Raw genomic sequence first — 56,754 nt, forward strand, 5'->3', positions numbered from 1 at the left:
CCATGAGGTGGCGAAGACGCTGGAGGATTACTTTGGACGAATGATGGAGTTCGGGCTGGATATCGGTGTCGCTGTAGACGGGAGCGTCTGGCTGATCGAGGTCAATCCGAAACCGGGGCGGGAAGTATTTCGCCAAATGGGGGATATGGTCACGTACGCCAAGGCGATCGAGCGGCCTGTGCAGTTCGCTCTCCATCTCGCCCGCAAGAGACAGACCGGGGATGTAGGGCAGAGGGAACAACGTGTCAGGGTCTGAAAGAAGCTTGGTTTTTGTTCCTTTGGAAGCAAGCGGGGAACCGACACTGATGACCCATTCACCAACCTTGGTGTGTGAAGAGTTTCCGAGTGCCAAAGGATAAAGCTTGCAGTCCGCGTCGATTTTGATAACAGCATAGTCCCTGACTCGATCGGCAATGATGCGTTTGGCTTCAAATACTTTGCCGTTGTACAGCTTGACAAAAATGTTTTTCGATTTGCCGATGACGTGCTCGCTGGTCAAAATATAGCCTCTCGGGTGGAAGATAAAACCGGAGCCGAAACTGCGCTCGGTAGGCGGTGACGAAGTATTATCATCCTGGTCGATGAGACTGCGAATCAGAGAATCGACGTCTTTAGCTAGGGGAGCGTCTTCCGTGACGATGGAAACGACTCCCTCCTGTACGCGCTCTACAATAGGGACAAAAAAATTGAACGGGTGCAGACTGCTGCTGCTCACAGGGTACTTTACTCGCGTATATTGGGACCATTTTTTACTTTTCACCAATCTCTCCCCCTACAGCAGTTAGGTATATATCATCTTATGGAGGGGCGAAAGGGAAGGGACGCCCAATTTGAGCGCGGCGTTTGTTATATCATTATTTTTGATTGATATAATAAAGAAATAGCATTGGTATAATTATTAGAATCGAATTATAATACATGTAGTTAGAGAATATTTTGAACATAAAGGCTTAGCAGATGGATATTCACTTCTGTCTGAAAAAAGGCAATTGTCTGCTTTGTCGCTAGAGAGAGAAAAAGAAAGATAATGGAGGATGCGAAGAGATGGATGTTAAAACGATCATACTCGGCTTTTTGAGCTATGGAGAAATGAGTGGGTACGATATCAAGCAGGCGTTTTCCAACAGCATCGGCTTTTTCTACGATGCCAGCTTTGGCGCGATCTACCCCGCACTGCGCAAGCTGGAAGAGGAAGGACTGGTCACCAAGCAAGAGGTCATCCAGTCTGGAAAGCCGAACAAAATTTTGTATCAGATTACAGAGCAGGGCAAGGACACGTTCCGTCAAGAAATCCAGACGCCGATTTTGCCTCCTGTGCTGCGCTCTGACATGCTGGTGAAAATTTTCTTTGGCAAGAGCCGTTCCCCCGAGGAGCAAAAGGACATGCTGGAGAGCTGTTTGAACCTTCAGCGCCAAATGCTTCAACAAAGCCGAGCCTCATTCAAGAAGCTGGAGCTGCATTTTGACGAATATCAGCGCTTTTGCTGGGAATATACGATCCATCATCTGGAGTCGACGATTTCCTTTTTGGAGCACAAAATGCCCTCGCTAGCCAAACAACCAGCATTGTCTGCTTCCATCTGAGCAGGGATTTGACCAATTGGGTTGAACACGCATGCAAGAAGGCTTCGCCGCAATAAAGTGGCGAAGCCTTCTTTTTGTTTACTTCAGGTTTTCCGGGTTGAGGCACTCCAGCTCTGGCACGACAAAACGTCCGTCTTTGCGGATCAGGCGGTCGTCAAACCAGATTTCCCCTCCGCCCCACTCAGGGCGTTGAATCATGACGAGATCCCAGTGGATGGACGACTTGTTGCCGTTGAACGCATCGTCATAGGCTTGTCCAGGCGTGAAGTGGAAGCTGCCGTCGATTTTCTCATCGAACAAAATGTCTTTCATCGGATTTTGGATGTAAGGATTGACCCCGATCGCAAATTCGCCGACGTAGCGGGCGCCTTCGTCTGTGTCGAACACTTCGTTGATTTTCGTCGTGTCGTTGGCAGTCGCTTCGATAATTTTGCCATCCTTGAAGGTCAGCTTGATGTTGTCATAAGTGAAGCCTTGGTATGGGGATGGCGTGTTGTACGAGATCGTGCCGTTGACGGAATCGCGCACTGGGGCTGTAAATACTTCCCCGTCCGGGATGTTGGCTTCTCCGGCGCATTTGATGGCAGGGATGCCTTTGATCGAGAAGGACAGGTCGGTGCCAGGCCCTGTGATGCGCACCTTGTCGGTTTTTTCCATCAGCTTGACGAGGCTGTCCATCGCCTTGTCCATTTTGCCGTAGTCGAGCGTGCACACTTGGAAGTAGAAATCTTCAAAAGCGGCTGTACTCATGTTGGCCAGTTGAGCCATGGAAGCGTTCGGGTAGCGAAGCACAACCCATCTGGTTTCAGGCACGCGCACGTCCAGCACAGGGCGGGCGAACAGCTTGGAGTACATTTGCATTTTGTCGCCCGGCACGTCAGCCAGCTCGCTGATGTTGTCGCCGCCACGGATACCGATATAGCAATCCATTTGCTTCATAAAGGAGACGTCAGCTTCACGCATGATGCCGAGCTGGTCTTCGTTGACACCGAGAAGCAGTTCGCGCTGAATGCTTTGGTCAATCAGTTGAACGTAAGGATTGCCTCCCGCTGCGTAAACTTTGGCAATTACGGCTTTCGTCAAGTCAGTCACATCGCCGATGGAGTAGATTAAAACGTTTTCACCTTTTTGTACTTTGGTGGAGTAGTTGACGAGGACGTCAGCTAATTGCTCAATACGTGGATCTTTCATAGGAAGGGGATCCCTCGCTTTCCATATCATATCAGTATGTATTGTACACAAATCGCATAGAAAAAAGCTACCCATACCAGGGTAGCGTGCGGAGGAAACGCGTTTACAGGATTCGGTTCTTCATGTATATGCAGGGTCCTGCGCCAATATGGCTATGTCAATCGCAGCCGCAGCCGATGATGACCAACAGGATAAAAAGAATCAACACTAAGGTGAAATCATCGAGGTCTCCATTGAAAATGCTACTCATAGGATGAACATCCTCCTTGTTGTGTGTTAAGCCTCTTGTGCTTACATCCATAACATATGGGTTTATGCACAGTCCCGATACGGGCATCCGCCCATTTTTGCGAAGATTCTTTCCATGCCATCTGCTTGCCTGCGCATGTTTATTATTCTGAAAATCAGGAAAAGCTAGAGGATACGAAAAGACTTTGCAAAAAACGAAAGGATGTTATGGCGATGCAAAGATCATTGTCGAGTCTTCAGCACGAGCTGGTTCCCATTACGATTAATGTAGGCGAGGATTTCAAGTCCATTGTGTGGAAAGCCCAGTACGATATGGATTTCAATACGGAATGCCTGTTTTGCTTCTCGGAGCAGATTACAGGATACCGGGTGGAAGATGAGGCGGGGCATTCCGGCAAGGTAGCGGTTTGCCCGCACTGTGAAAAAGTAAACGCCATTTACGCGTAAGCGGCGAGACAGTGGCACATACACGAAAAGCGATGCTCAAGCGGGCATCGCTTTTTGCTTTGACACGTCCTTCATGGATGGACGATATTTGCCACTGCATCCACCATGTACCACCTGCGTTTTAGCAGGATTGAAGGGAGGAGCCTCGAATAGTATGAGAGGTATACATATGTAGATAGAGTTAGGGGTGAACTTTGTGCAAAAGAAATGCAGCCGCTGCGGGAATGACATGGAGATCGTGCTGCGCAATGTCGTGTATAAAAAGCGGGTCAAAATCATGAACGTCCCGGTACACGTTTGCGTCGACGATTGCTGCGCGCATTCCCAGGTGGTAGATGTCATCAAAGAAGATTTGAAATCACTCATGGAGGAACTGGGCCAACATCCGCAGCGCCAGGCGATCGAATTTGAAGAAATGTCAGAGTTATCCAACTTATTGGTATTGATTGCTAACGAAAAGGCAGATTCTTCGGTTCGTGAAGTGCTGGGCGAGAGGGTCAACGAGCTTCTGGATCTGTTTTTGTTGGCGCAGTCCCTAGGCGATGAGAGATGGATGCTGGAACTGCGGGAGCGATTGACCAAAATCATGGTATAAACACGAAAGAGGAGGCGCTGTAACAGGCGGCTCCTTTTTGTTGGCGCAGTCGAGACGTCAGCTTCTGCCCCTTTTTGCCCCCGTGCACCGCAAGCGTAGACTTTGCCATCCAGATTTCGGTATACTGAAAGGCGCATAGGAAGCGACAAAAGGAGAGATGAATGGTGGCCCAAAAACAACTCCACTCGATCGAGGAACTGGATCAGTTCGTTGCGCAAAAAGGGAAGCAGCTTTTGTTCAAGCATAGCACGATTTGCCCGATCAGCACATCCGCTTATGAAGAGTTCCAGGCGTATCTGCTGGATCATTCCGTAGAAGCGGCCGTGATTCTCGTGCGCGAAGATCGTCCGGTATCGAACGCAGTAGCGGAGCGTTTTGCGATCAAGCACGAGTCTCCGCAAATTTTCCTGCTGGAAAACGGGGAAGTGAAATGGCATACTTCTCACTGGAAAATTACCAAGGATGCCATCAAGCAGGCAGTCGGCGCCTAGTCTCCGCATCGAAAAAGCTTGTTACGAAAAAAGAGCTGTCGCTTTTAGCGCGCAGCTCTTTTTTGTGTTTACTCCCAAAACAGCTCCAGTTTATCTCCGCTTTTCAGCTCGGTCTGGAAGCTGGCTTGCTGTCCGTTTACCAGCATGACGAAGCCGGAGATGCTCTCATTGTCCGGCTTCTCCAGAGAGAAGTTGACGAACCGGAACACATCGCTGAATACCGGAGGGGCGGATGGGGCAGATTTGACCGTAATGACGGCCCCATCAGGCACAAGCTCGTCTGCGGATGCCACTTTGCCGTCCAACGTGATCGTCACCTGTGCGACGGGCAGCATCACTCGCTCGCCGTTGAAGGAGACGGTCATCGTTTCTTGCACCCATTCTTCCAGCGGGATGACGTCGCGGATGGCTGGCGGTGCGATTTCCTCCAGGCGATAGGAAAGCTCGTCTCCCTGGCGGACGACATCGCTGAAAGTGGCGGTTTTGCCGTTTAAGAGCAGAATCGGGTTGTGCGCTGGGAGTGTGTAAGACTGCCCGTTCACGCTGAAGTGCAGCCCGGATGGCGCTGGCTGTTCATCAGGCGCCAAAAGACCAGCTGCCGCCAGCACTTCGGAAACGGTGCGGGGCAGGCGGATTTCTACTTCCGCGCGATCGGCCAGCGAGTCGTCGAGCTGCGCAGGCGTGCCGTTGACGTGGATCACTGGCCCCAGCGACAGCGGGCGATCGTTGCAGACGATATCCAACGTGTCCAGCTGATCCAGCAGCTCGCGCACGAAAACATGGGCGTCCTCGCCGTTTTTTCCCGCGACAACCGTGATGGTGTCTCCATCGGCAATCGGTGAATCAAGGCTGGCCGCTTCTCCGTTATTCATGATGACAGGAGGCGTGCCGTGACCGCCAGGAATCATTTTCATCCGGCCGTTTACCGTGACGCTCATCGCCAGACCCGGTCTTCCGTAAAGGCGGCGAATGTCCAGTCCGGCAGCGATCAAAGAATCTCCTAGGGACATTTTCCGCAAGTCAAAAATGCGCAGCGGCACATCGTTGACGGTAACAGTCACGTAGCGGAGCGGGTGGCGGCGTGCTGCTACCGCGATTCCCACTGGCGTGACAAATTCTGGCCCGCTAAGCAGCGGATTGTCTCCCACGAATTGCTTGATCGCATCGCCACCACGCACAGCGACGCGAGCGGCAGGCATGTTCAGGAACTGGGCGACTTTTCCGGTCAAGCCCGGCGTCAGACTGCCTCCGCCAATCAGCATGACAGCTTGCGGTGCCTTGCCGTTCAGCTCTATGATTTTCGTCGCGATTTTTTCTGCCAGTTGGGAAACGTCTCCTTCAATGGCGCTGGTTACTTCCGCTGCGCTCATCGTGTGTTCCATGCCGAGAATGTCCGTGAACGTCACCGATTCATGGGTGGTGAGCAGACGTTTGACCTCTTCTGCCATCGGAAAATCGAGCAAAAAGGCATTCATCAGCGCGTCCGTGATCTCGTCTCCGGCTACAGGCACCATGCCGTAGGCGGTAATCGCACCTTCTTCGGTCAAGGCGACGTCAGATGTGCCTGCGCCGATATCGACGAGTGCGATGTTGAGTCTGCGCATGGTTACGGGGATGAGTACGTTGATCGCTGCAATCGGCTCCAGCGTGAGTGCCTGCATCTCCAGGTCGCACCGTTTCAAGGCGGCAATCAGCGAGTCGACGACTACCCGCGGCAAAAATGTGGCAATCACGTCTGCGCTGGCTGTGTCTCCGCGCTGATCGATCAGGCTGCCGATCAGTTCCTGGTCCAGGTAGTAGTTGACGACGCTGTAGCCGACACAGTAATAGCGGGTCGCATCCAGCTCGCGCAGTTCTTTTGCCAAGTCTGCCTGGGCTTCCTGCACGGCGGCAAACTCCAGTGCGACCACATCTTCCCGCGTGATAAAGGCGTGTCTCGACAGCGGCATATCCACACGTACGCGGCGGGTGCGCAACGAACGGCCGGCTGCTGCCACAGCTACTTGATGCAGCTGCCCGTGCTTTGCTTCCAATTCGTCCTTGATTTGCTTGATCACTTTGGCAACGGCAACTACATCGTGAATCTGCCCATCGAGCATGGAGCGTTCATCGTGCTCGCGAATGGCGCAGTCGAGCACGCGAAACTGATCTCCGGTCGTTTCCACAATCAGTCCGACCACACTGCGTGTTCCAATATCTAGTGAAAAAATCAGCTCAGGGGAGCCTGTTTCGTTATAGGCTGACAAAGGTAAGTCACTCCCTCGTTTTCGTGTCGATCAGTAGAAATAGATGAAGGCTTTCGTTAGAACATATATCCAATGGATTCGACCACAGCTATCAAGAATCCTGTCGAAACAAGGAATTATCCCTTTTTTGGCGAAGAATTTGCAAAGGTAAAAAAACATAAATAATTTACTTTCGCGCTTTTTGGCGCTAAACTGCTGACAAGGGAGTTTGAATCGATTATAATAACCCTAATTTATCGGCAACCACCTAGCAGACCTATATAAAAAGAGGAGAGTGGAGAGAAACAATGGCACACGATCAAATTGAGACCATGCGCAAACAGATAGACGAAATCAACCTGCAAATTTTGGAATTGATCAACCAGCGGGCGACTTTGGTGCAAGAGCTCGGCAAAGAAAAAGAAAAGCTGGGCAGCAACCGCTTTGATCCAGAGCGCGAGCGCCAAATGCTCAACCTGCTCGTAGAAAATAACAAAGGTCCGTTCAACGACAGCACGGTTCGCCATCTGTTCAAGCAAATTTTCCAAGTATCCTTGGACTTGCAAAACGAAGACAAGAAAAAAGTTCTGTTGGTCAGCCGCAAGAAGAAAGCGGAAGACACGGTCATTACAGTAAAAGGCGTCGAGTTCGGCGGCAAAAGCCCGATCCTGATCGCAGGACCTTGCTCCGTAGAAAGCTACGAGCAAGTGAGAGCGGTAGCGGAAAACCATGCCAAACGCGGCTTGAGAACAATCCGCGGCGGCGCATACAAGCCTCGCACTTCCCCATACGATTTCCAAGGTCTCGGAGAAGAAGGCTTGCAAATCTTGAAGCGTATCGGTGACGAGTTCAACCTCGTAACGATCAGCGAAATCGTCACGCCAGCCGATCTGGAAATGGCGACGAAATACATCGATGTCATCCAAATCGGTGCGCGCAACATGCAAAACTTCGAGCTTCTGAAAGCAGCAGGCCGTGTAAACAAGCCTATCCTGCTGAAGCGCGGTCTGTCCGCCACGATCGAAGAATTTATCTACGCAGCCGAGTACATCGTATCTGAGGGCAACACGCAAGTCATGCTGTGCGAGCGCGGTATCCGCACGTACGAAAAAGCGACTCGCAACACCCTTGATATCTCTGCTGTACCGTTGCTCAAACAAGAAACGCACTTGCCTGTCTTCGTCGATGTGACCCACTCTACTGGTCGTCGCGACCTGCTGCTGCCTTGCGCGAAAGCAGGATTCGCAATCGGTTCCGACGGTGTGATGGTAGAAGTTCACCCGGACCCGGATGTTGCTCTGTCCGATGCAAAGCAACAGCTCAACATTCCTCAGTTCAACGAATTTGTGGACGAATTGCTTGCTTCCGGCCTGTACAAAGGCGAAGTGGTAGCAACCAGAGGATAACGAAACAGTTTGCTGTGAGTTTGCTGGTCCTTCCTGCGCGCAGGGAGGACCTTTTGATTTGACGAACCCGAGGTCGACCAAGTAAGCTAGGATTTAAGTGCTGATAACGGCGAAGGAGGCTATGCCAGATGAATGATCAAGATCACTGCTGCTCGTCTGATCGCGCCACCGTGCGGCCTGATAAAATCAAGTCCAACCTTGTCTCGCGGCTCAACCGCGTAGAGGGACAAATTCGCGGAATCCGCGGAATGGTGGAAAAAGACGTATACTGTGACGACATCCTCAACCAGATCGCTGCTGTGCAGTCCGCCTTGAATGCCGTGGGCAAAATGCTGCTGGAAGGACATATGAAATCTTGTGTCATCGAGCGCATTCAGCAAGGGGATAGCGAAGTAATTGACGAGCTTTTGAAAACGATGAACAAACTAATGAAATAGCGGCGCCAAAGCCCGTAAAAACGATTGCAACCGCATACGGCTTGTCGTATCATAGGTGCATATATTTATGAAAATAACTATGAAAACCAAAATATAGGGAAAGTGAGGGTGTGTGATGCCGGTTACAATCTACGACGTGGCAAGAGAAGCGGGGGTTTCGATGGCGACTGTCTCCCGTGTAGTCAACGGGAATCCCAACGTAAAGCCTTTGACCCGAAAAAAGGTACTGGCTGCGATTGAACGTCTGGGGTATCGACCAAATGCCGTTGCTCGCGGTCTCGCCAGCAAAAAAACAACAACCGTCGGTGTCATCATCCCGGATATCTCCAGTTTGTTTTTTTCCGAATTGGCCCGTGGAATCGAAGACATTGCAACGATGTACAAATATAACATCATCCTCTGCAACTCTGACCAGCGGATGGAAAAAGAATTGCAGTTGATCAATACGCTGTTGGAAAAGCAAGTGGACGGGCTGCTGTTCCTGGGGGCGGAGATTAAGGAAGACCACCTTCAGGCGCTGACCAGCACTTCGGTGCCGACCGTTCTCGCGGCTACCCGCGATGCGGACAATGTGCTGCCTTCTGTGAGCATCGACCATTTCCAGGCCGCTTACGATGCGACGGAAGCTTTGGCTTCGCGCGGACACAAGCGGATTGCGATGATCTCAGGCCCGCCGAACGATCCGCTCAACGGCCTGATGCGTTACGAAGGCTACAAAAAGGCGTTGAAGGACAACGGGATCGAGCTGGACGAGGAGCTGGTTGCGACAGGCAACTACTTTTACGAGTCAGGGCTTTCGACAACGAAGGCATTCCTCGCGCTGGCTGAGCCGCCGACAGCGATTTTTGCTGCCAACGATGAAATGGCGATTGGAGCGATCCATGCCATCCAGGATTCCGGTCTGAACGTGCCGGGCGATATCGAGGTCATCGGCCACGACAACATTCGCCTCGTGGAAATGGTGCGCCCGCGCCTAACTTCCGTAGTTCAGCCGATGTACGATATTGGTGCGGTCGCGATGCGCCTGCTGACCAAGTACATGAACAACGAAAACGTGGAAGAGCACGTTGTGCTGTTGCCGCACCGGATCGAGTATCGGGAGAGCACCAAGCCGCAGCAGGCTTGATCGCATCGCCCGCAACAGATTGCCAGCAAGAGGAGGATAAGTGGATGCGGTACGGAATTATCGGCGCAATGGACGAAGAAATTGCGCTGTATTTGGAAGCGATGCAACAAGCCACGACGACGGTCAAAGCCGGAGTGGCTTACTATAGCGGGAAGATGGAAGGCAAAGAAGTCGTGCTTTGCAAGTCAGGTGTCGGCAAGGTGAATGCAGCGGTCACGACGCAAATTTTGCTCGATCAGTTTCAGGTGGAGCGCGTCATTTTTACGGGCGTAGCTGGTGCCGTTCACCCGGAATTGAACATTGGCGATATTGTCGTGTCGACAGACTGCTTGCAGCATGATATCGACGTGACGCCGCTCGGCTTTGCCCCGGGGCAAATTCCGTTTACGGAGCAATGGACATGGCAAGCCGACCAGGAGCTGATGCAACAAGCGATCGAGGCTGGAAAAGGATTGGAAGCGGGTGTTCAGGTAGTGAGCGGCCGCATTTTGTCCGGTGACCAGTTTGTCGCCAGCCGGGAAAAGGTACAATGGCTGTACGAGCAGTTCCAGGCTCATTGCACGGAGATGGAAGGAGCGGCAGTCGGACAAGTGTGTGCGATGAACGGCGTGCCGTTTGTCGTCGTGCGATCGATGTCCGATAAGGCAGACGGCTCTGCGCATGTCAACTTCGTCGAGTTTACCAAGCTTGCTTCGCAGCGTTCGTATGCGATTGTCCGCAACATGCTGCTGTCCGATGCCGGTTCGTCCGAGCCAGGCGTGATCGTCTACTCGACGAAAAACTGCGTCGATTGCGACATGGTCAAGCAGTGGTTGACGGCAAAAGGGATTTCGTTCGAAGTGCGCGATGTCATGACCAGCCGCGCCTACCAAGAGGATGTCGAGCGTTTTGGCTTCATGGGCGTTCCGGTAACCGTTGTGGGCGACAAAGCGGTCAAAGGCTTTGCGCCAGCCGAGCTGGAAGAACTGGTGAAGCAATCATAAAATCACACAAAAGCGGGGAGATCAGCATCGTTTCGGTGCGCGATCTCCCCGCTTTTTCGTATGTTTTTTCGCAAATGTCATCTGCTATTTGCTTGCTTCCGTAGGCGCGTACATCATGGCGCGCTCCAGCGTGATCCGGTTTTTTTCCGTAATCTCTGCCCGGCGGGGGATAGCGGGAAACGGTTCGTCAAACAGGCGGGTTGGCAGCGGCAAGTCTGTCTGCGGCTGCCAGCGCTTGAGCCAGCCAGAAGGCAGGTCGCCATCTTCCAGCGGCTGATCGCTCATCTCGCTCCACACAAGCGTCCATGCCCGCGGCACCACTCGCCAAATGTCGTAGCCGCCGCCGCCGACCGCGATCCAGCGGCCATCGCACAGCTCGTGAGCGAGGCGGTGGGCGAGCCTTGGGATATCTTGATAAATGCGCATCGAGCAGGAAAGGTGCGTGAGCGGATCAAACGTATGGGCATCACAGCCGTTTTGGGTCAAAATCACGTCCGGCTTGAAGCCTCTTGCCAGCTTGGACACTAGCTCGCCGTACACTTCCAGAAAAGAGTCGTCTTCTGTGAACGCATCGAGCGGCACATTGACCGAAAATCCGTAACCGCTTCCATCCCCGCGTTCCGAGAGATTCCCCGTTCCCGGAAACAAGTATTTTCCCGTCTCGTGAATGGAGACAGTCAAGACGTTCGGGTCATCGTAAAACGCCCATTGTACGCCATCTCCATGATGCGCGTCGGTGTCGATGTACATGACGCGTGCGTTCCAATGTTTGCGCAAATAGGCGATGGCGACGGAGCAATCGTTGTAAATGCAAAAGCCCGAGGCTCTCCCGCGAAACGCGTGATGCAGGCCGCCAGCAGGATTGAAGGCGTGCTCTGCTTGTCCCTTCATGACAGCATCGACGGCGTTCAACGTCCCTCCGACAATGAGGGCAGCCGATTCGTGCATGTTCTGAAAACAGGGGACGTCCTCCGTGCCAAGACCGTAGCTCGCTGCCTGGGGCAGCTCTTTTTTGCTATGGCCCTGATCGCGGACGAACTGGATGTAGCGTGCGTCATGAACGAGAGCAAGCTCTTCGTCGGTTGCCATGCGCGGGGCAATGATGTCTGACTCAGCGAGTAGGCCGTAGCTGCTCATCAGATCGTGCATGAGGAGCAGACGGCGTTGGTTAAAAGGGTGGTCATCGTTAAAGTAATACGTGGTGTAGTCGGGGGAGTAGATCAGACGAGCGTTCCGGCTCACAAAATTACCCCCCCATCCGTCGGTCCGACGACAGAAAATCCTCTTTGGAGCAGCAATTGTGTCACGACGCGCGGGTCAATCGTCTGGACGCGGAAGACCAGATTCTTTTTGCCGGGATTTTTTCCTGGAAACACGATGACACTGGTGACATTCACTTGTGCTTCGCGGAAAATCTGGCTGACCTCAGCCAGCATCCCGACGCGATCATCCACTTCTACTTCGATGTGCGAGCTGGGCTTGTTGACCCCGAACAGCTCGATCAGGCTGGAAAACAGGTCGGATTCCGTAATCATCCCGACGAGGCGGTTTCCTTCCACAATCGGCAAGGAACCGATCTTGTGCTCATAAATCTGGAGGGCGGCATCTTCGATGAAATCAAGCGGGTGAGCAGTGATGACCTGTTTTTGCATGATATCGGCAACAGGCTTGTGCAGCACGGTATCGTCATCGTCGTGGGTAAGCAAGCGGGAGGGGAGGGCATCGCGCAGATCGCGGTCCGAGACGATGCCCACCAGCTTATCGTCATCGAGAACAGGCAAGTGCCTGATTCGGTTGGCTCGAAGCAGCAAGAGGGCTTCTCCGATCGTGGTAGCTGGTTGGGTGGTAACGACGTTTTTTCGCATGATATCTTCTACGCGCATGAGTGATGGCCTCCTTGCATCCTTTGAAAAAGATGTCCAGACTAATAAAGAAAGCGATTCTGAAAACGCATGGCATCAAAAGCGACAACCGTTTCAGCAGGAACTCGTTTTCCGATTTTGGCCATCAGACAGTTGGCGGGATGAGAGCATATTTCCGGATCGTCTGTCGCCATCCAGGTAAGTCCGACGCTGCCCATTACTTTTTCCATGACCTTTCTGTACTGCCAGACATCAAGCCCTGTACCTTTCAGATCCCAATGCCAGTAGTACTCGGTCGTGATAATCACGTAGTCTTCCATCGCGTCGTCCGCAAAAGATACTTCAAGGAGCTTCTTGGCTACGCCGCCCGCGCGAACTTTGTCACTGATCTCGATGGCGCCAAGCTCAAGCAGGTCGGGCAGCTTGGCCATGGACCAGCGCTCCAGCGGATCGGGATGGAGGAAGGTGACATAGCCGAGAACGAGGTCGCCTTCCCGCGCCAAAATAATGCGTCCTTCCGGCAGATCGGCAATTTCGATCAGAGCTTCGTGTTGCTGCTCCGGGATGCGGAATGCCTTCAGCCCTTCATCAAAGCGCAGGTCAGCCAAATGCCTCCCCGTAACCGGTCCCTCGATGAGAAGCTCTTTTCCGTTCACGATCATGCTCGCAGAATGATAGCGTTTGACGTGTTCCATCAGTTCCCCCCCTTTGCTTGTAGAAAAAGAGAGATGGCGATTGCGACCATCTCTGCTGATTCTTCTTCCTAGTCTATTCTGTGGTGGTTGCCGTTACGTTGTTTGAATGTGGCGATTCTCCGTAACTGTTGACGGCGGTGATGTAGTAACTGCCGTTCGGAACGTTTGTTGCGTGCGTGTAGCTCGTTGCCGATACGGTGTCGAGCAGCAAATAGCCGCTTGCCGCATCCGGGCTGAAATACACGTTGTAGGCAATGACCTGCTCGGTGGAACTGTTGCCTTTCCAGGACAGCTTCACGTTGTTGCCGCTTGCCTTGAGCGACAGCGATTTCGGAGCGGAAGGAGGTGAAGCGGAAGGCGTATTCGGGTTTGGATTCGAATTGCCGTTTGTGCCGTCTCCCGACCCTTGCTCGCCTGGATTCGTTTGATTGTTGCCGCTGTTATTGCCGCTGCCGTTATCCGTCGGTGGAGTCGTCGTGTCACCCGGCTGCGGCGTTCCCGTGTCTGTGCCCGGCAGCTCCCACGTATGGGAGGACGAGCCGACAGAAGCGATAGCAGAAGGGGAGGACTCGTTTCCGGCGATATCGACTGCTGTGACATAGTAGCCCAGATCACCGCTGCCTGATGCCGAATCGGCGAAGGTCAGTTCGGCCGGATCTTTCACTGTTGCGACTTTGACAAAGCCGTTTTGCGGATCGGCGCGGTAGATGCGGTATCCGACGAGATCGGCTTCCTTGCCAGACTGCCAGGAGAGCGAAATCTGTTTGCCAGAGCCGCTTGCGGTCACTCCGCTTGGCGCTGACGGCGCTCCGCCGACCTCTGTGCGCGGGTCTTCCTTGTCCGGGAGACGCTGCTCCCAGTCAGGCGGCTGACTTGCCACTTTGCTGTTTTTGGCTTGAATCTGTTCCTTGGAAGGAAGCGGATCAGGCGAGCGGTAGAAAATGCCTTCGGTGACAAAATCGTCCGGAGTGCCTTCCTTCGCCAGATAACGTTCCCCGTTGTACGTAATCAATCTGGCTTTTTGGTGAGAATCGTCCACCTTCGTCGGAACGAAGCGGCGATTGAACAAGTCGGTAATCACATGTCCTGCCTGCTTGGACAGCTCGCTTGGCAGCAATCCGGATTTGGAATCGACTGTTGCGCTGACAATCCCTGCCGGCTTTTTAAAGGTTGCGTCAGGGGGAGACAAGTTCGGGTGCTTGTCCATGATTTCTTTCATGACCTTGCCCCAGACAACCATTGGCACGTATTTGTCCGCATCCGGCATCGGGTAAGGCTCGTCAAATCCGACCCAGACACCCATGGACAACTCCGGCGTGTAGCCGACGAACCAGAGGTCGTTGCTGTTGTTGGTTGTCCCGGTTTTGCCTGCCACATCGACTTTGCGCGGTACAAATTTGCGAATGTGGGTACCTGTTCCCGCGTTTACGACCGAGCGCATCATGTCTGTGATCAGGTAAGCGGTTTGCTCGCTGTAGACTTGAACAGGCTGTGCTTCGTGACGATAGACTACCTTGCCCTGACTGTCTTCGATTCTGTCGATGAGGTATGCATCCACAAAGGAGCCGTGGTTAGCGAACGTCGCGTAGGCATTGGTCATTTCCTCCGCCGTCGTCCCGTATGTAAGTCCGCCGATTACGCCTGTTGCAGCGTGGTTGTCTGCATCGACCAGCGTGGTGATCCCCATTTTTTTGACGTATTCGAGTGCGGTAGGAATCCCGACCTTCAAGTACGTCTTGATCGCGGGAATATTCCAGGACATTCGCAGCGCTTCACGTGCACTCATGATTCCTTGCCATTTGTTGTTCCAGTTTTTCGGCAGGTGAGAGCCGTTTTGGCCGTCTGCGAGCAGCACGGGTGCGTCATCGATTGGCGAAGCTGGCTGCAAAAGCCCCAGTTCAAAGGCAGGAGCGTAGGCTGCCAGCGGCTTCATCGCCGAACCAGGCTGGCGCGGCACAGTCGCGTGGTTTGTCTGCTCCACTTTAAAATCGCGTCCGCCGATCATCCCGAGAATCGCGCCCGTTTTATTATGGATGAGCATGGCTCCGACTTCTTCCAGCGCGTTCTCGATTTTCTCCGTCTTGCCGTTGGAGCGGCGAATCGTGTAGGTGCGGTTTTTTCCGAAGTTTTTCGGATCGGTCGCAACAGCTTGCATAATATTGTAGACATTTTTGTCAATCGTGGTGTGGACCTTGTAGCCTTTGCGCAAAATGTCGCGGCGCTTGTCCTCGACCAGTTGACGGTATTCGTTGCGTCCGATGGTGGACTTGTCGCGCCCTTTTTCCGCGAGATCAGCATCGACCAGCTGACGGGCGGCCCGATCCTCGATCTCCATCATCAGGAACGGAACTTCGCGGTACGCTTGCTGGGCAGGCTTGGCCAGCTGCGCTTTCAGGTCGGCCTTGAGCGCACCATCGTACTGGGCCTGGGTAATGTAGCCATTTTCCATCATGCGGTCCAGCACCATTTTCTGGCGCTCCTTGCCGCGCTGATAGCTTTCGGCGCGAAATGGAGAGTACGCGCCAGGATTTTGAATCATGCCAGCGAGGTAAGAGCCTTCGCTGAGATTCAGTTCCTTCACATCTTTGCCAAAAATCCCTTTGGCGGCAGCCTGTACACCGTAGACGTTGGAGCCGTTGGCGTTTTTCCCGAAGTAAATTTCGTTCATGTAGGCTTCCAAAATCTGATCTTTGGAAAACATGCGCTCGATCCGGATGGCACTGAAGATTTCCCGCGCTTTTCGGGTGTGGCTCACTTCAGCGGAGAGGATCGTATTTTTTACGAGCTGCTGCGTAATCGTACTACCGCCTGTCACGACAGGTTGGTTGGTGAATTCCTGGATCGCTCCACGCATTGTGGATTGAAGGGAAACGCCGGAATGTTGGTAGTAGGTTTTGTCTTCTGTTGCGATGATGGCATTGATCAAATAAGGAGAAACGTCTGCCTTTTTCACCAAGCGCCGATCGCCTTCTTCAGCCCGCAATTGGCCGATGAGAGAGCCGTCGTTGTAGTAGGCGAATCCAGTCAGATAATTGGTGAAAATTTTGTCCTCCAGTTCCTCCTTGCTGCGCACTGGCTCGTCTTTCACGAGTGCGGCAACATAACCTGTCACGATTCCTCCGGCGACAGCTGCCCCCATAAGCCCAAGCAGAAACACCATCTGTACGATGATCCATATTATTCTGCCACGGCTACGGCGTCGCTTTTTTTTCGACGGTTCAGAGGAAGATGTGTGGTTATTCGACATAGTCTACGACCCCCTAGCATACCCCCTAATTATACCATACGAGGAACCATGAGGGTAGAAGCGATGATAGCGTCTACAGAGAAGTTCCGTGCATCGTCTGAATCTGTCAAAAAGTGTTGCGTTTTGCCTGTTTATGGCCGAACGCGGTTTAGGTTTATACGAGAAGCAGGATCGAGCTTGCCACCAGGAGCACAGCCATGGTGATGTGAAAGCCGCGCTCGTTTCTCTGGAGAAACTTGCGGAGTTGAGCGGCGTCAGCAAGACGATGATCGGGCAGATTGAAAGAGGGGCTGTTGAAATCGAAGGGGGAGGCTCGTTAGGCTCCGGTGCTCATCAGGAGGGAACGGAAGAGTTTTTGACGGTTTTTTCCGGGGAGCTGGCAGTCGAGATCAAAGGAGAGACGTATACGTTGCGGGCTGGCGATTCGCTTCGCTTCAAGGCAGACAGGCCGCACAGCTATCGCAACGAGGGAGCGGAGCTGGTTCGCGTGAGCATGGTCATCTACTATCCGGGGTGATCTTTTGCAACGGATGGACGAGGAGCGAAAGAGGGCTGATCATAGAAAAAAGAGCAGGCCGACGGGCGGCACTGCTCTTTTTATGTCCAGACGATTAACGGCTGTAGAACTCAACGATCAGAACTTCGTTGATTTCGGAAGGCATTTCTTCACGGTCTGGGAGACGAGTGTAAGTACCTTCAGCAGCAGCATCGTTGAATGTTACGTAGTTTGGCAGGAAGTTGCGAGCTTCCAAAGAGTCCTTGATCAGTTGCAGACCACGGGACTTTTCACGGATGGAAATCACATCACCCGGTTGAACACGGTAAGATGGGATGTTCACTTTTTTGCCGTTTACCAGGAAGTGGCCATGGTTTACCAGCTGACGAGCAGCAGGGCGAGTTGGAGCGAAGCCCATGCGGTATACCAGGTTGTCCAGGCGGGATTCCAGCAATTTCATGAAGTTTTCACCGACTACGCCAGCCATTTTGCTAGCTTGGTCGAAAGTGCGGCGGAATTGTTTTTCGTTAAGGCCAAACATGTGGCGCAGTTTTTGCTTTTCTTGCAACTGGATTCCGTACTCGGACAGTTTACGACGGTTGTTGTGACCGTGTTGGCCCGGAGGGAAGTTGCGCTTGATGTCTTTTCCTGTACCGTCGAGGGAGATGCCCAGACGACGAGCCAGTTTGTGGCGAGGTCCTGTGTAACGTGACATGTATTCAGTCTCCTTTAAATTGGATTCGTAGGTGTTTACTTCCGGCAGGTTAGTTCCTACTTTATCTACACGAACTTCGGACGGTAGCGTTTCCGCATCGTGCTCCTCACAGATATTCAGCCGCAGTCTGTAAAGGGAGGGAACTAAGAAGGTGTATCCTTCCGTTTTTACCTACAATCAATGCTACCCTGTACACATACACTTAATCATACTAGGCGAGGTGTGGGGAAGTCAAGTGAAAAGACATGCGAAAAGACATGCGCCATCCTATAAGAGCGATGGCACAAAAGTCTTATTAGTCGCGGAGGGCGGCTGACAGAGACTCCGGGGTGCCGCGTTTTTCCAAAAAGCGCGTGAACGTAATGGCCGCATCCGCACGCGATACGGCTGCTTGTGGCGCAAACGTCGTCTTTTCCGCAGGCACGATGCCCATGGCCGTCGCGATAATAATCGAAGCACGGTGCTTGGCGTTTGCGATATCCGTGAACGACGACTGGAACATGCCAGGGTAGTCGGTCAGCTTGTTGTAGCCAAGCGCCCGAACGATCATGTCGGCCAATTCATCGCGCGTAATCGCTTGATCAGGATTCAGTGCAGACGCGTTTTTGTCCAAAAGGCCGCGGTCTACAGCACCTTCGACAGCGGAGAAGAAGCGGGAGCCGTTTGCCACGTCGCTGTAAGTCGCCTTTCTTTCGGCGGAGTACACCGGGTATTGCTGGCCCTGGTTCAGGCTGATCATCAGCATCTCGATCATTTCGCCGCGAGTGATCGGTTTTTGCGGCAAAATTTTGCCATCTTCCAGAGAGAGGGCGTCGTATTCGTACATCAAAAGCAGTTCCTTTTCAGCGGGATGATCTTTGAGATCAAGCGGTGCCTGGCGATGCAGGTTGATCGCTTTTCCAGATGCAGTCGAGTGCCACTCGCCTGACGTCGCATCGAGGTAGTAAGGCTGCTCGAACGGCGTTGCAGTCACGCGATAGACAAGCTTCGCAGTTCGTTTCGGAATGTAGGACGGCTGATTCTGCACTTTCTTGTTGTCTTCCTCGCTGAGCGGTTCAAGGGCATAAACCGCTTCTGCCTCCGATTCTTTCCACCAGGACTGGACAGCTTCTTCCGCAGACAAGTGCTTTGGTACTTTCGTCGGATAAGTTTCGCCGCCGAAATCAGCGTTGTAGGACAAAAGTTCGCCTGTTTCCGAGTCGTACGTAAGGTAGGCAGAACCGCTGGCTGCGGCGACACCGTCGATATAGCGTTCAAACGAGATGCGGAAGCGGTCGGAGTTATACGGTTCTACTTCTGCTTCACTCTCGCCACGATCAAGCAAAAACAACTGGTGTGCTGAAGTAGGCGTCCACTTGCGCACGGTTTCCATCGCCGCCTCCGTCAGCTTTTTCGCATCGGCAGTCTTTCCGGATTTTTCCCCGTCTTTTCGCACAGGCCGATCTTTGCTGTACGAATAAATGTCTCCTGTTACGGCGTCGAATGAGACAAATACGTAGCCGTCGCCTTCCTTGCCTTTTTGGGCGTATTCAAGATTCCAGATCGCGCGGTTGGCCTGGTAATCTCTTTCGTTATAGTTGGCGGAACGAAGCTCGTAATTGGCGAGGTCAAACGTCTTTTCCGCCCACTTGACCGCTTCGTCCTGGCTCAGTACCCCGCCGGAGCGGCGCGGAGAGAGCGGTTTGCTGCTGACGGCGACAGGCTCCTTCAACTCGCTGCGGGGAGTGAGGGATGAAGTGTTCAAGGCTTTGCCGCTTTTGGCGTCGATGTAGAAAGCAAACGGATTGTTATAAGCGAGTGAGACGCTGTTTTTTTCAGAACCGGAACGATTCCAGGGCAAAAGGTAAGCAAGCTGCGGGTCTGCCTGTTCCTGGAAAAGCTTTTCCGCTTCCTCCAAAGAAATCGCCTGGTCAGGCTTTTCGAATTTCACCTCGTTCCACGACAAGGAAAATTGATTGACGACCCCTGAGCCGTTTACTGTGATGTCTGCTCCGTTATCCGGGAACAGAACATCATCCACCACGCGGACAAAGCGGAATGTATAGGAAGCATCGGCATTGAGCGGCGTTTTTTGCTCCGGCGTCTCGCGCAGGTAGAGGCGAGTTTCGGCAGCCTTGCCCGGATTGTGCTTTTTCAAAAACTGCTCGGCGGCAGTGCGGGCATCTTCATAGGACACTCTTTTGGCGTAAGGCAGGTTGCTGCTGCTTTGATCGTAATAGGAGTAAGAGGTCAACTCGCCAGTGTTGGCATGGATGCTGACGCTGTACGACAGAAGCGTTTGCTCATTTTTCGAGTCCTTTTTTGTCCAGCTGAACGACCACTCCGGGAAGGCGCGCCAGCTGTCAGAGGAGCGAAACGACACGTTTGTCAGTGTGAGCCCGCTGGTCGGAACCACTTTTGCCGCAAGAGTAAGCGCCGCTTCTTTGGACAGCTTTACTTTGCTTGCCGCCGCCAGCAGAGTGCTGTCAGCTGGATTGGCAGCGACTATTTTGCCTGTAGCGGCTGCAGGTGTTTGGGCATATGCTTGTGCTGCGGGAAGCAGCAGGCTTGCTGTCAATACGAATGAGCTGGATCGAATTATCCAAGGCTTCATGAAAATTCCCCCCACGATGTTAATATCATTTGCTTTACAACCTCTGACGAGAGGAAGAGTGGAATCGTTTCATCTGGAAACGAGAAAAAAGAGAGCGCATTTGCGAAAAAGCAAGAAACATAGGAATTTTGTACCAAATGTTAACGGATGAAACTAGAATTGTGAACAACCATCTTATATAATAAGTAGTACTATCCATCCTACAATTGAAAAAGACAGTTTCGACTGTTCCAATGACCGCAACGGGTCATCTGCATGTTTTGAAAATAACCCCGCTCTGTTTTGTGCTTGGCAGGCGATGCAGGGCGGTTTCCACAGAAAAGGGGCTATTGCGTTTTGGAAACCATCATGTACCTCGTTCGTCATGGAGAGACAAAGTGGAATCAGATTCGGCGTATTCAAGGACACAGCGACATCGCTTTGAACGAGCTGGGCATGCGGCAGGCCGAGCTGGTAGCCGGAAGGTTCCGAAGCGAGACGATTCACGCAGTTTATTCCAGTGATTTAAGCCGGGCACGTGACACGGCAGCAAAAATAGCGGAAAACTTCTCGTTTTCCGTCGGGGCGCATCCGACTTTGCGGGAGCGCTGCTACGGACAATGGGAGGGGCTCACCTACGAGGAAATCCGCGAGCGTTTTGAGAGTCAGGATGAGGCTTCGTGTGGAATTGAAACTTTCGAAGACATGCAGCGGCGCGCGGTTGCTGCTCTCAGCGAGCTGGCAGCGAAGCATCCGAATGAAGCGATTGTCGTGGTTTCTCATGGCGGCCTGATCAACAGCTTTTTGCATTACGTAACAGCAGGGGAGCAAGGAACTGGCATCACGCGGATCGACAACACCGGGATATCCGTTTTCCGCTACGTCGATCGCAGGTGGGAAGTGCTCCAGGTAAATGATACTGACCATTTGGAAGCTTGAGAAAATGCTGAGAGAGGGAGTTTCTCGTGTCAAGTAAAATGTTGGGGAAGTTAGAGACGGTCTTTTCCTACACGGCCCATTTTATCTTACAATCTTGGCCGGAAAAGCGCCCAGGCATCCTTTTCTTGACAGATTCCGGGGGCCGCATAATCAACTTCATGGACATGCATGATAGTCAATCTGGAAGCTCTCTGTCCGACGCTGCACGCCATTACATGCAGACACAAGAAGTCTGCGATTATGTATCGGAAGCGTTGAGCACGAAAGAGATTGTCGTCAAGACGAAGAGAGAGAACACGCTGGTCTGCGGAGCTTTTCCGCTGAAGGAGCTGGACGGGAGCGTGCGGGCTGTCATTGGCATGCTCATTCCACAGCGAGAGATCGATTTCGATCTGCGTGCTTACATGCGCGGACTGGAGCCGCTCATCCGCATGGGATACGATGCGTACATCCAGCACGCCACCGGCCAGATTGTCACGGATTTGACCCTGCATGACACCGCGCGGGATTTGCTCGGCAGCTTGACGAGACAAATCAGTCACATCATTTCCAAGGGTCATTGCTCGGCAGTGAAGCTGTCCGAGGACGGGGTGCTGATTCCCCAGGAGATCGTCACCACGCAAGAAGCTGAACCCGGGCAGGCTCACATCCACCAGCTGGTCTCGCGGGTAGGCAATACGCCTGTGACGTCTTCGGTTCTCGACGATCACCGGGTAATCGTCGTTCCGGTGAGCCTCAATGACATCCCGCTCTATGCGCTGTTTATGCACCTGCCGCCCGAGGAAAAGGATTGCGTCTACGATGTGCGGGATATCGCCTTTTTGCAGGAGGTGGCGGAAAAGTCGAGCTGCGCTCTCTGGCGGGCGATCATGTCCGACGATTTGCGCCGTGAAGCCAGCAAAAAAGATTTGTTGTACCAGCTCATGTCCAAAATCCAGGCGTCGATTGATGTCAATGACGTTTTGCACGAAATCGTCACCAGCATTCCCAGCTTGTACCCGTATTTCTCCGTCGAGCTGTTCCTGACGGTAGAGCCGAATGCCACTACGCCCGTCAAGCAGCTGTCATTCCAGGAAGTGGAGCCGTCCACCAGCACAAAAGCGTACCTGGAAGGGCGCTTGATCGCGGAAGAAGTGGGAGAAGGCGATCAGCGGGTGACTGTCATTGCCGCTCCGCTCCTCGGCAAGCAAGGCATCTACGGCGTTTTGCAGGTGACTTCGGAACAGCCGATTTCGTTGAGCCAGCACGAGAAGGACTACATTTCCATTTTGGCAGATACAGCGGGCACTGCGTTCGAGAACGCCCAACTGTATCAGCAATCGCGCAATCTCATTCGTGAACTGCGTCTCATTAATGAAATGGCGCGACAGCTTAATAAAAGTCTTGATTTAAAGGAAATTCTAGATTTTGTCACAGAAATGATGCAGGCGACCTTTGATGCGGAGTTTTGTGCGATTCTCCGCAAACAGCCAGGGGAAGACAAATTCGACGTCCTCTCTTCATCTGTTCCCGCCTTTAACGGCACAGTCGTCAACGCATTGGAAAAGCCGTTTCAGCAAATCATGCAGAGCAAGCAAACGCTGCTTTTGGCTCAGCCAGGGACAGGTCCGCTGCCATTTTCGCTGTTTTCCTGCTGCTCGCTCATGGGAGTTCCGCTCGTCGTTGAGGGTGAGATTAGCGGAGTGCTTTTAGTCGCAGATTCCCGCTATCATTTTTTTAGTTTTGACGACTACAAGCTGCTCGAAATTTTTGGCCAACACGCAAGTCTTGCCATGACCAATGCCGTTTTGCACAATGAGATGGAACGGATGGTCATTACCGACAACTTGACGGGACTTTTCACCAGGCGGTATTTGAATGAGCGAGTCAGGGCTTCGCTTGAAAAAGACAGCTACGGCTCGTTGATTTTGATTGATATCGACTATTTTAAGACGGTTAACGATACGTTTGGTCACCAGGTAGGCGACGAAGTGCTGATCCAGGTGTCCGACCTCATTCGCCACAGCATCAGAGACAGCGATATCGCTGCGCGTTGGGGCGGGGAGGAGCTTGCGGTTTACCTGCCGCGCGTTGACAAAGCGACCGCCCACTCTGTTGCCGAGCGCATCAGGGAATGTGTGGAGCAGGAAACTTCTCCGCGCGTGACCATCTCGTGCGGTCTGGCCAAATGGAACCGGGAGCTGGATGTGAATCTGAGCGTCGAAGCCTTATTCCATCAAGCAGATATCGCGTTGTACGAAGCGAAAAATTCTGGTCGAAACCAAGTTGTTCTCGCCTAGAGCCAAATAAATGGCTCTTTTCTCTTTTTCGGAAAAAAATCGGACAAACTTGAGAGGCAGATGGAGGAATTGGCAATGGACATGCGTGAATGGCACACCAAGGCGACACAAATCACGCCGGATATTTACTGTCTGGAAATCCCGACTCCCTTCAATGTCGGAGCGGTTAACGTCTATCTGATAAAAGGCGAGAAGCTGACCTTGATCGATGTGGGGCCGAAGACAGACGAGGCATGGCAGGCGCTCACAGAAGGGCTGCAAGCGGCTGGCGTCTCTGTGGAAGAGATTGAGCAGATCGTGCTGACCCATCATCACGTTGACCATTGCGGGCAATTGGAAAAAGTGAGGAAAAAGTCAGGGGCGTTGACACTGGCGCATCCGCAGGCAGCGCCGTACGTCGAGCTGGATGCGGAGTTCATGGATTTTCACGATCAGTTCTTTTTGCAGCTGTACAAAAAAAGCGGCGTGCCAAGCGACAAGCTGATCATCATCGAGAAGTTCCACAAATTGATGACGACTTTTTCCGAGCCAAGCCAGATTGACTTGAAGCTCAAGCATGAACAACAAGTGCCGCATCTTCCGGAATGGCAGGTTCTCTACACGCCGGGGCACAGCCAGAGCCATCTGTCCTTGTACCGGGAGCGGGATCGCACGATGATCGGCGGAGATCACATTATCGGACATATTTCGTCCAATGCCTTTATTGAGCCACCGCGGGATCGTTCGGGTGCGCGTCCGCTGACACTCGTTCAGTACCGGACGGCTTTGCAGATGTGCGCGGACATGGAGATCGAACAGGTGCTGGCGGGTCATGGCGAGATCGTCCGGAACCACCGCGAGCTGATTTCCTCTCGCCTGCAAAAAAACTGGAGCCGGACCGACACATTGCGCAGCCTGCTTGCTGACAAGGAATTGACGGCGTATGAACTGACGACGCTGCTGTTTCCGGCTATTTATGAAAAAGAGCTGCCGCTGACGCTTTCCGAGACGCTCGGGCATATCGATTTGCTGATGATCTTGCATCAGATCGAGGTGCGCGAACAAGACGGGGTCTTGTACTATCACCTGTAGCCTGACGGATTCCTGGCATTGGCGAAACAAGCAGAATAAGCCTATTCCTCCCCGGAAACGATAAAAGGGACAATTACCCTGCAACCACCTGGAAGTGGCATAATCCGGGGTAGCCGAGGGAGGAACCAGATGCGCAAGTATTGGACCATGTGCCTTTTGACCATCGCGTGCACCGCTTTGACAGGCTGTAATCAAATGGGCGTCAAGCAAGACCCCCATTCAGCTTTTGAACAGGTGCGCGATCAGTTTGCGGCGCAGAACTCGTACGCGTTTTACGGAAGGACAAAGCTTTTGACAGCGAACAGCGCCAATGCCAACATGGTGAACTTCTCCGGGCGAAAAGACGGGGAAGCGGTGTATATGAACGTGAAGTTTTCCGTTCCAGAACAGCAGCGAGTGGAGACTTTGTCGTTGCTCTCCGAAGGAAGCGAGCTGTACGCCAAACAAGGCCAGGAAGAAAAATGGAAGCCTGTCCCGGGCGAAGGAGTTGCTTTGCGGCAGGAGATGAACAACTGGAGTCCGCCATTTTGCTTTCAGCAAATGGACGAGCTGAAAAAAAGCGTCCGCCAGCTGCCCGATGAAAATCCGCAGGACGATCTCGAAGCAATCGGTGTGACGCTGGATTCGCTCAAACTGAAAGAATGGCTGGCTGCGCAAATGAAGGAACAAGCCGGGGCTGGCTCGCGGATTCAGTCCGCAGCGGGCCCTTTCGCCTCCCACAAGCCAAGGGTCAAGCTGGCGATGCAGCTGTCAGACGGAAACTGGACGAGAGCGGCTGCGCCTGGGGCTGGTGTCTCGATTCAGGCGAAACAAGCACAGGCGCAGGACGTGAAGGCGATGGTCGATCAGATGGATGTGGAAGCGGAGTACACGATTTACTACAACAAGAAGACGATGCTGCCTACCAACATGACGATGTCGATTCGCTCCGCATACGATTTGAACGACCAGCGGGTAAAAGAGCACTCCCAGGTAGAAACGTATTTGCAAAATTACGGTCGGGCCAAGCCGGTGCCAACTGCGGCAGAAGGCGGCAAATAAGCAGCAGAAGAAAGAGACGCTCACCTTCCATGTCTGCGGGCAAGGGAGCGTCTTTTTTTCTGTGAGTCGTGAGGCAGCTTTTTTCCAAAGCTGCCCGCGTCTGCAAAAAGCGAGGTGTTTGCGGCTGCTTTTGACTGTTTGAATAAAGCCTGTTGCCCATGTCTGGTACACGGGGCAATTTTCCAATCGGAGAAGTAACGCTTTCGGGCTGTTGTCCGTCTTTATTGTTTGCGAGGAGCCGGGCCGGATTGTTCCCCGCTTTTTTCGCAGACGGTCTTTATTCCTAGGAGGAATAGTGGAAAACTTTGTCGAACTTACAACAGGTCTATCTTTTTGCGTCGAATCATCCGTACAATAGAAAAGATGTCCGTTGAAAATCGAGTGTCTACTGCGACCGCTACTCTTTTGGCTATGGTCGCTTTCCGGTTTTGCCACAGCCGGGGTGTAAAGGGGATGAAATTCAGCGATGGATCAGACGAAAATGCGTATTTTGTCCGCAGCCGCCAAACTGTTTGACACGTATGGCTACAAAGGGACATCCGTTAGACAAATCGCTGCCGAGGCACAAGTAAATTCCGCGTTGATTTCTTATCACTTCCAGGGCAAGCAGGGAGTGCTGGAGACCTTGATCGCTTCCTACTTCGAGACGCTGTTTCGTTTATTGGAGGAGCAGGAAACGATGCAGGAGCACGTCTCTGCCATTCAACGACTTGAACAGGTGATTCAGCTGTATTTGCGTTTTCAGATGGAACACGCGCCGATCACGAGGCTGATTCATCGGGAACTGAGTGTCGAGTCGATGCTTGCCCGTGAAGTGATGACACTTTACATGAGCCGCTGGAAGCACGGCCTTTCGAGGGTGCTGGAAGGCGGAGTCGCAGCGGGTGATTTTTTGCCCGTATCCATTGATCGTATAGTGCTGGCCGTAAGCAGCCAGATGATATATCCGTTTTTACAACCGCAGATGGTTCGGCAGGTTTATGACCTGGAGCCGTTTTCCGAGGAGTTCGCCAGGTGGCTGCAAGATTCCATCATGCGTTTTTTGCATGGGATTTTGCTGCCGGCATAAGGTGCGCCCTCTCCCATGAATTTACTTTTTAAGGGGATGTTTGACAAGTGAAACGAAAACTGTTCCTGCTCTGTCTGGCAGGCATGTTGCTATATACGAATCCGGCTTACGCCACGCCTTTTCCTGACAAAAAAGAGGAAGTTGTGCAGGACGCCGACAACTACTTGAAAAAAGAAGAGAAGGCGAACTTTGCGAAGTCGATGCAAAATCTGCCTGGCAGCTACAAAGTTGTCGTAGTGGAAAGCACAGCACCGGAAGCAGAATCCCCTGACATGTACGCGCAGAAGCTGTTTGACAATTACAATTTGGCTGATGACGCGATGATGGTCGTCCTGGACTACAACACCGAACAGCTCGGGATGTATGCAGGGCCAGCCTTGCAGGCCAAAGGCGCATCGATGGAAATGCTGCATGAAAAAATGACGTCGTACTACGAACCATTCCGCAATCAGAAGCAGTATTTGAACGGCATCCAGACTTTGATCGGGGAAGTAAACCGGGAACTGAGCCGCATCTCGGACAAGCAGGCTGCCGCTCCTGCGGGTGCAACCGATGCGAAAGCACAGGAACAGACGGAGGAAAAAGACGGACTTGGCGGCATCCCGTGGTGGATTTACGCGATCGGAGCTGTCTTTGCGGCTTTGTCAATCGGACTGGTTTACGCCATGATTCGCCGCCGCTCGATCTTTAAATTAGTCGACGACGTAGAAGATTGGAAGGATGAGCTGATAGAGAAAATCAATGTCATCGAAGTGGAAAAGCCGCTGCGCCGCTCCAGCGGAATGACAGAGGTGCGCTATCACCACCTGGCAGACAAAAAGGAAAACTTGCTGCGCATCCGCATCCCCGATGTGGAGATGATGATTCTCGATGCGGAAGAAGCGTGCGACCGCTTCCGGTTTTCGCTGGCGCTCGGCATGCTCGATGAAGCGCGCGAGACGCTGAACCAGATCGAGGATGAACTGAACGAGCTGAAGGAAGACACCTCAAAAGTCGCGATTACCAAACAGGAGAACAAAGTTGTCATCCCGGAAATCGGCAAGCAAGTGGAGCAGATGGAGCGCCGCTTGTCCGATTTGCGTCTGGAATACGGCTTGTCGTTTCACGAGCTGAAAGCATCGCTGGATGAGGTCGAGACGATGCGAAGCCTGGTGAAAACGGCGCGGGCGGCAGGCGACGATATCGCTGCCTACGATACGACGATCAAGGCACAGCAGCTGCTGGAACGCGTAGGGCAGACGATGGAGCAACTCCCGACGTTGGTGCATCGCGTGAAAAAGGCGATGCCGGAGGAGTTCAAGCAGCTGGAGGACGGAATCAGCCAAGCGACGCGCGACGGCTTTGACTTGAAGCAGGACGCGCTGGATAAGGCGCTGCTGCAGGCAAAGCAATTGCTTTCGTCCGCGAAAAGCGCACTGGAAGAAGGCAATTTGGAGATGGTCTTGACTCACTCCAAAGCTTTCGATGTATTGCTGGACGCTACTTATCAAGGAATTGAAGAAGGAGTAATGGCCAAGCACGAGGCTGCGGCGGCTTCCGCTTCCGCACAGGTTCTGGAGCAGCCGCTTGCAGATGAGTGGAGCGAGAGCGAGGAAGAAGCAGCCGGAAGAGAGCATGCCCCTGTGACTGACAAAGAACGCGAAGTCAGCGATGCAGAAGTGGCAGCGATCATCGAGCAGGCTGCACAAGTATGGAATCAGGCGAGCAAAGACGAGCATGCGCCTGTGATCCACAAGCCAGAGCCAAAAGAGTTCGTGCATGAAGCGCCAAAAGCGGCAGTATACGATCAGGAGCAAGCTGACGAGACTTTTGCGGAAGCGGCGCCGATTGCAACTGCAACACGCGACCAGTTGAGCGAAGCGGAACGGGCTGTGCTGCTGCAAGCACTCAAGAAGCCTGCCAACTCGGAAAAAGCGACTTCGGTTCATGCTCCGCCGACCAAGCCGAGCCGTGACGTCGAGGAAGAGACGGAGTACGAGCTGGTGATTCCGAAAACCCAGGCTGAGCCGCAGCCAGTCTATGAAGAGGAAGTCCAGGAGCAAGCTTATTTGCTGATCGAGACAGAGGACGATGCTCTCGACGAGCTGGAGCGGATTTCGAGTACATTGGTACGCGTGCGCCAGCAAATCAAGCGAAGCTACCTGCCTGGCATTCCCGATCATTTGAAGTACATGTTTGAAGAAGTCGTGCAAACTTTGGGACGGATCAAGATGATCATGGAGCAGTATCGCTACGATTTGGAGGAAGTGGCGATTTTGGTTCAGGATGCGCACGAGCTGGTCGTGGAGACAGAGCGAATGGCGGAGCAAATTATTTCGACTTGCCAGCTGGCGGAAGGAGCTATCCAGTACACCAACCGCTACCGCCGCCAAAACAGGCATGTCAACGAACTGCTGACAAAAGCGGAGCAATCATTCCGACAGCTCGCTTTCGCGGAAGCATACCAACTGGCGGAGGAAGCGCGTCTTGTCATCGAAGGCGCTCCAGCCGAGGAAGACAATCGCTGGCTTTTGCGCAGAAAGAAAAAGGGGTGAGCCAGCCGTGAAGCTCCTTCCCTTTTTCCTGATAGCCGCAGGGGTGCTTGTCATGCTTCAGCCCCGAACGAAAAGATGGCAAAGTCGGATGAACCACTATTTCCGGGGCAATGAAAAGCGGGTGAAGCAAAGGGCGAACACATTCTTTTTGCTCGGCCTGGCCTTTGTTTTAGCAGGCTTTGCCTACTTGTTCCGGATGGCAGCCTAACCTAGCATTTTCCATAAAAAACACCTGATCGCAGGCGGAATGCGCTCCGTACGCGACAGGTGTTTTTTTGTGCAAAAAAAAGAAGCATCGCTCACGAGGGCGATGCTCCATCTAGGGAAGATAAAGGGAGTAAAGGTCTGATAACCAGCACCTTACAACTAGGGGGGAGTAAGGTGCTGATCACTCTTTCGCAAAAAAGAGTACCTGCTTGCTAGTTTCCCCGATTTGTCTTCCCCTAAACGTTATTCTCGCAAAAAAATTCCAAAGCTTCTTCCGCACTGTGCGTACCTGCGGAATGTCCCGATGAAAAGGCGATAGTAATGTTGTAGCCTCCGGTATGGGCGTGAACATCCATGACTTCCCCAGCGAAGTACAAGCCATCCATCAGCTTCGAACGCATCGTCCGCGGGTCGATTTCCTTGACGCTGACTCCGCCGCCCGTAATGAAAGCTTCTTCTAAGGAAAGCGTACCTGTGATTGTCAGTGGAAATGCTTTGATGATGCCGGCAAAGCTTGCCCAATCTTGTTTTTTCATATGGCTGTACGTCGTGTCTTCCGAGATGCCGGAAAGCGACAGCAGCAAGGGGATAATCCGTTCAGGCAAGTAGCCTTTCAGCACGTTTTTGACCGCTTTTTTCGGTTGCTCCTCCAAAAGCTGCCAGCTTTCCGCGTTGATCTCGTCTTTGCTTTTCGCTGGCATCAGATCGAGCGTGAGCGACAGCGGGATCGCGCCGTATTTGCGTTGGCTGGTAGAAACATAGTGTCCCATCCGCAGCGAGGCTGGTCCAGACAGCCCGAAATGGGTAAAAATCATGTCGCCTTCCTGCGTGTTAATCTTTTTGCCGTTCGGGGCGTACAACGTCATCGTCACATCGCGCAGAGACAGTCCTTGAAGCGTTTTGTCGCGAATGAACGAATCGTTTGCGGTCAGCGGCACTTCTGTAGGATACAAGTCCGTCACCGTATGTCCGGCAGCCTTGGCCCAGGCGTATCCGTCTCCCGTCGAGCCTGTCTGGGGAACCGAGCAGCCGCCTACCGCGATAATGACGCAAGGGGCTGAGAGCTTTTCGCCCGTTTGCAGCAAGATGCCAGCCGTTCTGCCGTTTTCATAGAGCACTTCCTGGACGGGAGAGTTCAGCCGGATGGTGACATTTTGCCGCTTTAAAAGGTCAATGAGCGCCTGCGCTACAGTAACCGCCTTGTCCGTCACAGGAAACATTCGCCCGCGATCTTCTTCCTTCAGGGCGACTCCCAAGCCCTCGAAAAATTGCATGATTTCCCGATTGCCGAATTGCGTCAGAGCGCTATACATAAAACGGCCATTGCCTGGCATTTGCTTGATCAGCTCGTCCTGTTCCTTGGCGTTGGTGACATTGCAGCGGCCGCCGCCAGAAATGATCAGCTTGCGCCCGAGCTTCCCGCCTTTTTCTACCAGGCAGACACGCGCTCCCTGACTCGAAGCCGCAACAGCGGACATCAGCCCGGAAGGCCCGCCGCCGATAATGATGACATCAAAATCGTACTGTGATCGATTCATTTCGTTTTCGTCCTTAGTTATGGTGTAGGGTGAGGCATCCCCCATTTTACCACAACACCTGCTCTCTCGCCCAAAAGAGAGCGAAGGGAACCGCGGGCGTAGAAGGGGGATGCCTGTGCGTCAGGCGAGAATGTCTGCGAGCGGCTTTTTCGTAAGCACGTAGCGGACGATTGTCTCATCGCGGACGATATCCGTCACCATGTATCCTTTGGCAAAATACGTCGTGAGCAACTCGCCGGTTTGCTTGCGCCAAAGAGCGGCTACACTCATGTCTGCCTGCTTCACCTGCTGGAAGAAGGCAGGGACGGGCAAGAGCAGGACAGACTCTTCCCGATCGGTCGCCAGAGCAACAGGGGTCGGGATGCCATCCGTGATCTCATAGTGTAAAATATTTGGAGCGCCGTCATAGGACAGTCGCGGTGCTCCGTTTGCTTGGCGGGCTTCTACCCGTCCGCTGTCGATGAACCATTCCACGAGAAAACGGTCGGTCGGCAAGCCGCGGTTGAAGTCGTCATCGAGGTCGCCGTAGCAATTGGGCAAGTACGTGCGGACGATCCCGCCGAGCTTGACGATGTTCAGCACGCCATTCACTGTTTCCAGCGGATCGTACGTCCAGGTAATCTTGGAATGGCCCATCGCTTTTGCTTCGTCCTTTTGCAGCCACTTCATCTGCACGCCAAGTCCCTGCTTGCGGTATTCGGGCAAAAAGCCCAGCATGTGCGAACAGAGATGCGTCTCCCCGTTGGTGTAGCCTGGGAAGCTGTATAAAAACCCGATCATTTCGTCTCCGTCAAACGCCCCGAGAAACAGTCCGCCAAATTTGTGCATAGTCAGCGTCATGTGGTACGGAATGGCAGAAGCAGGGTCCCATATTTTCCCTTCCATCGCTTCCAACTGCTCAATTTCGCTCGTTTCCGTCAATCTTCGCAACGTGATCGCCATTTCTTTTTTCCCCCTATCCAATTCGTATTTTTACTTCATTCGGACAGAAGGCGGCACATTCCTGCTTGTGAACGGTTGCATCCAAAATCAGCCTCACGGATAATAGGAGAGATAGACAAACATCCGACAAGGGATGACAGGAGGCTTGACCACAATGGAAAACGACTTTCAACTGGAGCTGTGGAAACAGCTGACCCAAGCGCCGGGAGCACCCGGCTTCGAAGGTCCGGTTCGCGATATCATGCGGGAATACTTGGGTACATATACAAACGAGTTCGTATACGATAACCTCGGCAGTATGCTCGGCGTGATGCGCGGGGATGAAAACGGTCCGAAAATCATGGTGGCCGGACATATGGATGAAGTAGGGTTCATGGTGACGCGCATTTCGGAAAAAGGCTTTATTTCGTTTCAGACGTTGGGAGGCTGGTGGGGACAAGTCCTGCTCGCCCAGCGCGTTCAAATCATAACGGAAAAAGGCGCGGTGGAAGGCGTAATCAGCTCGATTCCTCCGCACGTGCTCAGTGAAGATCAGCGCAATCGCCCGATGGACATTCGCAATATGTACATCGATATCGGAGTCGATACGCGGGAAGAAGCCGAGCAGGCAGGCGTGCGTCCGGGTCAGCAGATCGTTCCGGTTTGCCCGCTCCAGGTCATGACCAACCCGCGCCGCGTCATGGCGAAAGCGTGGGACAACCGCTACGGGTGCAGCTTGGCTGTTGAGCTGGCAAAAGAACTGCATGAGCGGCCAGGACATCCGAACGTGGTGTATGTGGGAGCAACTGTTCAGGAAGAGCTGTCTGGCGGGCGCGGAGCGAAAACCGCAGCAGCCGTTATCGAGCCGGATTTGTTCCTAGCATTGGATGCCAGCCCGGCGACCGATATTCCCGGCGTGAAAGACGAAGGCGGAAAACTGGGCGGCGGTTTGCTGATGCGGATTTACGATCCGATGTACATGATGCCGCTCGGCTTGCGGGAACTGTTGATTTCTACATGCGAGCAGGAAAACATCCCGTACCAGATTTACATTGCCAAAGGTTATACAGACGCAGGGGTCGTGCAGCACCACGGAAAAGGAGTGCCGTCCGCCGTCATCGGAATCCCTTCCCGCTACATTCACAGCCATGCTTCGATCATCGATCGGGAAGACTACGAAGCGGCCAAGCGCCTCTTGTTCGCGATCGTGCGCAAGCTGGATCGGGTGACCTTTGAAGCGATTTTGCCGAGATAACGAGGGGAGGTGGCGCTTTTGAACGCAATTATTTTGTATACGAAGCGCCAAGGTCAGGCGACGTCTTACGAATTTAATGTTTTTGACAACCAGTTCGCAACGGAAAATCTCGCTGTCCGCAAAGTGCTGATGTCCATGCTGGAGTCCGTCCGCGACCGACTGACCGATTTGGAAGTGGAGTACAACGACAGCATGCTGGCAGAAAAGCTGGGAGCGAAGCGGGCGGGGGAAACTTTGCGCTTCCTCGGGGCGACGAGAGAGAACAGCAAGGAACATCTCAGCAACGGCATCGTCGTCAGCCGTTCTTTTCAAGCGCCGATGACTCCCGAGCGCTACGCGTATTTTTACGAACTGACAGACATCGCCCAACTATCGCATTACCGCCTGAAGGAAGGCGACGAAGACCGAATCGTGTTTTACTTCACACGCTATTTGCAGCTGATTGCCCCTGACGAACAGGCAAGCCAAAGCTTTTTGCAAAAGCTCGCGGAGTTCTCTCTGCCGTACAAGCTTGTGCCCATCAGTTGAACGAGACGGTGACGAGCCAAGCAAAACGGTCATGACTGTTTTGTTGACGCAAGCGGTTACATCCGATTTCATGAAAAAAGCCATTTCCTCTGCATCGGGGAAATGGCTTTTTCGTGTAGAAACAAAGCGGGAAGCTCTCAAGTAGAAGGGCGATTCGGCCCTTCCAGCTTCTTGTCTCCGTAGCCAGGGGCATCGTTTTGCACTGATTTGGGCTGACGATTGCGTTCCGCATCTTGCCCGTTTTGCTGCTGCTGCTGATTTTTTGACTGAGTCATTTTACGTCGCACCTTCCTTTCTTTTCGTGCTGGACTCGTTGGTCTGCGCCGGATTTTTGTAGCGCGGGATGGCATAGACGGCAAACAACCCGAGCAGTGCCGCCAGAAACAAGGTGACGATGCCGTAAGCTATCCACGGACTTCGGCTCGCCACTCCGCCGAGTTTTTCGACCATGGCGCCGCCAAGGCTTGTCCCGATGGCGGTTCCCACTCCGGAGACAAAGTTGGAGAAGCCGAAGTACGCTCCCAGCCACTCTTCTTTGGCAAAATGGGTAACGAGCGAATCCTGGACGGGCATGAACAGCATTTCACCGAGGATAAACAGGACGGCCGCGGCACTGAGCGTGGCAAAGTGATTGGCCCAGCCCATCGCGGTCAGTCCGGCCCCGAGCAAGGTCGTTCCGATGGCGAGTGCGATATACGGATTGATCCGCTGCAGAATAAAGCGTGAGATAAAGCCTTGCAGCAAAACGACACAGAGCGAGTTGATCGTCCAGACAAGGCCGATGAGCGTTGCGGAATGCAGTACATGCTCGCCGCGCAAAGGCAGGATCATGGTGAACTGCGCGTACAGCGCCCACATCAGCAAGGTAATTCCCGAGAACAGCAGGAAGCTGCGGTGCTTCAAAATATGCCGATATTCCGAGATCGGCGTGCGACGACAGTCAGGGCCGACACAGCGGTCATCCGGCAAGGAAAAGAACGTCAAAGCAGCGAGCAGGCCAAAAACGATGGCGGAGACGATAAACGGCTGCTGATGAATCGCCGTCATCCACGTAATCACCAGACCTGCTACGATAATCCCGCTGTGGGCGAGAATGCCCCGCCAGGAAAAGGCTGTCGTCCGCTGCGCTTCCGCCACTTCATCGGCAATCATCGCTTTGATCGTGGGGGCCAACAGTCCGAGCCCCAGCCCGTTCACCGTCGAGAACAACAGGAAAAACCCGTAATTCGCACTGTAATGGTAGCCGAGCATGGCACTGCCCTGAAGCAAGGCTCCCAGCGCTATGATCGCCCGTCTGCCCCACCGATCCGACATCGGCCCCCCGATCAGGCTGCCGATTTGATAGGCGATGCTGCCTGCCCCGAGAATGAAGCCCACCTGAGCCAGATGCAAGAGCCGCACCTTTTGCAAAAAAATCGGAAACACCGGGATGACCAAATACGAAGCCATGTGCATGAAAAAAACGAGCAGCAGCAAGATCAAATAAGGCTTGTTGCGCCAGAGTGCTCCCTGTGAGGCTGTCATAATCGCCTCCTCTAGTTGTTCAACATCCTTTCTAGTATGAGTGGAAAAGGTTTGTCTCTATGCAACAAAAATGGGCGAGCGTACAAATGTGCACGCGAGGCAGGCGGGTGTCCAATCCAACATTCATCCCGATACATATACCTATAGAGAAAAGGTGCCATGGGCGGTATGCCAGGTGCAATGGTTCGAGCTAGTGTGAAGGGGGGATCTCGCATGAAAGGTTTTGGTTTTTTTAACCAAGATGGCTTTGAAGTGGTGATCTGGATTATCGTGATCATCTTTCTCCTCTCCATATTCTTTGACGAAGGGATAGATTGAGATGAGCGCATATCGGCCAGTTCGCCGCCTGAACAATCACTACCGCTCCAATCAAGGCTTCAAAGCATGGATCAAGGCCAATGAGCAATGGTTCAAAGAAAATCCGGAAGTGTTCAAACAAGTGTTAAGCAATCCGAATATGGTCAATTTGTTTATGGATCTTATGGTGATGAACTCCCCGCGCATCCAAAAACGTCTGCGCAGATGGGGCAGGAACAAGCCATGAGTACCAGTGGCATGCTGCCGACATAAGCATGCCTTCTTTTTTTGGCGTTTGGCAGAGGGCATGCCGTGGCAAGAGAACAGATGACAGGGGCGGGAAGGCTTTTCGATCATAAAAACCAGACAAGCCGCGTAGGGATAAGCATACGTCATGCAGTCGGGAGGATGGGGGATCAGCATGGCACAAGTCATTTTGACGTTTTTTGTAGCCTATGGCATTGTCGTGGGAGGAGCCTTGTGCGGAGGATTGGGTGCGTTTTTGACAGAAAAACCTCCGTTGTTTTCGATGGTACAGCTGGCAGACCAACTGAAAATATGGGGGCTGGTCGGCGCTTTGGGCGGCACCTTCGACTCCTTTTTGCAAATTGAAAAAATATTGATGGGCAACTTCTCGCCCGTATTCAAGCAGCTTGTCATGATCGTCGTGGCTTTTTTGGGCGCTCATATCGGAACGATTTGCGTGCACTGGCTCGTGCAGGTGCGATCATGATGGTCATTTTCTGGAAACGCTACCTCGCGCTTCTGCTCATCGGCTGTCTTGTGGGCGGCACCGTGATTTTGTTCGTGTACGGGCGCGAGATGGAACAAATGATGCTGGTGCGCAAAAGCCTGGAGCTGCAAAACAAAAAGCTGTACGAAGAAAACCAGGAGCTGAAGCAAAACCAGCGCGTCTACCGCAAAAATCAGGATCAGGTGATCGAGGAGGTTCGCGCTTTTGTGCTGACGGCGGATCAGAAGCAGCCTTTGCATGCCACGATTGTCGTACAAGTCGTCGATATGGTGGAAAAAGACTTCGCTTCGCTCAAAGGCAAAAAAGCGGAGCAGGTCGCAGAAGTTCACCAGGTTCTGCATGAGATGCTGCGCCGCAGGGAGTACGTCCTGTCGGATCGCACGATGGTCGAAGTGCGAATCAAGACGGTCTTCATCGCGCGGACGCTGCAAGTCTTCGTCACGGCAGAGGTCATATCGGATGATGTTTGGCAAAAGGTTGCGCGAAACTTTCTTTTTCTTCCCTCGTATATTTCTACATAGATACCTGAAGGCAGATCGATCAAGGTCTGGGGTCAACGCAAAGGAGAGGCGAGTACATGTCCATGTTCAAGAAGTTGCTGGCGAGTGTTGGAATTGGAGCTGCGAAAGTAGATACCCGTTTGGAGGAGGAGTCGCTCGTTCCCGGGGATCTCGTAAAAGGCGAGGTGCATCTTACAGGAGGAGATGTAGCACAGGAAATCGACGAAATCTACATGTACGTTGTTACCCACTATGAACGAGAAGTGAACGACAACAAGGTGAAAGAAGAATGCACCCTGGTCAAATACCGTTTGACCGAGCGCGTGTACCTGCAGCCAAAAGAGAGCAAAGTCCTTCCTTTTGCTTTCCCGCTTCCTTATGAAACCCCGCTGACAATGGGGCGCCAGCCTGTTTATTTGCGAACCGGACTGGATATCAAAAATGCGATTGATCCTGGCGATTCCGATTTCATCGAAGTGCGTCCGCATCCGTTGATGACAAAAGTGCTGGATGCTGTTTCTTCCCTTGGCTTCCAACTGTACAAAGTAGATTGCGAGTACAATCGCCATCTGGGCAAATCGTATCCGTTTGTGCAAGAGTTCGAGTTTCGTCCGACCGGGCCGTATCGCAGCCGTCTGGAAGAGTTGGAGGCAATCTTCTACTTGCGCGAGGGAGAGCTGGAAGTGTTGCTGGAGCTAGACAAGCGTGCGCGCGGCTTCCTGGGCGCTTTTGAAGAAGCGTTTAACCTCGACGAGCGCTACGTGCGCTTCCGACTGCATGACGAAGATTTGAACAGACCGACACACGTGATTGCGGATGCGATCGAGCAACTGATCAAAAAACAGCTGCGCTAAGAGTTAAGAGCCAAGCGAGTGCGAAAAAGAAAAGAAGGCTGTCTGGGAGAAAACCAGGCAGCCTTTTTGTATGGGCGAAAAAGCGAGCAAATTAGTCGTCTGCGCCGACGATCGTCAACAGGACGAACAACACAAGAATCAAAGACAACCCGTTAAAGCCTCCGTTAAACAGCCCCATTTGAAATCCTCCCGTAATCCGTGACGTGATGTTTGTTCCCTATATAGAATAGTCGCCGACAGGGGCAAACGTGTTCAGGCAAACACCCATTTTTCGGGCGAAAAACCGATTGCATGAGGTGTCTTTCTAATTTTTTGATTTGCATGTATGGGGCTGGATTTTTCTGACAATACTGTGAGCATGAAGAAATCCAAGGAGGATATTATTATGAATTTGTTGGAAAAAACGAGAAAAATCAATGTCATGCTGCAAAAAACAATGGGAGGCAGCGGTGTCGGCTTTCAAGACCTCGCCAAGCTTTTGTCCGAAGTCATCTCGGCCAATGTGTACATCATTACGGCTGACGGCTCGATTCTCGGCAGCGGAATGAATCAGGAAATTTCCCTGAATGAAGAAGGGCAGACCCACCTGCAAAGCGGAGTACACCAGAAGCTGCTGGAAGTGACGCAAACGTTGGCGAACGAGTCGATTCAAAGCCCGTACAGCTTTGTGCCAAAAGAGCTGGGCAGCTTGTTCCCGCAAATGATGACGACGATCGTCCCGATTAACGCGGGCGGAAGCCGACTGGGCACACTCGTGTTGCTCCGCGCTTACGGCGAGTTCGAGACAGAAGATTTGATTTTGGGCGAGATCGGCGCCACGGTTATCGGGATGAAAATTGTCCGTCAGCGCACGGAGCAGATTGAAAATGAAGTGCGGGACAAAACGTTTGCCAAAATTGCATTGTCCTCCCTTTCCTACAGTGAACAGATTGCCATCGAGAAAATCATGGAGCAGCTCGACGCGCGCGAAGGCTTGCTCGTAGCAAGCCAGCTGGCGGATCAGGCGGGGCTTACGCGCTCTGTCATCGTCAACGCGCTGCGCAAGCTGGCCAGCGCTGGCGTGCTCGAATCCCGCTCGCTCGGCATGAAAGGGACATACATCAAAGTGCTGAATGACAAGTTCCCGTCTGAATTGGCCAAGTGGAAAACATCGTAATTCAATCGGTGCAGACAAAAGGCTCTCCTTTTTGCAGGAGGGTCTTTTGGCGTTTGTTTTGCAGTTCAACGAGTACAATCCAGCTTGACAAAATTTCATGAATTAATCATTGATTCGTGATTTTTTTGCCGATATAATTTGCGAAAAGGAATAACTTCAAAAAATTCTAAATTTAAAGTTTAAACTTCAAAATGGAAAATGACTGAGGAGGAGATCGGATTGAAAGTGGCAATTGGTGGCGTCGTGCACGAAACGAACACATTTTCCAACGTTCCTTCTACGCTAGACCTGTTTCAAAGCTGGGAGTGGGATCACGGAGAGGTCATCCTTTCACGCAACCGCAAAGTCCGAAACTTCCTCGGCGGAATGGTCGACCGGGCGGAGGAGCTGGGGATTGAACTTTTGCCGACTTTCTCCACGTTCGCCTACCCGGCTGGCACGATCACGCATGAGACGTACGAGCGGATGAAAAACGAGCTGCTGGAAGGGCTGCGGCTGGCGAAGGATGCGGATGCGATCTGTCTCGCGCTTCACGGAGCGGGCGTTGCAGAAGGCGTCGACGATCTGGAAGGCGATCTGCTCGCGGCCGTTCGCGGCGTGGTCGGCTACGACATTCCGCTGGTCGTGACGCTCGACTTGCATGCCAACATGACTCCGAAGATGGTTGAGGAGGCGGACGCGCTGCTCGGCGTTCACCTGTATCCGCACGTTGACTGCTATGAGCGCGGCCTGGAGGCGATTGACGTCGCCAGCAAAATGGTCGCAGGCGAGTGGAAGCCGACGATGCATCTCACCCGATTGCCGCTTTTGATCCCTACCTCTGCTACCCACCATTTTCCGGCGAACGAAATCAACGAGGCATGCTGGGCTTGGGAAAAGGAAGAGAACGTGATCGACTGCGCCTTTTTTCACGGTTTCCCGTACACGGACATTCCGGAGCTGGGAGTGGCGGTTTTGACGGTCACGAACAACGACAGCGAGCTTGCCCGCAAAGTGAGCGAGGATGTAGCGAAGCTCGTTTGGCAACACAGGGATGACTTCGAGCTGATCATGCCGACTCCTGCGGAAGGAATCGCGCAAGCACTCGCTACAGAAGGAATGCCGATTGTCATCAACGAGACATCGGACAACCCGGGCGGAGGAACTCCCGGCGACGGGACGCATCTGTTGCGGGCCATGCTCGACGCGCAGTTGACCAACGCCTGCTTCGGCTACATGTACGATCCAGAAGTGGTGCAACAAGCATTTGCAGCGGGAGTCGGGGCCACGCTGGAGATTAGCCTAGGCGGGAAAACCGACCATCTGCACGGCGAGCCGCTTGAAGTAACCGCGTACGTCAAAGCGTTGACCGATGGCAAGTTTGTCGCCACGACGCCGATGGGCCAAGGAGCGCGTATCGACTACGGCAAATCTGTCCGCTTGCAAATCGGCGGTGTCGATGTGCTCGTCTGCTCGGTCAAATCGCAGGTGCTCGACGAACAAATTTTTCAGCTGCACGGCATTGATGTCACGCGCTACAAGATCGTTGCCCTCAAGTCGAGTACGCACTTCCGGGCCGCCTTTGAACCGATCAGCGCCAAAGTCATCACGGTTGATTCACCCGGCCTGACGACGCTGAACTTCCGGTTTTTCCAATACAAACGGGCAAATCGCCCACTTTATCCGCTAGACCCGATCACAGATCCGACCCTACCACAACTGACAAGGAAGTAGAAGAAGATGGAAAACGTACAGGAGCGCATTCGCAAACATTATCCGGAATTGACAAACCAGCAAAAGTTGGCCGCCAAATACATTCTCGCCGAAACAAAAGTCGTAGCCCAAAAACCAGCAAAGGTGGTCGGGGCGCTGAGCGGCACGAGTGAAACGACAGTCATTCGCCTCTCCTACGCGCTCGGTTACTCCGGGTATAGCGAGTTGCAGCAAGAAATTCGCAGCTCCTTGCTGGATAAAGTGCAAAAAGAAAATGCCATTGACAGCCTGCGGGCAGCAGCGGAAGATTTGCGCGATCAGGACGATCTGATCTCCTTCAACATGGAGCAGGACGTCGCCTACATTCGGCAAACGCTCGGCGGACTGAAAAAGGAACAACTGGAGCAGGCGGTAGCAAGCATCATGGCCGCCAAGCACATTCTCGTCGTCGGCTTCCGCAGCTCGTATGCCCCTGCCAATTGGCTCGCTTTTTCACTGAATGTCGTAAAAGGAAATGCGCACCTGTACAGAGGACCTGTCGACGATGCGAACTATTTGCTGACCCAGATCAATTCGGACTGGTTGGTCATTACCTTGTCCTTTCCCCGCTATGTCAGTGAAACGATTTTATTCACCAAGGCGGCAAAGGAGAGAGGGGCTGTCGTTTTGGGGATTACCGACGACGAGCTTTCTCCGGTCGGGCCGATTGCCGATCAAGTCTTGAAAGTTCATGCACCTGCTCCTACCGCGCTGAAAGGAATGACCGCGATCTTTTCCATGCTGAGCGTACTGGTCAGCGGTGTGGTACAGGCCGATGGCGAGCAGGTGAAAGAACGGCTGCTAAACTACGAAAACACGAGTCGCCAAATCTATCCCTTCGTGGGGGAAACCGACATGTGACGCTGAGAGAAAAAAGGGGATGAGGGTATGAAAAAAAGCTGGTGGAAAACAGGGCCACTAAGCGTACTGCTGGCAACGGCAGTCATCGCAGGCTGTTCATCGCAGACAGCCAACCAGACAACGCAGCCGAAAACCGATGAGGCGGGCAAGACGAGCAACACGCTCGTTGTCTCATCGCTGATTGACCCGGACACGCTCGATCTGCACAAAACAACCTGGCTCGGCAACGAGAACGGCCTTTTGTACGAACCGCTGCTGAGCCGGGACACTTCGGGAAAAATCATCCCCGGCCTTGCGGAAAAATACGAGATTTCGCCGGACGGCAAAACGTGGACGTTCACCATACGCAAAAATATCCGCTTCCACACCGGCAATCCTGTGACGGCAGCCGCTGTGAAGGAGTCGTTTGACCGGATGCTGGAAATCTCCCCTGTCAAAGGGATCGTCGGGCCGATCGAAAAAGTGGAGGCAACAGACGAGCAGACGCTGAAAGTTCATTTCAGCAAGCCATTTTCTCCTTTTATCAACGTCGTCATTAGCGGAATGGTTTCTCCTGTAGACACGAAGGCGGCAAAAGAGCTGGGCGACGGTTTTGGCGACAAGCCATCGGGAACGGGGCCGATCCAGTTTGAGAAGCGGGAGCGGGGCGCATCGCTTCTGTTCAAGAAAAATCCCGAGTACAACTGGGGGCCGGAGTACGTCGCAAACAAAGGCCCGCTTCATATCGACAACGTTTTGTTCCGCTTTTTGAAAGACGACGATACGCGCATGATGGAGTTCAAAAAAGGAACGATTCACGTACTGCACGATGTTCCGGCAAACTCCGTCGCTGAATTGCAGTCATTGCCTGGCGTCGACATTCAGAAAACGATGGACATCGGCATCAAGTACATCGCTTTTAACAACAAGCATCCACTGTTCAGTGACGTTCGCTTGCGCAAGGCGGTAGCTCTCTCCGTCGACCGCGATCCGCTGGTACAAGTAGCGTTGAACGGTTTCGGCAAACCGATATACGGACCGTTGGCACCGACGATTTTCGGCTACAGCGAGGCGATCGAGAACAAGGCGAAGCAAATGTACACCCGCAATGTAGCGGAGTCCAAGCAGTTGCTGGCAGATGCCGGATGGACGGACACCAACAACGACGGCATCGTGGACAAGGACGGCAAACCGTTGTCGGTGGAGATTTTGGTGTCACAGCAGCCGGCCTTTACCAGAGCCGCGCAAATTCTCCAAAGCCAGCTGAGAGAAGCGGGAATCGATCTCAAAATTACCGTTCAGGAAATGACGACGATCAAAGACCGGATCAGCAAAAAGTCGTACGACATGGCACTGATGTACTACGGCTGGTACGATGCCGATATTCTGTTTCTCATTTTTGAAAAGAGCAACGCCGAAAGCCGCATGCACTATACGCGGCCCGAGCTGGACGATCTGCTGAACAAAGGGCGGGAAGCTTCCAGCGAAGAGGAACGCATTCGCATTTACGAACAGGCACAGGAAATTTTGCTGAACGATTCGCCATGGGTGCCGCTCTGGGTGAACGAAGTCGTGACAGCAACGAGAGGCATCAAAGGCTTTGGGCTCAATTCCTACACGCAATACTTCATTTTGAATGATGTCACTCTCGATAAATAGAGAAACAGGGGTGATGGTATGCGCCGCTATGTGGTGAAAAGGCTGATTTCTCTATTGGGCACGCTCCTGGGCGTATCTGTCCTGATATTTCTCATGGTGCACCTGATTCCCGGCGATCCTGCGACGCAAATATTGGGACAGTTTGCCACGCCGGAAGCCATCAGCCAGATGCGCACGGCGCTCGGACTGGATCAGCCGCTATGGCAGCAGTATGTCGGCTTTCTGGGCAGACTTTTGACGGGTGATCTGGGTACGTCTCTCTTTACGGGAGAGAGTGTGTGGGAGCAGATTGTCACGCGCTTCCCGATCACGTTGCAGCTTGCTATTTTCAGTGTTTTGATTGCCGCAATATTCGGTATTTTACTCGGGACGATTGCCGCTGTGAAACAAAATACGCTGGTGGACAGATTCGTCGTCCTGCTCTCGCTGGTCGGGATTTCCGCGCCAGGCTTCTGGATCGCCCTGTTCCTGATCTGGATTTTTGCTTACAAGCTCGCGCTGTTTCCGATTTCCGGCTATGAGGGCGTTCATTCCTTGCTGCTGCCAGCCATCACTTTGGGCATGGCGGAAGCGGGGATGATCGCCCGAATGACCCGGGCAAGCATGCTGGAAGTGATCAAACAGGACTACATGCGGACAGCCGAAGCAAAAGGGGCTTCGCTCGTTTCACTCATTTTCAGCCACGGCTTGCCCAATGCAATTATCCCGGTCGTGACGATGATCGGCTTGCAATTTGGCTCGCTGATGGCAGGCGCTGTAGTCGTGGAGACGGTATTTTCCTTGCAAGGCATCGGCAGTCTGGCGATTGAAGCGATCAGCAAGCGAGACATGCCGACAGTGCAAGGGATGGTATTTTTCATGGCGCTGATTTTTGCACTGACCAACTTGATCGTGGATCTGATTTACAGCCGGATTGATCCGCGCATCCACTTCGATTAGGGGAGGAGCAGGATTATCGTGAATAACAGTCGTCACATGTCTTACTGGTCAGGGATCAGAAAGCGATTGCAGCGCAATAAAACAGCTATGGCCGGAGCGATCATCCTGCTTGTTTTTACACTCGGCTCGCTGCTCGCTCCCGTGATCGCCCCGCATCCCGTCGAACAGATGAACTTTGATCAACGCCTGGCTGCTCCCAGTTCTACCCATCTCTTGGGAACGGACGATTTTGGCCGGGACATTTTTTCCCGCTTGTTGCATGGCGGTCGCATCTCGCTTTTGATGGGGTTGATAACGGTAGTGTTGTCGACCACGATTGGGGTCACGCTCGGAATTATTGCCGGATATTACAGGCGTCTTGATTTGTTTATCATGCAGGGGATGGATATTCTCATGTCGCTGCCCGCCTTGCTTTTGGCGATCGCAGTCATTGCCGTGCTCGGGCCAGGGTTGGCCAATGCGATGATTGCCGTCGTGATCGCGGTCATCCCGTCCTACGTGCGGGTCGTGCGTTCCGCGGTGCTGTCGATTCGGGAAAAAGAGTACATCGAAGCCGTCCGCGCTTTGGGCATCCGGGATTGGCAAATTCTTTTGAAGCACATTTTGCCGAACATCATGTCGCCGATCATCGTGTTGTCGACGATCCAGTTTGGCGTCAGTATTTTGGCTGCTGCGGCCTTGAGCTTTCTCGGTTTGGGCGCACAGCCGCCGATGCCTGAATGGGGGGCGATGGTTTTTGTCGGCAAGTCGTTTTTGAGTCAGGCTTGGTGGATGTCGATTTTCCCGGGAATGGCGATCATGCTGGTGGTTCTGGGCTTCAATCTGCTTGGGGATGGATTGCGCGACGCCCTGGACCCGAAAACGAGGTAAGGGAGGATGGACAGATGAAAGACTCTCTCTTGGAAGTCGATGACTTGCGGGTGCAGTTTCGGACGGAAAACGGTGTGCTGCCCGCCTTGCAAGGCATTTCTTTTCAGATCAAAAAGGGCGAGACAGTAGCCTTGGTAGGAGAATCCGGCTGCGGAAAAAGCGTCACCTCGCTTGCGATCATGGGGCTGTTGGCCAGCTCGTCTGCGCAAATGAAAGGGAACATCCGCTTTCGGAACAAGGAGCTTGGCCAGCTTGGGCCAAAGGAGATGCGAGAGATCAGGGGCAAAGAGATCGCCATGATTTTTCAGGAGCCGATGACTTCCCTCAATCCGGTGCACGCGATCGGCAGGCAATTGGAGGAAGTGTATCGGTTGCACACCGATTTGCCGAAAAAAGAACGGCAGAACAAGGCAATCGAGATGCTGAAAAAGGTCGGAGTTCCGCGTGCCGAGGAAATTATGCGGGAATATCCGCACCAGTTGTCGGGGGGCATGAAGCAGCGGGTGATGATTGCCATGGCGATGGCCTGCAACCCGCATTTGCTGATCGCGGATGAACCGACGACAGCGCTGGACGTGACGATCCAGGCGCAAATTTTGGAGCTGATGAACGACTTGAAGGAAAAGGCCGACACGTCACTGCTCCTGATTACACACGATCTCGGCGTCGTCGCGGAGATGGCGAACCGCGTCCTGGTCATGTACTACGGAGAGATTGTGGAGGAAGCAGATGTCGCCAGTCTGTTCTCGCAGCCGCTTCATCCGTATACCGCCGGACTTTTGCGCTGTATCCCGGACTTGGATGAAGCAGAGAAAAGACGCCTCGACCCGATCGAAGGCAGCGTCCCTTTGCTCGGAGAAGTGACGCAAGGGTGTGCGTTCCGCTTTCGCTGTCCTTTGGCAGAAGAACGCTGTCATCTGGCAAAACCGCCGCTGTCAGGCAAAGGAACGCAAGCCGTCCGCTGCTGGCTGTACGCGAAAGAGGAGATGGCGGTATGAGCGAAGTTTTGTTGTCCGTAAACGATTTGAAGACGTATTTTCCGATCAAGAAAGGACTGTTCGGTCAGAGCGGCGAAGTGGTCAAGGCAGTCGATGGAGTTTCCTTCCAGTTGAAAAAAGGGGAGACGCTGGGGCTGGTCGGGGAAAGCGGCTGCGGCAAATCGACGACAGGCAGAAGCATCATGCGCTTGATTGAGCCGACAGGCGGGACGATTCATTTTGAGGATCAAGACATAACCGCCATGCCAGAGAGTCGGTTTCGCGCGTTTCGCAAAAAAATGCAAATCGTGTTTCAGGACCCGTACGCTTCCTTGAATCCGCGCATGACCGTGCAGGGGGCTTTGGAGGAAGCGCTGGGGGTAAAGGAGCCGAAAATGTCGTCTGCCGAGCGCAGGGAGCAGGTGAAGGAACTGCTGCAACTGGTCGGGCTGAATCCGCAGTTCGCTGCCCGTTATCCGCACGAGTTCAGCGGCGGGCAACGGCAACGGATCGGGATTGCCCGGGCTTTGGCGGTGCAGCCTTCGCTGGTCGTTGCCGATGAGCCTGTGTCGGCCTTGGATGTCTCCATTCAGGCGCAAATTGTCAATCTGCTGCAAGATTTGCAGGAACGGCTTGGACTTGGCTACTTGTTTATTTCCCACGACCTGGGAGTCGTTCGGCATATCAGTGACAGAATCGCCGTCATGTATCTCGGGCGAATTGTGGAGATCGCCGACAAAAAAGATTTGTTTGCGGGCCCGCTTCATCCGTATACACAGGCATTGATGTCGGCTGTGCCGAAAGCCAATCCGTTTCGCCGCAAAGAAAGGATTGTACTGACGGGCGATGTGCCCAGTCCTTCGCGGGTTCCGGCAGGATGCTCTTTTCACACCCGCTGTCCGCACAGCACAGAAGTTTGCCGTACGATTCGTCCCGTTCCCAGCCAGGTACAGCCCCGTCATTTTGTCGCATGCCACCTATATGAAACAGAAGGGATGAAGATCATTGAAAATCGAGCGCATTGAGTTGCAGCAACTTCATATTCCACTTCGCTTCCGTTTTGAAACGAGCTTTGGCTATACGCTTGTCAAAGAGTTGATTCTGGTCAGCGTCTACGGTGAGGGCGAGGTTGGCTACGCGGAAAGCGTGGCGATGCCTGATCCTTACTATAATGAAGAAACGACCGAGACTGCCTGGCACATGATGGAGCGTTTTCTCATCCCCAAGCTGTTTGCCAACCCGATCGAGACGCCGGAAGACGTAGATCGGCTGTTCGCTCCCGTTCGCCGCAACTACATGGCTAAATCAGCGTTGGAAGGCGCGATTTGGGATTTGTACAGCAAGCAAAAAGGGATTTCTTTGGCCAGGGCGCTCGGCGGCGACAAAGCGGTGATCGACGTCGGCATCAGCATCGGAATTGAGCCGACGGTCGATCAAGTGTTGGCGAAAGTGGAACGGCACTTGGCGGAAGGCTACAAAAAAATCAAGGTAAAGATCAAGCCGGGCTTCGATGTGGAGCTGATTCGCGCGATCCGCAAGCAGTTCGGTGACGATGTGCCGCTGATGGCCGACGCCAATTCCGCTTACACGATGGAGCACGTCGATATCATGAAAGAGCTGGATCACTACGGATTGATGATGATTGAACAGCCGTTGGCTCACGATGACATCATCGACCATGCCAAGCTGCAGCGGGAGCTGTCCACGCCGATTTGTCTGGACGAGAGCATTCATAGTGTGGAAGATGCGCGAAAAGCAATCGAGTTGGGCAGCTGCGGCATTATCAATATTAAAGTCGGTCGCGTGGGCGGTTTGACCGAGTCGAAGCGGATTCACGATTTGTGCCAGGTACACGGCATTCCGGTCTGGTGCGGGGGAATGATCGAGTCCGGAGTGGGCCGCGCTCACAATATCGCCATTACGACTCTGCCGAACTTCACAATTCCGGGCGATACAGCGGCATCGAGCCGTTACTGGGAAGAAGACATCGTGGAGAACGGGGTAGAACTGATTGCTCCAGGGCAATTGGCGGTACCGGAAGGACCTGGCATCGGCTATGCACTGAACAAGCGAGCGGTCGGGAACTACGTCCTGCGTTCGCAAAATTTCCGGCCGTAGCTAGGCTTGCTTCACGATTTTTCTAAATAAAGGGAAAAAAGGGGAGAAGTAAAGATGGCGGTGTGGGTGGAATCGTTTGAGGAGTATGCGCAAAAGTTGCTTTCCCAGGCAAAAATTACAGGTGCGGCAGTTGGTTTGGCCAAGCAAGGACAGATGGACTACTTCCGCGGCTTCGGGCTTGCGGACGATACAGAAGACGCGCTGGAGTTGACGCCGGACACGGTATTTGGCATCGGCTCTGTCACGAAATCATTTACTTGCGTTGCCATCATGCAGCTTCAGGAGCAAGGCAAGCTGCATGTCCACGATCCGGTTCGCAAATACATCCCTGAGCTGTCCACACCAAACGAAGACTATACTCGCGCGATGACGATTCATCATCTGATGACCCACACCGCAGGCTTTCCTCCATTGGATTCACTCGTGGGAGCGATGAAAAACAGCATGCTCGAAGACACGGCCAACCGCACGTTCAGCTCCGGGTTGCAATGGGACCTGGACAAAGCGGAAGCGATCGAGACTTACGACGAGTTGCTTGCCTACATGGCAAAGCTCGAATATGAGCTGCTCGGCGCTCCTGGCGAACATTTCAGCTACTCCAACGACAGCTACGCCTTGCTCGGAATTATTGTCGGGCGGGTGAGCGGAATCGCGTACGAACAATTTGTCCGCGAGTACATTCTGGAGCCTGCCGGCATGACGAACAGCGCTTTTCTCATCGAGGAGCTGCCAGCAGATGCGCAGGTGGCAACTCTTTTCACTCGCAAAAGTCCTGAGGAAGGCGGCGCGGTGTTTCGCTCGCCAGCTTGGTGGGACGCTCCGGCCATGCGTTCGGGAGGCTTTTTGAAATCGACCATTCGCGATTTGTTGCGCTACACGGAGTTGTTCCGCACGGGTGGTCTGGTAGGCGACAAGCGATTGCTTTCGGCGGACAGTGTCAAGGACATGACAACTCCTTACGCTCCGCTCACTCCTTTTCAAGGCTACGGGTACGGGCTGATGATCGGCAAAGATGGCCACGGCGGTACACTCATCGAGCATGGCGGGGCGATCAAAGGGGTCAGCGCGCAAATTTTTACGATTCCGGAAAGCGACACGACAGGGGCGATTCTCATGAACGTGGACGGCGGGCCTGCCACTGACCTGATGCATGGCTTGTTGAACGAGTATCGCGGCCAACCTGCTGCAACTCCTCCGTTCCCTTACGCAGACTACGAACTGCCTGTCGAGCGACTGGCTACGTATGTCGGGGAGTATCGTTCCTCGGAAGGGGCCAACGTAACCGTCGAGATCGAAGAAAACGGTTTGGTGCTCAAAGCGATGGGTGGCAAGCTTCCGCTGCGGGCGGTAGGAGAGGACGGCTTCGTGTTCAAACGGGGCGAGACAGATTCGTACATCCGATTTTTTCGGGATGAAGCGGGCGAGATCAGCCGGATGGGCTTCGGCTTCCGGCAGTTGCCCAAAGTGTCGGTAGGAAAAGAGCAGACCGTGTAAAGACCAAACACGCGTCCTTGACAAGCATGGAAGTTGCTTGCCAGGGGCGCGTGATTTTTTCCGGTGCTGGCACTGTACTGCTATGATCTTACGGTCTATGCTGCCATGCCGCTATGTTGCTATGCCGCTATGTCGCTAAGCGCGAACGTTCCCCCTATATAGACGAGGCATGGGAATGAATCGCTTCTCCCGCAGCGGAGCGCTGCCAGTCAGGGTGCTGCTCCATGTTGCGGAAGGTGCGGAACAAAAGCAGGCAAAGCGATGACAGGCTGAAAATGATTCCGCCAGCGAGCAGAAGAACGCCGGAAGTGGCCGTTTTCGAGGCCAAAAGGAACGAGCAGAGAGCGTAGCTGACCGGACCGAAGCCAAGCGACATCAGGGAGAGCAGCGACATGACGCGGCCGAGCATGGCAGAAGGGACGATGGTCTGGATGTAAGTGATGATCGGGATGTTCGTCATGCTGAGCATCATGCCGATGCAGAACATCGGGAGCAATCCGAACAAAAGCTGCTGCATGAAAAAGAGCGAGCTCATCGCGACCCCCATGCCGCCGAGGAAAAAGGGGAGCAGAATAAATTTTCCGCGAAAGCCTTTGCACAGTCCGGTCAAAATCCCTCCGACGATCGTGCCGACGCCAAGCGAGGTGCTAAGTGTGCTGTACGCGCTTCCATCCCAGCCGAGGTCTTTGACGTGCAGCGGTATCCCCATGTTGATCGGCCCGGAAAACATCATGTTGATCACGAGCGAGGTGACGAGTAGCATAGTCAGGATCGGAATCCCGTATGTAAAGCGAATCCCGCCCCATATATCCTGAAAATACGATCCTGCTCCAGAAGACGGCGAAGCGGTTGCGCGAGTCTCGTCGCGTGAGGAAGCATGCAGGCGCAAAGCGAGCAAAACCAGTGCCCCTGTGAAAAAGGCGAGCGCCAATATGACGAACATGAGCGAATAGTTGTGGGTGCGGATCAACAGCGCGGAGACGACAGGACCGCCGACCATGCTGATTTGCTGGGAAATTTCCATCATGCTGTTGGCAGGAGCGAGTTGTTCCCGAGAGACAAGGGAGGGCAGGATCGAGCTGCGAGCCGGCCAGAAGAAAGCGTCGACAGTGCCGAAAAGGGCGGCGATCCCGTAGATGAGCAGGAACAGCCATTCCAGCGTCTCGCCTTGGAGAACCAGCCCAAAACCGAGCAGGATGATGCAGCGAGCCAAAAGCGAAGCGAACATGATCCACTTCCGATTCCAGCGATCTGCGGCCACTCCCCCCGCAAGCATGAACAGCAGGCGGGGAATCGACATGCAAATAAGCGCGGTTCCGAGCATCGTTTCCGATCCCGTCTGATCGACGATAAACCAGGACAACAGCAAAAAGAATGCGCCATCGGCCATGGCTGACAAGATCGTCGCACACCAGAGCAAAAGAAACGAGCGATTTTTCCACAAGGCATTAGTTGGAATCGTCGTCATCCTGTTGCGCCTCCTGCTTCTTTTTGACCACGAATTTGCTCGATATATGCTTGTAGTCGCTCGGCAAGTGCTCGTAGTTATCCGGCAAAGATTCGTCTTCCGATACGTAAATGCGTTCGTCTGTCATAAAGCCGACTGTTACGATATAAAAGTTTTCCGCTGTGTCCTCCGCTTCTCCGGCGGCGATTCGCTGCAAGTGGCGTGCTTCCATATCGCCCAGCTCGTCAATCAGGGCATGGTATTTGTCAAGCCACTGCTGGATTTCGTGACGCGGAGCTTTTATTTCTGCGTTGAAAGCGATGGCAGGGGCGCGTTTGCTTTTGTCCGCGAATTGCATGAACGATTCGTCGGGAGCGTTGTACAGGCGGGTGAGGCTTGAGCGCAAATGGTTGACCATCGCTTCCTGGAGCAGCATGCTGTTTTCGCTGAGGGAAGGGAGCAGTTCTTCACTGACTTTGAAATCGTAGGCGACCGCCCGGTAAAATTTTTGCACAATCCCGTTTTTCTCTTCGGTACGGACGACCTGGACAAAGCCCTGGCTTTCCAATTCCTTGAGATGATAGTGCACCTTGGAAGCAGAGAGGGAGAGCAAGGTAGCGAGCTGCTTGCCCGTATACGCTTCCTTTACAAGCAAGGTGATGATTTCCATCCGCAAAGCATCGCTGACGACTTTCAGTTGATCCAAAGTTTCGATGACTAAAAAACGTTTCATGGCGCACCTGCCTCATTTTAATAATCATGAACGTAATGAAATATAAAAACGTTCAATTTATTTTGAACGTATAATAACTTAAAGCCTGACTCATTGACAAGAACAATTTGCCGCTATTTTCAGGCAAGTGCTACAATGGGGAGAAAGTTGACTGGGTAAGCTTTTTGGAAAGGATGCGCGATGATGACCTTGCTACAGCACCCGATTTTTCGCCGTCTGTATGCGGCCCATATTGTTCATATTATAGGGAATGAGTTTACGTTTATTGCGGTTGTAGGGCTTTTGCACGATTTGAGCGGTTCCGGTTTGTCCTTTGCCGCAGGCACGGTATTTCGGATGGTGCCGTATGTACTGACAAGCCTGTTTTCCGGAGCGCTGGTGGAGAACTGGGACAAACGCAGAGTCATGCTGATCGTCAACCTGCTTAGGGGGATTCTTGTCAGTCTGTTTTTCTTGATCACGTCTGTGACTTATTTGTGGATCGCTTTTTTGCTGTTGATTCTCGTCAATATTTGCAGCGCCTTTTTTCAGCCTGCGATGCAGGTAGCCATCGTCAGCTCTGTTGAAGAGCGGGACCGGCTGGCAGCCAATTCGCTTTTGCAAGGGACGACTTCGTTTTTGATTATTGTTTGCCAGGGAATCGCCGCTGTACTCGTTTATCTTTTTTCCTATCGCTACAACTTTTTGCTTGATGCCGCCTGTTATTTGCTGTCCCTGTTTATTCTGCTGCGGCTTCCTCCGATCGCTGAAGCTGTGGCCCACAAGACAGGCACACATTTTTTCGCTCGGCTACAGGAAGGCTTCCGCTATATCGGCGGCAACAGAAGAATCGGGCAGGTTATTTTGTACCAGATGGCAGAGAGGGCCTGCGCCGCTTATTACATCATGCTGATGTTTTACGTGCTTCAGGAGCGGGGCGAAGGGCTGTACGTATTCGGTTTGCTCGACATTCCGCTGGGGCTGGGCGGCGTGATCGCCGGAATCGCCGCTGGCCGACTGGCGGAGAGATTGAATGAACAGGGCATATCTCGTTTCCAGGGCTGGGCGCTGATCGCGATGGGACTGTCGATTGTCGCGGTGTTTCATATCAAGCCGTTGCTTGGGCTTGCTGTCGCCATCCTGTTTTGTTCATTCGCGTCGTTCAGTTCTTCGATTTTGTCCGTTACCAAGCTGCAAAAGCTGGCGGACCCTGCCTTTTTGGCCCGTGTTTTCTCGATCAGGGAAATGGCGACGATGGGAGCCTTTTCAGCGAGCTGTCTCGTACTCGGCTTTTGCGCAGAACAGGTCGGGAGCGCTGCTGTTTCGGTGTGGCTTGGCTTGTTCGGTGTTGTAGCAGGTGTCTTTTGGCTCTGGAGCCGCAAACAATTGCATCGTCTGGAGGAGCAGGAATCGTCGGTTCATCCGGAATGAGTTTCCCCTTTGCCCGTTCCCGAATGGGCAGAGGGCTTTTTGTGTTTTTGCTTACTTTATCATTTAATAAACATAAATATTGAAAATGTATGAAATTGTGTATACAATGAATGGAAACAGAGATAAAGGAAGATGCAGGATGAAAGAATTATGGAGACAGCGCGGATTTCGCTGGTATTGGCTCGGCATGTTTTTATCGGGATTGGGTGACCAGTTCGGCTGGATGGGGCTTACCTGGTTTGTGATGAACAAGACCGGATCTCCCGCTGCGATGGGGGGAGTTGTCCTGGCGTACATGCTGCCAGCCGTATTTGCGGGTTTGGTCGCGGGGGTATTGCTGGATCGGTTTGATCGCCGCAAGTTGATTATGGTGGACAATATAGCCCGCGGGGTGATTTTTATCGCTCTGGTGGCTTTGCTGCAGGTCGACCACGTTCCGCTTTTCGTGATTTACATATTGATTGTCATTGCCGGAACGCTGTCTCCGCTCAGTACAGCGGGTGCCCAGACGCTGTTGCCGAGGCTGGTGGCGGATAAAAATCATCTGGTCAAAGCGAATGGCGTCATGGAGAGTCAGTGGCAAATCATCTACATGTTCGGCCCGGCGCTGGCTGGGGTGCTGATCGGATTGATTGGGGAAGCTTACGTACTGCTGATTGATGCCGCCAGCTTTTTTGTTTGCGCCCTCTGTTTCTCGCGCCTGCCAAAAGAACTGACGAAAAGCGCAAACCCCGGCGTTCCGCAAAACATGCAGGCGGGCAAGTTTTTGCGCTCGCTGTTGGTCGATATGCAAACAGGCTACCGCTACTTGTTCGGAAACAAGCAAATGGTCGCTCTCGTGTTCTTCACGTTTTTGTTCAATATGTCTTACGGGCCGATTGAGGTGGCGTTGCCGCTTTATGCCAATCAAAACTTGGAGGGTGGCTCGATTGCGCTGGGGATGCTCTGGTCGTCGCTTGCCATCGGAGCGCTGCTCGGGTCGTTGTTCTTCTCGACGATTACGTGGAAATTCCCGCTCGGGGGCACGCTTGCGGGAATCATGGTCTTGTGGGGGCTGACCACAATGCCGCTCGCTTTCTTTTCCAGGCTGGAGGTGGCGATGGTCGCGATGGCTTTGGCAGGGTTCAGTTATTCTCCTTACAACATCATGTACAGAAGTTATTTGCAAAGGCAGGTCCCGGATGCTTTGCTGGGAAGAGTGATGACGAGCATCCGGACGGTTACGGGAACGGGAATGCCGGCTGGGGCGGCAGTCTCGGGAGTGTTGATTCCTTTTCTCGGGGTACAAGGATTGTTCGGGGCAGGGGCGGTCATGTGCGTGGTGTGCGGCTTGTTCGCCTTCGGAATGCTGCGGGACCTCAAAAATCAGTCACTTGCGATTGAGGAGCGGGGAAACTAGCTGTTTCAAACGTTGCGGCAGCAGGCTGTAAAGCACGGATAGCATCTTCAGGCGAAAAGGCATGGCTACTTCCGAGCGCTTTTTCTCTACCGCCTTGTAAATCAGGCGGGCCGTGTCATCGGCAGAGAGCAAGTAACGGGCTACTTTGCTGCGATACGCTCCTGTCCGGTCCGCTTTTTCCAAAAAAGGCGTATCGATCGGGCCGGGAAGGGCACAGGTCACATGGACGCCGCTTCCTGCAAGCTCATGCTGCAAGCCTTCGCTGAACCGGATCACGGCGGCTTTGCTCGCGGCGTATACGGACGCTTTGGCGGTAGCGACCTGACCTGCGAGCGAGGCGACGTTGACGATATGTCCCTGCTGATGATCGAGCATCATCGGCAAAAAAGCGCGAGTGGTGTACATCACGCCGGCAATATTTGTTCGCAACGTCTCTTCCAGTTCGTCGATCGTCATGTCGACGAGCGGCTCGAACACAGCGACGCCCGCATTGTTGTACAAAAGGTCGCACGCTCCGAAGCGCACATGCACCCAGGCTGCAAAGCGCCGGACGTCCTCGTTGTTTCCGACGTGGAGCGCATAGGAAAACAATCGCTCCCGATTGGCGGAAGAAATGGACAGCGACTCATGATTTACGGGTTTACGCGATGCTGCGATGACCAGATCGCCTTTTTCCAGATGCAAGCGGGTCAGCGCCTGACCTAGACCGCCAGACGCTCCGGTGATGACGACTACGCGGGGTGTATGCATGGCTCCCCCTCTTTTCTGTATCGTTTGTGGTTGTTTGTTTTTCACAAGTATATCCCTTAGACGAATGGTGAAGGATAGCGTCTAGGAGGTGAATCCAAATGCCACAAGTAAAATGCAGCGTAGCAAACTGTGAGTATTGGGCGCAAGGCAATATTTGCAGCGCCGACGAAATCATGGTGGAGATCGACGCCCACGCGAACGCCAACCTGAAGGAAGAGTTTGCGGGTGAGTATGGTCAAAATGACCATAAAGATCAAGCAACCACTTCGTCTGAAACCTGTTGTCTGACGTTCAAGCCGAAGAAATCGGCAAAGTAAGGCTTGGACGTCCAAAAAGACGTATCCCGACAAGGAGATACGTCTTTTTGCTGCATACACTTAGACACGGGCTTGTCCAAGCGACAATGTCTTGATTTTGTGGTCGACTTCCTCCCAGGAGGTCACGCGGTGCACAAGCTCAGGGAGGCGGGCCTGATTGTACGGTGTATCGAACAAAAACACGGGAATTTGCAAGGCTTCCGACAGTTGCAGGGCATTTTCCAGCCGATCTTCCAGGAATAGATCCACGCCCCACTTTTGGGCAGCGGCAAGCTTGTCGTGGGAGCCGACCAAATCCACTTCATGGTAAGGGATTTGATAACGGGCAAACCAGTTCAGCGTCACATCGTGATGGTGCGCTTCCCTGGCGCTGATGTAAATCAGCTTGTGCAACGGATACCAGTTGCGCAACACCTGATCGGCAATGCCGTGAACAGGCGCTTCGTCGTACAGGCGTTCACCATTTTGGGCGAGCCAGTTGTCAAACTCCTCGTCTGTAATCTGATACACGTTGGCCAAATTGTACTCCAGACAGTCTTCATATCGTAAATCTCTGCCAAAGCTTTCATTCATCAACGGCACAATACTGCTGGGTGAAGTGACCGTTCCGTCAATATCAATGCCAATGGTTAGGAACTTCTCTGGTTTCATCCTCTCGCCTCCAGTTTAAATTGTACACCGCAGGCAGACAATAAGGCTACTTCCTTCACTAACAAATCCTTTACCAAAAAAGGGGCTGAGCATGGTATGTTGGATCGACACGAACGCATGAATGCGAAGCGGAAGGAAGATACCGGCTTTTCCGACACGGTAGATCAGCACGACAGGGAATTTGCAGTAGACACCTGGACCCAGGCCGCTTTCGACGAAGATGAGGAACGCTCAAGGCGAAGGATTCACTACGATCCTCACTCTTTGACAGAGCGTTATTCCGGCGAAGAGGACAGGGTGGAGAACGACTTTTCGGAGCGATTGGATGGCGTTGTACTGACGAGGGAAGACCGCGCGCCGGTCACCGTGAGAAGAGACGACGACATCGAGGCAGCGGCGGAAATCGCCGAGCCGATTCCTTCGCGTCGTTCTGTGCGTGAGATCAGCGATGACGAAGATAGCCGGGAAAGCGGAGCCAGCGGTATCGGCATGACAGGTCTGGGGCTATCGATCCTGTCCCTGTTCCTGATGCCGTATCTCGTGGCGCCAATCGGGATGGTGCTTGGCTATTTGGCGTATCGACGCGATTCGAGAACGCTGGGGGCGTGGGCGATGATTGTAGGTGCGATCT

At 53.2% G+C, this 56,754-nt stretch carries 55 protein-coding genes and 1 pseudogene (2 of these 56 cut by a window edge); 37 read left to right on the plus strand and 19 right to left on the minus strand.

Going from position 1 to position 56,754, the window contains the following annotated elements; all coding sequences use genetic code 11:
- Positions 1-256: the 3' end of a YheC/YheD family endospore coat-associated protein gene (locus EDM60_RS10910; RefSeq protein ID WP_122964009.1), read on the plus strand. The gene continues 863 nt to the left of window position 1, outside the view; the window shows 256 of its 1,119 coding nt (coding positions 864-1,119); the start codon falls outside the window, past its left edge; it ends in the stop codon at positions 254-256.
- 78 nt (positions 257-334) lie between these two features.
- Here the strand turns inward: EDM60_RS10910 and EDM60_RS10915 are convergent.
- A pseudogene (locus EDM60_RS10915) lies at positions 335-760 on the minus strand (trypsin-like peptidase domain-containing protein); the annotation flags it as partial.
- Between the two features lie 284 nt (positions 761-1,044).
- Between EDM60_RS10915 and EDM60_RS10920 the strand changes: the two are divergent.
- Positions 1,045-1,584: a PadR family transcriptional regulator gene (locus tag EDM60_RS10920; protein WP_122964010.1), complete on the plus strand. Its 540-nt coding sequence runs from the start codon at positions 1,045-1,047 to the stop codon at positions 1,582-1,584.
- A gap of 78 nt (positions 1,585-1,662) precedes the next feature.
- Here EDM60_RS10920 and EDM60_RS10925 read toward each other — a convergent pair whose 3' ends face one another.
- Together EDM60_RS10925 and yjcZ are read right to left on the minus strand one after the other, a co-directional pair.
- Positions 1,663-2,775, minus strand: coding sequence for an aminopeptidase (locus tag EDM60_RS10925; protein WP_122964011.1), 1,113 nt, complete (start codon positions 2,773-2,775; stop codon positions 1,663-1,665).
- Positions 2,776-2,932: 157 nt separating this feature from the next.
- Complete coding sequence (gene yjcZ / locus EDM60_RS29575; protein WP_122964012.1) at positions 2,933-3,112, minus strand: sporulation protein YjcZ; 180 nt, start codon at positions 3,110-3,112, stop codon at positions 2,933-2,935.
- Between the two features lie 125 nt (positions 3,113-3,237).
- Here yjcZ and EDM60_RS10935 point away from each other — a divergent pair, with 125 nt between their 5' ends.
- From EDM60_RS10935 to ytxJ, 3 genes are all read left to right on the plus strand, one after another.
- Positions 3,238-3,471, plus strand: coding sequence for a hypothetical protein (locus tag EDM60_RS10935; protein WP_063228116.1), 234 nt, complete (start codon positions 3,238-3,240; stop codon positions 3,469-3,471).
- A 196-nt stretch (positions 3,472-3,667) separates the two neighbouring features.
- Positions 3,668-4,066, plus strand: a complete 399-nt coding sequence (locus EDM60_RS10940; protein WP_229049716.1) for a hypothetical protein — start codon at positions 3,668-3,670, stop codon at positions 4,064-4,066.
- Between the two features lie 164 nt (positions 4,067-4,230).
- Complete coding sequence (gene ytxJ, locus EDM60_RS10945; protein WP_167470276.1) at positions 4,231-4,557, plus strand: bacillithiol system redox-active protein YtxJ; 327 nt, start codon at positions 4,231-4,233, stop codon at positions 4,555-4,557.
- A gap of 68 nt (positions 4,558-4,625) precedes the next feature.
- Here the strand turns inward: ytxJ and EDM60_RS10950 are convergent, their stop codons facing one another.
- Complete coding sequence (locus EDM60_RS10950; protein ID WP_122964014.1) at positions 4,626-6,803, minus strand: cell division protein FtsA; 2,178 nt, start codon at positions 6,801-6,803, stop codon at positions 4,626-4,628.
- 287 nt (positions 6,804-7,090) lie between these two features.
- Between EDM60_RS10950 and EDM60_RS10955 the strand changes: the two genes are divergently transcribed.
- From EDM60_RS10955 to EDM60_RS10970, 4 genes are all read left to right on the plus strand, one after another.
- The gene (locus EDM60_RS10955; protein WP_122964015.1) at positions 7,091-8,188 is read left to right on the plus strand and encodes a bifunctional 3-deoxy-7-phosphoheptulonate synthase/chorismate mutase; all 1,098 of its coding nucleotides are present in this window, start codon (positions 7,091-7,093) and stop codon (positions 8,186-8,188) included.
- A 128-nt stretch (positions 8,189-8,316) separates the two neighbouring features.
- On the plus strand, positions 8,317-8,625 hold the full coding sequence (locus EDM60_RS10960; protein ID WP_063228119.1) for a metal-sensitive transcriptional regulator: 309 nt from the start codon (positions 8,317-8,319) through the stop codon (positions 8,623-8,625).
- 115 nt (positions 8,626-8,740) lie between these two features.
- Positions 8,741-9,751 (plus strand): catabolite control protein A, encoded by a 1,011-nt coding sequence (gene ccpA / locus EDM60_RS10965; RefSeq protein WP_122964016.1) that lies wholly within the window; start codon positions 8,741-8,743, stop codon positions 9,749-9,751.
- A 44-nt stretch (positions 9,752-9,795) separates the two neighbouring features.
- The gene (locus EDM60_RS10970) at positions 9,796-10,734 is read left to right on the plus strand and encodes a 5'-methylthioadenosine/adenosylhomocysteine nucleosidase (protein ID WP_122964017.1); all 939 of its coding nucleotides are present in this window, start codon (positions 9,796-9,798) and stop codon (positions 10,732-10,734) included.
- Between the two features lie 84 nt (positions 10,735-10,818).
- Here EDM60_RS10970 and EDM60_RS10975 read toward each other — a convergent pair whose 3' ends face one another.
- The 4 genes from EDM60_RS10975 to EDM60_RS10990 form a co-directional block, all read right to left on the minus strand.
- A complete protein-coding gene (locus EDM60_RS10975; RefSeq protein ID WP_122964018.1) occupies positions 10,819-11,976 on the minus strand; it encodes an acetoin utilization protein AcuC in 1,158 nt (385 codons plus the stop codon).
- On the minus strand, positions 11,973-12,617 hold the full coding sequence (locus EDM60_RS10980) for a CBS and ACT domain-containing protein (protein ID WP_122964019.1): 645 nt from the start codon (positions 12,615-12,617) through the stop codon (positions 11,973-11,975). Before EDM60_RS10980 ends, EDM60_RS10975 begins: the two co-directional genes overlap by 4 nt.
- A 41-nt stretch (positions 12,618-12,658) precedes the next feature.
- The gene (locus EDM60_RS10985) at positions 12,659-13,291 is read right to left on the minus strand and encodes a hypothetical protein (RefSeq protein WP_063228124.1); all 633 of its coding nucleotides are present in this window, start codon (positions 13,289-13,291) and stop codon (positions 12,659-12,661) included.
- A 73-nt stretch (positions 13,292-13,364) separates the two neighbouring features.
- On the minus strand, positions 13,365-16,538 hold the full coding sequence (locus EDM60_RS10990; protein ID WP_122964020.1) for a penicillin-binding protein 1A: 3,174 nt from the start codon (positions 16,536-16,538) through the stop codon (positions 13,365-13,367).
- Positions 16,539-16,743: 205 nt separating this feature from the next.
- On the opposite strand from EDM60_RS10990, the gene EDM60_RS10995 reads away from it, so the two are divergent.
- Positions 16,744-17,055: an XRE family transcriptional regulator gene (locus EDM60_RS10995; RefSeq protein WP_233454102.1), complete on the plus strand. Its 312-nt coding sequence runs from the start codon at positions 16,744-16,746 to the stop codon at positions 17,053-17,055.
- Positions 17,056-17,149: 94 nt separating this feature from the next.
- On the opposite strand, the gene rpsD is transcribed toward EDM60_RS10995, so the two are convergent.
- Both rpsD and EDM60_RS11005 read right to left on the minus strand, forming a co-directional pair.
- The gene (gene rpsD / locus EDM60_RS11000; RefSeq protein WP_063228128.1) at positions 17,150-17,749 is read right to left on the minus strand and encodes a 30S ribosomal protein S4; all 600 of its coding nucleotides are present in this window, start codon (positions 17,747-17,749) and stop codon (positions 17,150-17,152) included.
- Positions 17,750-18,044: 295 nt separating this feature from the next.
- Positions 18,045-20,342, minus strand: coding sequence for an S-layer homology domain-containing protein (locus EDM60_RS11005; RefSeq protein ID WP_122964021.1), 2,298 nt, complete (start codon positions 20,340-20,342; stop codon positions 18,045-18,047).
- Between the two features lie 336 nt (positions 20,343-20,678).
- Here EDM60_RS11005 and EDM60_RS11010 point away from each other — a divergent pair, with 336 nt between their 5' ends.
- From EDM60_RS11010 to EDM60_RS11040, 7 genes are all read left to right on the plus strand, one after another.
- Positions 20,679-21,260 (plus strand): histidine phosphatase family protein, encoded by a 582-nt coding sequence (locus EDM60_RS11010; protein ID WP_122964022.1) that lies wholly within the window; start codon positions 20,679-20,681, stop codon positions 21,258-21,260.
- Between the two features lie 38 nt (positions 21,261-21,298).
- Positions 21,299-23,539 carry a sensor domain-containing diguanylate cyclase gene (locus EDM60_RS11015; protein WP_122964023.1) on the plus strand — a complete coding sequence of 747 codons (2,241 nt, stop codon included), beginning with the start codon at positions 21,299-21,301 and terminating at the stop codon, positions 23,537-23,539.
- A 75-nt stretch (positions 23,540-23,614) separates the two neighbouring features.
- Positions 23,615-24,610, plus strand: coding sequence for an MBL fold metallo-hydrolase (locus EDM60_RS11020; RefSeq protein ID WP_122964024.1), 996 nt, complete (start codon positions 23,615-23,617; stop codon positions 24,608-24,610).
- Positions 24,611-24,739: 129 nt separating this feature from the next.
- On the plus strand, positions 24,740-25,651 hold the full coding sequence (locus tag EDM60_RS11025) for a DUF6612 family protein (protein WP_122964025.1): 912 nt from the start codon (positions 24,740-24,742) through the stop codon (positions 25,649-25,651).
- A gap of 466 nt (positions 25,652-26,117) precedes the next feature.
- Positions 26,118-26,720, plus strand: coding sequence for a forespore capture DNA-binding protein RefZ (gene refZ, locus EDM60_RS11030; RefSeq protein ID WP_063228134.1), 603 nt, complete (start codon positions 26,118-26,120; stop codon positions 26,718-26,720).
- Positions 26,721-26,767: 47 nt separating this feature from the next.
- Positions 26,768-29,254, plus strand: a complete 2,487-nt coding sequence (locus tag EDM60_RS11035; RefSeq protein WP_122964026.1) for a septation ring formation regulator EzrA — start codon at positions 26,768-26,770, stop codon at positions 29,252-29,254.
- 52 nt (positions 29,255-29,306) lie between these two features.
- Entirely contained in the window at positions 29,307-29,462 is a 156-nt protein-coding gene (locus EDM60_RS11040; RefSeq protein WP_174769207.1) for a hypothetical protein, read from the plus strand.
- A gap of 235 nt (positions 29,463-29,697) precedes the next feature.
- On the opposite strand, the gene EDM60_RS11045 is transcribed toward EDM60_RS11040, so the two are convergent.
- Positions 29,698-30,999: a BaiN/RdsA family NAD(P)/FAD-dependent oxidoreductase gene (locus EDM60_RS11045; protein ID WP_122964028.1), complete on the minus strand. Its 1,302-nt coding sequence runs from the start codon at positions 30,997-30,999 to the stop codon at positions 29,698-29,700.
- Positions 31,000-31,119: 120 nt separating this feature from the next.
- Positions 31,120-31,941, minus strand: coding sequence for a GNAT family N-acetyltransferase (locus EDM60_RS11050; protein ID WP_122964029.1), 822 nt, complete (start codon positions 31,939-31,941; stop codon positions 31,120-31,122).
- A gap of 154 nt (positions 31,942-32,095) precedes the next feature.
- On the opposite strand from EDM60_RS11050, the gene EDM60_RS11055 reads away from it, so the two are divergent.
- Complete coding sequence (locus EDM60_RS11055) at positions 32,096-33,175, plus strand: M42 family metallopeptidase (RefSeq protein ID WP_122964030.1); 1,080 nt, start codon at positions 32,096-32,098, stop codon at positions 33,173-33,175.
- An 18-nt stretch (positions 33,176-33,193) separates the two neighbouring features.
- Positions 33,194-33,703: a hypothetical protein gene (locus tag EDM60_RS11060; protein WP_122964031.1), complete on the plus strand. Its 510-nt coding sequence runs from the start codon at positions 33,194-33,196 to the stop codon at positions 33,701-33,703.
- A gap of 137 nt (positions 33,704-33,840) precedes the next feature.
- Here the strand turns inward: EDM60_RS11060 and EDM60_RS28550 are convergent, their stop codons facing one another.
- On the minus strand, positions 33,841-33,978 hold the full coding sequence (locus tag EDM60_RS28550; RefSeq protein WP_167470277.1) for a hypothetical protein: 138 nt from the start codon (positions 33,976-33,978) through the stop codon (positions 33,841-33,843).
- Position 33,979: 1 nt separating this feature from the next.
- On the minus strand, positions 33,980-35,227 hold the full coding sequence (locus EDM60_RS11065; protein ID WP_122964032.1) for an MFS transporter: 1,248 nt from the start codon (positions 35,225-35,227) through the stop codon (positions 33,980-33,982).
- Positions 35,228-35,546: 319 nt separating this feature from the next.
- Between EDM60_RS11065 and EDM60_RS11075 the strand changes: the two genes are divergently transcribed.
- From EDM60_RS11075 to EDM60_RS11090, 4 genes are all read left to right on the plus strand, one after another.
- Entirely contained in the window at positions 35,547-35,771 is a 225-nt protein-coding gene (locus EDM60_RS11075; RefSeq protein ID WP_063228141.1) for a hypothetical protein, read from the plus strand.
- A gap of 174 nt (positions 35,772-35,945) precedes the next feature.
- Complete coding sequence (locus EDM60_RS11080) at positions 35,946-36,257, plus strand: YtrH family sporulation protein (RefSeq protein WP_063228142.1); 312 nt, start codon at positions 35,946-35,948, stop codon at positions 36,255-36,257.
- Positions 36,254-36,799, plus strand: a complete 546-nt coding sequence (locus EDM60_RS11085; protein WP_122964033.1) for a sporulation membrane protein YtrI — start codon at positions 36,254-36,256, stop codon at positions 36,797-36,799. Before EDM60_RS11080 ends, EDM60_RS11085 begins: the two co-directional genes overlap by 4 nt.
- Positions 36,800-36,855: 56 nt before the next feature.
- Positions 36,856-37,632 (plus strand): sporulation protein, encoded by a 777-nt coding sequence (locus EDM60_RS11090; RefSeq protein WP_122964034.1) that lies wholly within the window; start codon positions 36,856-36,858, stop codon positions 37,630-37,632.
- Positions 37,633-37,723: 91 nt separating this feature from the next.
- On the opposite strand, the gene EDM60_RS11095 is transcribed toward EDM60_RS11090, so the two are convergent.
- The gene (locus EDM60_RS11095; protein ID WP_122964035.1) at positions 37,724-37,810 is read right to left on the minus strand and encodes a YjcZ family sporulation protein; all 87 of its coding nucleotides are present in this window, start codon (positions 37,808-37,810) and stop codon (positions 37,724-37,726) included.
- Between the two features lie 207 nt (positions 37,811-38,017).
- Here EDM60_RS11095 and codY point away from each other — a divergent pair, with 207 nt between their 5' ends.
- The 10 genes from codY to EDM60_RS11145 all read left to right on the plus strand — a co-directional run bounded on the left by codY (position 38,018) and on the right by EDM60_RS11145 (position 49,416).
- The gene (codY, locus tag EDM60_RS11100) at positions 38,018-38,788 is read left to right on the plus strand and encodes a GTP-sensing pleiotropic transcriptional regulator CodY (protein WP_122964036.1); all 771 of its coding nucleotides are present in this window, start codon (positions 38,018-38,020) and stop codon (positions 38,786-38,788) included.
- 219 nt (positions 38,789-39,007) lie between these two features.
- Positions 39,008-40,501: a M81 family metallopeptidase gene (locus EDM60_RS11105; RefSeq protein ID WP_122964037.1), complete on the plus strand. Its 1,494-nt coding sequence runs from the start codon at positions 39,008-39,010 to the stop codon at positions 40,499-40,501.
- Between the two features lie 6 nt (positions 40,502-40,507).
- Positions 40,508-41,380: a MurR/RpiR family transcriptional regulator gene (locus EDM60_RS11110; RefSeq protein ID WP_122964038.1), complete on the plus strand. Its 873-nt coding sequence runs from the start codon at positions 40,508-40,510 to the stop codon at positions 41,378-41,380.
- Positions 41,381-41,407: 27 nt separating this feature from the next.
- Positions 41,408-43,018 carry an ABC transporter substrate-binding protein gene (locus EDM60_RS11115; RefSeq protein ID WP_122964039.1) on the plus strand — a complete coding sequence of 537 codons (1,611 nt, stop codon included), beginning with the start codon at positions 41,408-41,410 and terminating at the stop codon, positions 43,016-43,018.
- A gap of 18 nt (positions 43,019-43,036) precedes the next feature.
- The gene (locus EDM60_RS11120; RefSeq protein ID WP_122964040.1) at positions 43,037-43,957 is read left to right on the plus strand and encodes an ABC transporter permease; all 921 of its coding nucleotides are present in this window, start codon (positions 43,037-43,039) and stop codon (positions 43,955-43,957) included.
- A 15-nt stretch (positions 43,958-43,972) separates the two neighbouring features.
- Positions 43,973-44,827, plus strand: a complete 855-nt coding sequence (locus tag EDM60_RS11125; protein ID WP_122964041.1) for an ABC transporter permease — start codon at positions 43,973-43,975, stop codon at positions 44,825-44,827.
- Between the two features lie 14 nt (positions 44,828-44,841).
- Positions 44,842-45,825 (plus strand): ABC transporter ATP-binding protein, encoded by a 984-nt coding sequence (locus EDM60_RS11130; RefSeq protein WP_122964042.1) that lies wholly within the window; start codon positions 44,842-44,844, stop codon positions 45,823-45,825.
- Positions 45,822-46,829: an ABC transporter ATP-binding protein gene (locus EDM60_RS11135; protein WP_122964043.1), complete on the plus strand. Its 1,008-nt coding sequence runs from the start codon at positions 45,822-45,824 to the stop codon at positions 46,827-46,829. Before EDM60_RS11130 ends, EDM60_RS11135 begins: the two co-directional genes overlap by 4 nt.
- Positions 46,810-47,922, plus strand: a complete 1,113-nt coding sequence (menC, locus tag EDM60_RS11140) for an o-succinylbenzoate synthase (protein ID WP_122964044.1) — start codon at positions 46,810-46,812, stop codon at positions 47,920-47,922. The genes EDM60_RS11135 and menC overlap by 20 nt, the downstream gene beginning before the upstream one ends.
- 54 nt (positions 47,923-47,976) lie before the next feature.
- Complete coding sequence (locus EDM60_RS11145) at positions 47,977-49,416, plus strand: serine hydrolase (protein ID WP_122964045.1); 1,440 nt, start codon at positions 47,977-47,979, stop codon at positions 49,414-49,416.
- 154 nt (positions 49,417-49,570) lie between these two features.
- Here EDM60_RS11145 and EDM60_RS11150 read toward each other — a convergent pair whose 3' ends face one another.
- Both EDM60_RS11150 and EDM60_RS11155 read right to left on the minus strand, forming a co-directional pair.
- Positions 49,571-50,884, minus strand: coding sequence for an MFS transporter (locus tag EDM60_RS11150; protein ID WP_122964046.1), 1,314 nt, complete (start codon positions 50,882-50,884; stop codon positions 49,571-49,573).
- Positions 50,865-51,596 (minus strand): ArsR/SmtB family transcription factor, encoded by a 732-nt coding sequence (locus EDM60_RS11155; RefSeq protein WP_122964047.1) that lies wholly within the window; start codon positions 51,594-51,596, stop codon positions 50,865-50,867. The genes EDM60_RS11150 and EDM60_RS11155 overlap by 20 nt, the downstream gene beginning before the upstream one ends.
- Positions 51,597-51,779: 183 nt before the next feature.
- On the opposite strand from EDM60_RS11155, the gene EDM60_RS11160 reads away from it, so the two are divergent.
- Both EDM60_RS11160 and EDM60_RS11165 read left to right on the plus strand, forming a co-directional pair.
- Positions 51,780-53,006, plus strand: coding sequence for an MFS transporter (locus EDM60_RS11160; protein WP_122964048.1), 1,227 nt, complete (start codon positions 51,780-51,782; stop codon positions 53,004-53,006).
- A gap of 139 nt (positions 53,007-53,145) precedes the next feature.
- A complete protein-coding gene (locus EDM60_RS11165; protein WP_122964049.1) occupies positions 53,146-54,405 on the plus strand; it encodes an MFS transporter in 1,260 nt (419 codons plus the stop codon).
- Here the strand turns inward: EDM60_RS11165 and EDM60_RS11170 are convergent.
- Positions 54,376-55,155 (minus strand): SDR family NAD(P)-dependent oxidoreductase, encoded by a 780-nt coding sequence (locus EDM60_RS11170; protein ID WP_122964050.1) that lies wholly within the window; start codon positions 55,153-55,155, stop codon positions 54,376-54,378. The two genes, EDM60_RS11165 and EDM60_RS11170, sit on opposite strands and share 30 nt — an antisense overlap.
- A 98-nt stretch (positions 55,156-55,253) precedes the next feature.
- Between EDM60_RS11170 and EDM60_RS11175 the strand changes: the two genes are divergently transcribed.
- Complete coding sequence (locus tag EDM60_RS11175; RefSeq protein WP_063228159.1) at positions 55,254-55,472, plus strand: DUF1540 domain-containing protein; 219 nt, start codon at positions 55,254-55,256, stop codon at positions 55,470-55,472.
- A 60-nt stretch (positions 55,473-55,532) separates the two neighbouring features.
- Here EDM60_RS11175 and EDM60_RS11180 read toward each other — a convergent pair whose 3' ends face one another.
- Complete coding sequence (locus tag EDM60_RS11180; protein ID WP_122964051.1) at positions 55,533-56,123, minus strand: hypothetical protein; 591 nt, start codon at positions 56,121-56,123, stop codon at positions 55,533-55,535.
- A 96-nt stretch (positions 56,124-56,219) separates the two neighbouring features.
- On the opposite strand from EDM60_RS11180, the gene EDM60_RS11185 reads away from it, so the two are divergent.
- On the plus strand, positions 56,220-56,754 hold the 5' portion of the coding sequence (locus EDM60_RS11185) for a DUF456 domain-containing protein (protein WP_122964052.1). Its footprint extends 47 nt past the window's final position; the window shows 535 of its 582 coding nt (coding positions 1-535); it begins with the start codon at positions 56,220-56,222; its stop codon lies beyond the right edge, outside the window.

Origin of the sequence: Brevibacillus parabrevis, from assembly GCF_003710905.1 — a bacterium.
Taxonomy (GTDB): Bacteria; Bacillota; Bacilli; order Brevibacillales; family Brevibacillaceae; genus Brevibacillus; species Brevibacillus parabrevis.

Excerpts from the sequence above, each read along its gene's own strand:
- EDM60_RS10920 (WP_122964010.1), top strand. The coding sequence starts at position 1,045 with ATGGATGTTAAAACGATCATACTCGGCTTTTTGAGCTATGGAGAAATG.
- EDM60_RS10925 (WP_122964011.1), bottom strand. The coding sequence starts at position 2,775 with ATGAAAGATCCACGTATTGAGCAATTAGCTGACGTCCTCGTCAACTAC.
- yjcZ (WP_122964012.1), bottom strand. The coding sequence starts at position 3,112 with ATGCCCGTATCGGGACTGTGCATAAACCCATATGTTATGGATGTAAGC.
- EDM60_RS10935 (WP_063228116.1), top strand. The coding sequence starts at position 3,238 with ATGCAAAGATCATTGTCGAGTCTTCAGCACGAGCTGGTTCCCATTACG.
- EDM60_RS10955 (WP_122964015.1), top strand. The coding sequence starts at position 7,091 with ATGGCACACGATCAAATTGAGACCATGCGCAAACAGATAGACGAAATC.
- EDM60_RS10960 (WP_063228119.1), top strand. The coding sequence starts at position 8,317 with ATGAATGATCAAGATCACTGCTGCTCGTCTGATCGCGCCACCGTGCGG.
- ccpA (WP_122964016.1), top strand. The coding sequence starts at position 8,741 with ATGCCGGTTACAATCTACGACGTGGCAAGAGAAGCGGGGGTTTCGATG.
- EDM60_RS10970 (WP_122964017.1), top strand. The coding sequence starts at position 9,796 with ATGCGGTACGGAATTATCGGCGCAATGGACGAAGAAATTGCGCTGTAT.
- EDM60_RS10980 (WP_122964019.1), bottom strand. The coding sequence starts at position 12,617 with ATGCGCGTAGAAGATATCATGCGAAAAAACGTCGTTACCACCCAACCA.
- EDM60_RS10985 (WP_063228124.1), bottom strand. The coding sequence starts at position 13,291 with ATGGAACACGTCAAACGCTATCATTCTGCGAGCATGATCGTGAACGGA.
- EDM60_RS10990 (WP_122964020.1), bottom strand. The coding sequence starts at position 16,538 with ATGTCGAATAACCACACATCTTCCTCTGAACCGTCGAAAAAAAAGCGA.
- rpsD (WP_063228128.1), bottom strand. The coding sequence starts at position 17,749 with ATGTCACGTTACACAGGACCTCGCCACAAACTGGCTCGTCGTCTGGGC.
- EDM60_RS11005 (WP_122964021.1), bottom strand. The coding sequence starts at position 20,342 with ATGAAGCCTTGGATAATTCGATCCAGCTCATTCGTATTGACAGCAAGC.
- EDM60_RS11015 (WP_122964023.1), top strand. The coding sequence starts at position 21,299 with ATGTTGGGGAAGTTAGAGACGGTCTTTTCCTACACGGCCCATTTTATC.
- EDM60_RS11020 (WP_122964024.1), top strand. The coding sequence starts at position 23,615 with ATGGACATGCGTGAATGGCACACCAAGGCGACACAAATCACGCCGGAT.
- EDM60_RS11025 (WP_122964025.1), top strand. The coding sequence starts at position 24,740 with ATGCGCAAGTATTGGACCATGTGCCTTTTGACCATCGCGTGCACCGCT.
- refZ (WP_063228134.1), top strand. The coding sequence starts at position 26,118 with ATGGATCAGACGAAAATGCGTATTTTGTCCGCAGCCGCCAAACTGTTT.
- EDM60_RS11040 (WP_174769207.1), top strand. The coding sequence starts at position 29,307 with ATGCTTCAGCCCCGAACGAAAAGATGGCAAAGTCGGATGAACCACTAT.
- EDM60_RS11045 (WP_122964028.1), bottom strand. The coding sequence starts at position 30,999 with ATGAATCGATCACAGTACGATTTTGATGTCATCATTATCGGCGGCGGG.
- EDM60_RS11050 (WP_122964029.1), bottom strand. The coding sequence starts at position 31,941 with ATGGCGATCACGTTGCGAAGATTGACGGAAACGAGCGAAATTGAGCAG.
- EDM60_RS11055 (WP_122964030.1), top strand. The coding sequence starts at position 32,096 with ATGGAAAACGACTTTCAACTGGAGCTGTGGAAACAGCTGACCCAAGCG.
- EDM60_RS28550 (WP_167470277.1), bottom strand. The coding sequence starts at position 33,978 with ATGACTCAGTCAAAAAATCAGCAGCAGCAGCAAAACGGGCAAGATGCG.
- EDM60_RS11065 (WP_122964032.1), bottom strand. The coding sequence starts at position 35,227 with ATGACAGCCTCACAGGGAGCACTCTGGCGCAACAAGCCTTATTTGATC.
- EDM60_RS11075 (WP_063228141.1), top strand. The coding sequence starts at position 35,547 with ATGAGCGCATATCGGCCAGTTCGCCGCCTGAACAATCACTACCGCTCC.
- EDM60_RS11080 (WP_063228142.1), top strand. The coding sequence starts at position 35,946 with ATGGCACAAGTCATTTTGACGTTTTTTGTAGCCTATGGCATTGTCGTG.
- EDM60_RS11085 (WP_122964033.1), top strand. The coding sequence starts at position 36,254 with ATGATGGTCATTTTCTGGAAACGCTACCTCGCGCTTCTGCTCATCGGC.
- EDM60_RS11090 (WP_122964034.1), top strand. The coding sequence starts at position 36,856 with ATGTCCATGTTCAAGAAGTTGCTGGCGAGTGTTGGAATTGGAGCTGCG.
- EDM60_RS11095 (WP_122964035.1), bottom strand. The coding sequence starts at position 37,810 with ATGGGGCTGTTTAACGGAGGCTTTAACGGGTTGTCTTTGATTCTTGTG.
- codY (WP_122964036.1), top strand. The coding sequence starts at position 38,018 with ATGAATTTGTTGGAAAAAACGAGAAAAATCAATGTCATGCTGCAAAAA.
- EDM60_RS11110 (WP_122964038.1), top strand. The coding sequence starts at position 40,508 with ATGGAAAACGTACAGGAGCGCATTCGCAAACATTATCCGGAATTGACA.
- EDM60_RS11115 (WP_122964039.1), top strand. The coding sequence starts at position 41,408 with ATGAAAAAAAGCTGGTGGAAAACAGGGCCACTAAGCGTACTGCTGGCA.
- EDM60_RS11120 (WP_122964040.1), top strand. The coding sequence starts at position 43,037 with ATGCGCCGCTATGTGGTGAAAAGGCTGATTTCTCTATTGGGCACGCTC.
- EDM60_RS11130 (WP_122964042.1), top strand. The coding sequence starts at position 44,842 with ATGAAAGACTCTCTCTTGGAAGTCGATGACTTGCGGGTGCAGTTTCGG.
- EDM60_RS11135 (WP_122964043.1), top strand. The coding sequence starts at position 45,822 with ATGAGCGAAGTTTTGTTGTCCGTAAACGATTTGAAGACGTATTTTCCG.
- EDM60_RS11145 (WP_122964045.1), top strand. The coding sequence starts at position 47,977 with ATGGCGGTGTGGGTGGAATCGTTTGAGGAGTATGCGCAAAAGTTGCTT.
- EDM60_RS11150 (WP_122964046.1), bottom strand. The coding sequence starts at position 50,884 with ATGACGACGATTCCAACTAATGCCTTGTGGAAAAATCGCTCGTTTCTT.
- EDM60_RS11155 (WP_122964047.1), bottom strand. The coding sequence starts at position 51,596 with ATGAAACGTTTTTTAGTCATCGAAACTTTGGATCAACTGAAAGTCGTC.
- EDM60_RS11160 (WP_122964048.1), top strand. The coding sequence starts at position 51,780 with ATGACCTTGCTACAGCACCCGATTTTTCGCCGTCTGTATGCGGCCCAT.
- EDM60_RS11165 (WP_122964049.1), top strand. The coding sequence starts at position 53,146 with ATGAAAGAATTATGGAGACAGCGCGGATTTCGCTGGTATTGGCTCGGC.
- EDM60_RS11170 (WP_122964050.1), bottom strand. The coding sequence starts at position 55,155 with ATGCATACACCCCGCGTAGTCGTCATCACCGGAGCGTCTGGCGGTCTA.
- EDM60_RS11175 (WP_063228159.1), top strand. The coding sequence starts at position 55,254 with ATGCCACAAGTAAAATGCAGCGTAGCAAACTGTGAGTATTGGGCGCAA.
- EDM60_RS11180 (WP_122964051.1), bottom strand. The coding sequence starts at position 56,123 with ATGAAACCAGAGAAGTTCCTAACCATTGGCATTGATATTGACGGAACG.